The organism is Aeromonas sp. 11P (genome assembly GCF_051920165.1).
Lineage (GTDB): Bacteria > Pseudomonadota > Gammaproteobacteria > Enterobacterales > Aeromonadaceae > Aeromonas > Aeromonas veronii.
The window spans coordinates 230687-286888 of the sequence record NZ_JBQBDJ010000004.1; the positions used below are offsets into that span (position 1 = coordinate 230687).

The 56202-nt window shown below is 55.0% G+C and carries 57 protein-coding genes and 1 other RNA gene (2 of these 58 only partly in view); 38 read left to right on the plus strand and 20 right to left on the minus strand.

Annotated elements, in window-relative coordinates; all coding sequences use genetic code 11:
- The 7 genes in view from ACTG1P_RS01315 to ACTG1P_RS01345 are tightly spaced (at most 36 nt apart) and all read right to left on the minus strand, a layout consistent with a single transcriptional unit that may run on beyond the window.
- A protein-coding gene (locus tag ACTG1P_RS01315) for a substrate-binding periplasmic protein (protein WP_440000245.1) crosses the window boundary here: on the minus strand, window positions 1-174 show its start. Its footprint begins 588 nt before the window's first position; 174 of the gene's 762 nt are visible here — the first part of the coding sequence; its start codon is at window positions 172-174; its stop codon lies beyond the left edge, outside the window.
- Between the two features lie 36 nt (window positions 175-210).
- Entirely contained in the window at window positions 211-621 is a 411-nt protein-coding gene (locus ACTG1P_RS01320; RefSeq protein ID WP_440000246.1) for a MerR family transcriptional regulator, read from the minus strand.
- A 2-nt stretch (window positions 622-623) separates the two neighbouring features.
- A complete protein-coding gene (locus tag ACTG1P_RS01325) occupies window positions 624-1592 on the minus strand; it encodes a hydroxymethylglutaryl-CoA lyase (protein WP_440000247.1) in 969 nt (322 codons plus the stop codon).
- Window positions 1589-3559 (minus strand): ATP-binding protein, encoded by a 1971-nt coding sequence (locus ACTG1P_RS01330; protein WP_440000248.1) that lies wholly within the window; start codon window positions 3557-3559, stop codon window positions 1589-1591. The genes ACTG1P_RS01325 and ACTG1P_RS01330 overlap by 4 nt, the downstream gene beginning before the upstream one ends.
- Window positions 3556-4410: an enoyl-CoA hydratase-related protein gene (locus tag ACTG1P_RS01335; RefSeq protein WP_440000249.1), complete on the minus strand. Its 855-nt coding sequence runs from the start codon at window positions 4408-4410 to the stop codon at window positions 3556-3558. Before ACTG1P_RS01335 ends, ACTG1P_RS01330 begins: the two co-directional genes overlap by 4 nt.
- Before the next feature lie 10 nt (window positions 4411-4420).
- Window positions 4421-6022 carry a carboxyl transferase domain-containing protein gene (locus tag ACTG1P_RS01340; RefSeq protein WP_440000250.1) on the minus strand — a complete coding sequence of 534 codons (1602 nt, stop codon included), beginning with the start codon at window positions 6020-6022 and terminating at the stop codon, window positions 4421-4423.
- Window positions 6019-7161 (minus strand): isovaleryl-CoA dehydrogenase, encoded by a 1143-nt coding sequence (locus ACTG1P_RS01345; protein WP_440000251.1) that lies wholly within the window; start codon window positions 7159-7161, stop codon window positions 6019-6021. The genes ACTG1P_RS01340 and ACTG1P_RS01345 overlap by 4 nt, the downstream gene beginning before the upstream one ends.
- Before the next feature lie 304 nt (window positions 7162-7465).
- Here ACTG1P_RS01345 and ACTG1P_RS01350 point away from each other — a divergent pair, with 304 nt between their 5' ends.
- The 25 genes from ACTG1P_RS01350 to ACTG1P_RS01470 all read left to right on the plus strand — a co-directional run bounded on the left by ACTG1P_RS01350 (window position 7466) and on the right by ACTG1P_RS01470 (window position 28735).
- On the plus strand, window positions 7466-8623 hold the full coding sequence (locus ACTG1P_RS01350; RefSeq protein WP_440000252.1) for an acyl-CoA dehydrogenase family protein: 1158 nt from the start codon (window positions 7466-7468) through the stop codon (window positions 8621-8623).
- Between the two features lie 140 nt (window positions 8624-8763).
- The gene (locus ACTG1P_RS01355) at window positions 8764-9546 is read left to right on the plus strand and encodes an enoyl-CoA hydratase (protein ID WP_440000253.1); all 783 of its coding nucleotides are present in this window, start codon (window positions 8764-8766) and stop codon (window positions 9544-9546) included.
- Between the two features lie 18 nt (window positions 9547-9564).
- Window positions 9565-10677, plus strand: a complete 1113-nt coding sequence (locus ACTG1P_RS01360; RefSeq protein WP_440000254.1) for an enoyl-CoA hydratase/isomerase family protein — start codon at window positions 9565-9567, stop codon at window positions 10675-10677.
- 50 nt (window positions 10678-10727) lie between these two features.
- Window positions 10728-11630: a 3-hydroxyisobutyrate dehydrogenase gene (mmsB, locus tag ACTG1P_RS01365; RefSeq protein ID WP_440000255.1), complete on the plus strand. Its 903-nt coding sequence runs from the start codon at window positions 10728-10730 to the stop codon at window positions 11628-11630.
- Window positions 11631-11682: 52 nt separating this feature from the next.
- On the plus strand, window positions 11683-12462 hold the full coding sequence (locus tag ACTG1P_RS01370; protein ID WP_440000256.1) for an SDR family oxidoreductase: 780 nt from the start codon (window positions 11683-11685) through the stop codon (window positions 12460-12462).
- A 358-nt stretch (window positions 12463-12820) separates the two neighbouring features.
- Complete coding sequence (gene arcD / locus ACTG1P_RS01375) at window positions 12821-14257, plus strand: arginine-ornithine antiporter (protein ID WP_440000257.1); 1437 nt, start codon at window positions 12821-12823, stop codon at window positions 14255-14257.
- Between the two features lie 106 nt (window positions 14258-14363).
- Window positions 14364-15152 (plus strand): sulfite exporter TauE/SafE family protein, encoded by a 789-nt coding sequence (locus ACTG1P_RS01380; protein WP_440000258.1) that lies wholly within the window; start codon window positions 14364-14366, stop codon window positions 15150-15152.
- A gap of 102 nt (window positions 15153-15254) precedes the next feature.
- Window positions 15255-15351, plus strand: an RNA gene (gene ffs, locus ACTG1P_RS01385) — signal recognition particle sRNA small type.
- A 113-nt stretch (window positions 15352-15464) separates the two neighbouring features.
- The gene (locus tag ACTG1P_RS01390) at window positions 15465-16682 is read left to right on the plus strand and encodes a tyrosine-type recombinase/integrase (protein ID WP_440000259.1); all 1218 of its coding nucleotides are present in this window, start codon (window positions 15465-15467) and stop codon (window positions 16680-16682) included.
- Window positions 16683-16996: 314 nt separating this feature from the next.
- Complete coding sequence (locus ACTG1P_RS01395; RefSeq protein WP_440000260.1) at window positions 16997-17299, plus strand: hypothetical protein; 303 nt, start codon at window positions 16997-16999, stop codon at window positions 17297-17299.
- Window positions 17286-18215, plus strand: coding sequence for a hypothetical protein (locus tag ACTG1P_RS01400; protein ID WP_124929606.1), 930 nt, complete (start codon window positions 17286-17288; stop codon window positions 18213-18215). Before ACTG1P_RS01395 ends, ACTG1P_RS01400 begins: the two co-directional genes overlap by 14 nt.
- Window positions 18216-18955: 740 nt before the next feature.
- Complete coding sequence (locus ACTG1P_RS01405; protein WP_440000261.1) at window positions 18956-19156, plus strand: hypothetical protein; 201 nt, start codon at window positions 18956-18958, stop codon at window positions 19154-19156.
- Window positions 19157-19301: 145 nt separating this feature from the next.
- Window positions 19302-19922: a helix-turn-helix domain-containing protein gene (locus ACTG1P_RS01410; protein ID WP_440000262.1), complete on the plus strand. Its 621-nt coding sequence runs from the start codon at window positions 19302-19304 to the stop codon at window positions 19920-19922.
- Between the two features lie 161 nt (window positions 19923-20083).
- Window positions 20084-20326, plus strand: a complete 243-nt coding sequence (locus ACTG1P_RS01415; RefSeq protein WP_440000263.1) for a hypothetical protein — start codon at window positions 20084-20086, stop codon at window positions 20324-20326.
- A 16-nt stretch (window positions 20327-20342) separates the two neighbouring features.
- On the plus strand, window positions 20343-20954 hold the full coding sequence (locus ACTG1P_RS01420) for a hypothetical protein (protein WP_440000264.1): 612 nt from the start codon (window positions 20343-20345) through the stop codon (window positions 20952-20954).
- Window positions 20955-20976: 22 nt separating this feature from the next.
- Window positions 20977-21453 carry a hypothetical protein gene (locus ACTG1P_RS01425; protein ID WP_440000265.1) on the plus strand — a complete coding sequence of 159 codons (477 nt, stop codon included), beginning with the start codon at window positions 20977-20979 and terminating at the stop codon, window positions 21451-21453.
- A gap of 160 nt (window positions 21454-21613) precedes the next feature.
- The gene (locus tag ACTG1P_RS01430) at window positions 21614-21991 is read left to right on the plus strand and encodes a hypothetical protein (RefSeq protein WP_440000266.1); all 378 of its coding nucleotides are present in this window, start codon (window positions 21614-21616) and stop codon (window positions 21989-21991) included.
- A gap of 34 nt (window positions 21992-22025) precedes the next feature.
- Window positions 22026-23807 (plus strand): hypothetical protein, encoded by a 1782-nt coding sequence (locus ACTG1P_RS01435; RefSeq protein ID WP_440000267.1) that lies wholly within the window; start codon window positions 22026-22028, stop codon window positions 23805-23807.
- Window positions 23808-24157: 350 nt separating this feature from the next.
- Complete coding sequence (locus ACTG1P_RS01440) at window positions 24158-24463, plus strand: hypothetical protein (RefSeq protein ID WP_440000268.1); 306 nt, start codon at window positions 24158-24160, stop codon at window positions 24461-24463.
- Window positions 24460-24792, plus strand: a complete 333-nt coding sequence (locus ACTG1P_RS01445) for a hypothetical protein (protein WP_440000269.1) — start codon at window positions 24460-24462, stop codon at window positions 24790-24792. Before ACTG1P_RS01440 ends, ACTG1P_RS01445 begins: the two co-directional genes overlap by 4 nt.
- A gap of 57 nt (window positions 24793-24849) precedes the next feature.
- Window positions 24850-25869, plus strand: coding sequence for a major capsid protein (locus ACTG1P_RS01450; protein ID WP_440000270.1), 1020 nt, complete (start codon window positions 24850-24852; stop codon window positions 25867-25869).
- 281 nt (window positions 25870-26150) lie between these two features.
- Window positions 26151-26315: a hypothetical protein gene (locus ACTG1P_RS01455; RefSeq protein WP_440000271.1), complete on the plus strand. Its 165-nt coding sequence runs from the start codon at window positions 26151-26153 to the stop codon at window positions 26313-26315.
- A gap of 1045 nt (window positions 26316-27360) precedes the next feature.
- Window positions 27361-27594: a hypothetical protein gene (locus tag ACTG1P_RS01460; protein ID WP_081100809.1), complete on the plus strand. Its 234-nt coding sequence runs from the start codon at window positions 27361-27363 to the stop codon at window positions 27592-27594.
- 46 nt (window positions 27595-27640) lie between these two features.
- Window positions 27641-28054, plus strand: coding sequence for a DUF2513 domain-containing protein (locus ACTG1P_RS01465; RefSeq protein WP_440000272.1), 414 nt, complete (start codon window positions 27641-27643; stop codon window positions 28052-28054).
- A 198-nt stretch (window positions 28055-28252) separates the two neighbouring features.
- Window positions 28253-28735 carry a hypothetical protein gene (locus ACTG1P_RS01470; RefSeq protein WP_440000273.1) on the plus strand — a complete coding sequence of 161 codons (483 nt, stop codon included), beginning with the start codon at window positions 28253-28255 and terminating at the stop codon, window positions 28733-28735.
- Here the strand turns inward: ACTG1P_RS01470 and ACTG1P_RS01475 are convergent.
- The 3 genes from ACTG1P_RS01475 to ACTG1P_RS01485 form a co-directional block, all read right to left on the minus strand.
- Window positions 28709-29833 (minus strand): MFS transporter, encoded by a 1125-nt coding sequence (locus tag ACTG1P_RS01475; RefSeq protein WP_440000274.1) that lies wholly within the window; start codon window positions 29831-29833, stop codon window positions 28709-28711. The genes ACTG1P_RS01470 and ACTG1P_RS01475 overlap by 27 nt on opposite strands.
- A gap of 95 nt (window positions 29834-29928) precedes the next feature.
- Window positions 29929-30378 carry a cyclophilin-like fold protein gene (locus ACTG1P_RS01480; RefSeq protein ID WP_440000275.1) on the minus strand — a complete coding sequence of 150 codons (450 nt, stop codon included), beginning with the start codon at window positions 30376-30378 and terminating at the stop codon, window positions 29929-29931.
- A gap of 82 nt (window positions 30379-30460) precedes the next feature.
- Window positions 30461-31597, minus strand: coding sequence for an alpha/beta hydrolase (locus ACTG1P_RS01485; RefSeq protein WP_440000276.1), 1137 nt, complete (start codon window positions 31595-31597; stop codon window positions 30461-30463).
- Window positions 31598-31807: 210 nt separating this feature from the next.
- Between ACTG1P_RS01485 and ACTG1P_RS01490 the strand changes: the two genes are divergently transcribed.
- Window positions 31808-32692 (plus strand): LysR family transcriptional regulator, encoded by an 885-nt coding sequence (locus ACTG1P_RS01490; RefSeq protein WP_440002267.1) that lies wholly within the window; start codon window positions 31808-31810, stop codon window positions 32690-32692.
- Window positions 32693-32905: 213 nt separating this feature from the next.
- Here ACTG1P_RS01490 and ACTG1P_RS01495 read toward each other — a convergent pair whose 3' ends face one another.
- Window positions 32906-34732 (minus strand): ATP-binding protein, encoded by a 1827-nt coding sequence (locus ACTG1P_RS01495; protein WP_440000277.1) that lies wholly within the window; start codon window positions 34730-34732, stop codon window positions 32906-32908.
- Window positions 34733-34740: 8 nt separating this feature from the next.
- Window positions 34741-35232, minus strand: coding sequence for a molybdopterin-dependent oxidoreductase (locus tag ACTG1P_RS01500; RefSeq protein ID WP_005351410.1), 492 nt, complete (start codon window positions 35230-35232; stop codon window positions 34741-34743).
- A gap of 338 nt (window positions 35233-35570) precedes the next feature.
- Between ACTG1P_RS01500 and ACTG1P_RS01505 the strand changes: the two genes are divergently transcribed.
- From ACTG1P_RS01505 to ACTG1P_RS01530, 6 genes are all read left to right on the plus strand, one after another.
- Window positions 35571-35921, plus strand: coding sequence for an STAS domain-containing protein (locus ACTG1P_RS01505; protein ID WP_005333409.1), 351 nt, complete (start codon window positions 35571-35573; stop codon window positions 35919-35921).
- Entirely contained in the window at window positions 35918-36334 is a 417-nt protein-coding gene (locus tag ACTG1P_RS01510; protein WP_323928295.1) for a hypothetical protein, read from the plus strand. The genes ACTG1P_RS01505 and ACTG1P_RS01510 overlap by 4 nt, the downstream gene beginning before the upstream one ends.
- Before the next feature lie 18 nt (window positions 36335-36352).
- Window positions 36353-38458, plus strand: a complete 2106-nt coding sequence (locus ACTG1P_RS01515; RefSeq protein ID WP_005351417.1) for an SLBB domain-containing protein — start codon at window positions 36353-36355, stop codon at window positions 38456-38458.
- 1 nt (window position 38459) lies between these two features.
- Window positions 38460-39128, plus strand: coding sequence for a tyrosine-protein kinase family protein (locus ACTG1P_RS01520; RefSeq protein WP_005360129.1), 669 nt, complete (start codon window positions 38460-38462; stop codon window positions 39126-39128).
- Window positions 39129-39151: 23 nt separating this feature from the next.
- Window positions 39152-40642, plus strand: coding sequence for a SpoIIE family protein phosphatase (locus tag ACTG1P_RS01525; protein WP_440000278.1), 1491 nt, complete (start codon window positions 39152-39154; stop codon window positions 40640-40642).
- A gap of 80 nt (window positions 40643-40722) precedes the next feature.
- Window positions 40723-41724: a glycosyltransferase family 4 protein gene (locus ACTG1P_RS01530; RefSeq protein ID WP_440000279.1), complete on the plus strand. Its 1002-nt coding sequence runs from the start codon at window positions 40723-40725 to the stop codon at window positions 41722-41724.
- Between the two features lie 285 nt (window positions 41725-42009).
- Here the strand turns inward: ACTG1P_RS01530 and ACTG1P_RS01535 are convergent, their stop codons facing one another.
- From ACTG1P_RS01535 to ACTG1P_RS01545, 3 genes are read right to left on the minus strand one after another with little or no spacing between them, the layout of a single operon-like run.
- On the minus strand, window positions 42010-42645 hold the full coding sequence (locus ACTG1P_RS01535; RefSeq protein ID WP_005333398.1) for a sugar transferase: 636 nt from the start codon (window positions 42643-42645) through the stop codon (window positions 42010-42012).
- A complete protein-coding gene (locus ACTG1P_RS01540) occupies window positions 42642-43832 on the minus strand; it encodes a glycosyltransferase family 2 protein (RefSeq protein WP_440000280.1) in 1191 nt (396 codons plus the stop codon). Before ACTG1P_RS01540 ends, ACTG1P_RS01535 begins: the two co-directional genes overlap by 4 nt.
- 31 nt (window positions 43833-43863) lie before the next feature.
- Window positions 43864-45027 carry a glycosyltransferase gene (locus tag ACTG1P_RS01545; protein ID WP_440000281.1) on the minus strand — a complete coding sequence of 388 codons (1164 nt, stop codon included), beginning with the start codon at window positions 45025-45027 and terminating at the stop codon, window positions 43864-43866.
- Window positions 45028-45184: 157 nt separating this feature from the next.
- On the opposite strand from ACTG1P_RS01545, the gene ACTG1P_RS01550 reads away from it, so the two are divergent.
- The 4 genes from ACTG1P_RS01550 to ACTG1P_RS01565 all read left to right on the plus strand — a co-directional run bounded on the left by ACTG1P_RS01550 (window position 45185) and on the right by ACTG1P_RS01565 (window position 48980).
- Window positions 45185-46600 carry a GumC family protein gene (locus ACTG1P_RS01550; RefSeq protein ID WP_440000282.1) on the plus strand — a complete coding sequence of 472 codons (1416 nt, stop codon included), beginning with the start codon at window positions 45185-45187 and terminating at the stop codon, window positions 46598-46600.
- Window positions 46601-46935: 335 nt separating this feature from the next.
- Window positions 46936-47574 (plus strand): hypothetical protein, encoded by a 639-nt coding sequence (locus ACTG1P_RS01555; protein ID WP_440000283.1) that lies wholly within the window; start codon window positions 46936-46938, stop codon window positions 47572-47574.
- A 155-nt stretch (window positions 47575-47729) separates the two neighbouring features.
- Window positions 47730-48068: a hypothetical protein gene (locus tag ACTG1P_RS01560; protein ID WP_440000284.1), complete on the plus strand. Its 339-nt coding sequence runs from the start codon at window positions 47730-47732 to the stop codon at window positions 48066-48068.
- A gap of 288 nt (window positions 48069-48356) precedes the next feature.
- Window positions 48357-48980: a DUF6988 family protein gene (locus ACTG1P_RS01565; RefSeq protein ID WP_162517596.1), complete on the plus strand. Its 624-nt coding sequence runs from the start codon at window positions 48357-48359 to the stop codon at window positions 48978-48980.
- Between the two features lie 169 nt (window positions 48981-49149).
- Here the strand turns inward: ACTG1P_RS01565 and ACTG1P_RS01570 are convergent, their stop codons facing one another.
- Window positions 49150-49995, minus strand: a complete 846-nt coding sequence (locus tag ACTG1P_RS01570; RefSeq protein ID WP_440000285.1) for a DUF1194 domain-containing protein — start codon at window positions 49993-49995, stop codon at window positions 49150-49152.
- Window positions 49996-50162: 167 nt separating this feature from the next.
- Between ACTG1P_RS01570 and ACTG1P_RS01575 the strand changes: the two genes are divergently transcribed.
- Window positions 50163-50930: an archaeosortase/exosortase family protein gene (locus ACTG1P_RS01575; protein ID WP_440000286.1), complete on the plus strand. Its 768-nt coding sequence runs from the start codon at window positions 50163-50165 to the stop codon at window positions 50928-50930.
- Window positions 50917-51363 carry a hypothetical protein gene (locus ACTG1P_RS01580; protein ID WP_440000287.1) on the plus strand — a complete coding sequence of 149 codons (447 nt, stop codon included), beginning with the start codon at window positions 50917-50919 and terminating at the stop codon, window positions 51361-51363. Before ACTG1P_RS01575 ends, ACTG1P_RS01580 begins: the two co-directional genes overlap by 14 nt.
- Here ACTG1P_RS01580 and ACTG1P_RS01585 read toward each other — a convergent pair.
- The 4 genes in view from ACTG1P_RS01585 to ACTG1P_RS01600 are tightly spaced (at most 11 nt apart) and all read right to left on the minus strand, a layout consistent with a single transcriptional unit that may run on beyond the window.
- Complete coding sequence (locus ACTG1P_RS01585; RefSeq protein WP_440000288.1) at window positions 51341-51817, minus strand: hypothetical protein; 477 nt, start codon at window positions 51815-51817, stop codon at window positions 51341-51343. The genes ACTG1P_RS01580 and ACTG1P_RS01585 overlap by 23 nt on opposite strands.
- Window positions 51818-51828: 11 nt before the next feature.
- Window positions 51829-54399, minus strand: a complete 2571-nt coding sequence (locus ACTG1P_RS01590) for a hypothetical protein (protein WP_440000289.1) — start codon at window positions 54397-54399, stop codon at window positions 51829-51831.
- Window positions 54396-55595, minus strand: a complete 1200-nt coding sequence (locus ACTG1P_RS01595; protein ID WP_440000290.1) for a glycosyltransferase — start codon at window positions 55593-55595, stop codon at window positions 54396-54398. Before ACTG1P_RS01595 ends, ACTG1P_RS01590 begins: the two co-directional genes overlap by 4 nt.
- Window positions 55592-56202, minus strand: partial view of an acyltransferase gene (locus tag ACTG1P_RS01600; protein WP_157160895.1) — the 3' portion only. It continues 145 nt past the right edge of the window; only the last 611 of its 756 coding nucleotides appear in the window; its start codon lies off the right edge, out of view — the gene reads right to left on this strand; its stop codon occupies window positions 55592-55594. Before ACTG1P_RS01600 ends, ACTG1P_RS01595 begins: the two co-directional genes overlap by 4 nt.

Here is a 56202-nt window from a genome sequence, read left to right on the forward strand (position 1 = left end):
CACCTCTTTCTGAACGGCATTGAGCTGGTCGATAAGATCCAGCGTCAGCCCTTCATAGCGGGAATCGGAGAGTTTGACCACAAAGGGGGCATAGGGGTATCCGCCAACCTTGATGAGGGGATGGCTCCAGCCAGAGAGGCTGAACAAGAGCAAAAACCAGCACCAATATCTCATGGGATCCCCAGGGCAATAGCTTGCTCCCAGATTCGGTTAATCTGCGCCGGTTTTCAAGCTGTTAAGGGAATTAACACAGCGCTGTTCGGCGGCTTCCAGCTCGGCCATCACCATCTGGATATCCTCCAGCTGCTGGCGCAGCACACCGCGTTTTGCCTCGATCAGCTTGATCATGGAGTGGAGCTGGGTTTTGCTCGATTTGTCGGTGTCGTACATATCGAACAGCTCGCGGATCTCGGCCAAGCTAAACCCCAGCCGTTTGCCGCGCAGGGTCAACTTGAGCCGGATCTTGTCCCGATGGCTGTAGATGCGGGTTTGCCCCTCCCGCAGCGGGGTGAGCAGCCCCTCATCCTCGTAGTAGCGGATGGTGCGCGGCGTGACATCGAATTCGTGGGCCAGCTCCGAAATGCTGTAGGTGATCTCCTTGCCGGGCAGGGAACGGGACATGGTCATGACTCCTGTTGCTGGGCGTGTGGCTGGCAGAGGCGGGCGCGCAGCCGCTCGGCATTGGCGTGCAGGGCCTGACCGACCCGCGAGCCGTTGGGACGGCCGAGCTGCTCGCTCACCCACTGGCCGGTGGCCGCCAGTTTGTCGAGATCCACCCCGGTCGTCATGCCAAGGCCGTGCAGCAGGTAGACCACCTCCTCTGACGCCACATTGCCGGAGGCGCCCGGCGCATAGGGGCAGCCGCCAAGCCCCGCCACCGAGCAGTCGATGGTGCGAATGCCGCGCTCCAGCGCGGGTAGCAGGTTGGCCAAGCCCTGACCGTAGGTGTCGTGGAAATGGACCGCGAGCCGACCCGCCGGGATCTCGTGCAGCACCGCATCCAGCATGGGCGCCACCGTGCCCGGGGTGCCGACGCCGATGGTGTCCCCCAGCGAAATTTCGTGGCAACCGAGATCCAGCAGTTGCTCGGCCATGGCGGCGACCCGTTTCGGGCGGGTCGGGCCATCGAACGGGCAGGCGATGATGGTGGAGAGGTAGCCGCGCACCTTGATGCCGAGGCGGCGGGCCTCCTGCACCAGCGGGGCGAAGCGCACCAGCGACTCCTCTACGCTGATACCGATATTGGCGCGGGTAAAACCGTCGGAGCAGGCGGTGAAGAGGCCAATCTCATCGGCGCGGGCGGCAATGGCAGCCTGCAAGCCTTGCAGATTGGGTACCAGAGCGCCGTAACGGGTTGAGCCCTTGCGCGGCAGTGCCTCGAACAGCGCTGCGGAGTCCGCCATCTGCGGCACTTTTTTGGCAGAGACAAAGGCACCCACCTCGATGCGTTGCAGGCCGCTGTCGGTAAGGCGCTGGATCAGCTCCAACCGCTGTACCAGGGAGAGGGGCGCAGCTTCATTTTGCAGGCCATCTCGCGGCCCCATCTCCACCAGACTGACCCTGTCGTCACGGACGTCCTGTGATCGGTTCATGGGTGATCCTCCTGTGTGGCAATCTCTTCGGCAAAGCGCACCAGCACGGTTCCCTGGCTTACCTGCTCGCCCTGTTTGCACTGCAGGGCTTCAATTACCCCGTCCCGCTCTGCACGCAACTGGTGTTCCATCTTCATCGCCTCCAGCACCAGCAGGGGTTGCCCCTTACTGACTGTTTGCCCCTGCTCGATCAGCACGGCTACCACTATGCCGTGCATGGGCGCGATGGCGCCCTGCGCCTTCTCGTTTGCCTGCTCATGGTGGTGGCTGTGCTGCTGATCATCGGCCGCGAAGCGGATGCGCTGGCCCCCCAGGGTCATGATGAAGGCTGCCTCCGAGCCTGCGACCGTCTGAATGGGGATCTGTTGCCAGCCGCCGCCCTGCTGCAGGCGGATATGATCATCACCTCTCTGGTACCAATGAGTCTCCCCTTGCCACTCAAACTGGCCGCCATGATCGTTAAGGGTCAATACCCGGTGCTCATCACCGATGCGCACCGCCGCTGTCCAGCAGCGATCCGGCCCCAGCCGAAATCCGCAGGCTTGCTGCCAGGGAGAGGTGCCCGCAGGGCGGCTCGCCAGCCAGAGGGTCGCCAGCGGCCAGGCGAGCTCAGGAATGGGTTGCGGTTCGGTGGGGATGGGCCACTGGGTATGGTGGCCCATGGCCAAGATGTCGGGCTCTTCACAAAGGCGCAGCAAGAGCGCGCCGTTGTGCTCCAGCGGGCCGAGATCCAGTGCCGCCAGCGCATCGGCCAGTTGGGCGAACGCCTCGGCGCGGCTCTGGCCGTGGGCGATCAGCTTGGCGATCATGGGATCGTAATAGGGGCTCACCTCATCACCAGCGGTAACGCCGGTGTCGATACGCACGCCAACGGGCCAGTGCAGCCAGTGGATGGGGCCGCTGGCGGGCAGAAAACCGGCCGCCACATCCTCGGCGTAGAGGCGCGCCTCCACCGCATGGCCGCGCAGCACCACCTCCTCCTGGGTGAGTGGTAGCGGCTTTCCTTCGGCCACGACCAGTTGCCAGGCCACCAGATCCTGCCCGGTTACCGCTTCGGTGACCGGATGCTCCACCTGCAGCCGGGTGTTCATCTCCATAAAGAAGAACTCATCCTTGCAGAGCAGAAATTCGATGGTGCCAGCCCCCTGATAGTAGATGGCCTTGGCAGCGGCCACGGCTGCATCCCCCATGGCGCGCCGCAGAGCCGGAGGGATGTCGGGGGCGGGCGCCTCTTCGATCACCTTCTGATGGCGTCGCTGCAAGGAGCAGTCCCTGTCCCCCAGATAGATGGCATTGCCGAGGCTATCGGCAAAAACCTGTACCTCCACGTGGCGAGCCTGAGGCAGATAGCGCTCCAGCAGTACCATATCGTTACCAAAGGCGGCCTTGGCTTCCCGTTTGACTGCCGCCAGCGACTCGTCAAAGTCGGCCAGCTGATCGACCCGGCGCATCCCCTTGCCACCGCCGCCACTGGCGGCCTTGATAAGCAGTGGAAAGCCCACTTGGCTCGCCTGATCGCGCAAGAAGTCCGGCCGTTGATCCGTGCCGTGATAGCCGGGTAGCACAGGTACACCGGCGGCCTGCATCAGCGCCTTGGCTCCCGATTTGTCGCCCATGGCGAGAATGGCGGCGCCGCTTGGGCCGACAAAGCGCAGGCCGCGCTGTTCGCAGGCGGTGGCAAAATCGCTGTTTTCCGACAGAAAGCCGTAACCGGGATGGATGGCGTCGGCGCGCGCCTCTTTGGCAATCTTCAGCACCTTGCCGGTGTCGAGATAACTCTCTCTGGCCGGTGCGGGCCCCAGATGCCAGGCCTCATCGGCCAGACGGGTGTGCATGGCGTGGGCGTCGGCATCGGAGTAGAGGGCGATGGTGTGGATGCCGAGGCGTTTCGCCGTCTTGATGATACGCACGGCGATTTCGCCGCGATTGGCAATCAGCAGGCGTTTAATCTGAGAGTGATGGGTCATGTCTCATCCTTGAAACGGGGACGCCAGGCGGGAGGGCTTTTGTCGAAGAAGGCCTGCATCCCCTCCTGGGCTTCGAGCCCCACCCGAACCCGGGCGATGGTCTCGACGGTTTTCTCTTCGTGCAGGCGGGAAGGATAGGCCTCTATCGCCGCCAGCAGTCGTTTGGTCTCTTTCATCGCTTCCGGCCCGTTGCGGCACAGACGAAGGGCCTGCGCCCGTCCCTCCGCCAGCAGTTGATCCGGCTTGCAGAGTTGATGTGCCACATTGAGCCGACAGGCGGTGATGGCATCGAACGGCTCGGCACTGAGCATGTAGCGGCGCGCCTGACGCATTCCCATGGCGCGTACCACGTAGGGGCTGATCACCGCAGGCACTAGCCCGAGGCTAACCTCTGAGAGGCAGAAGCGGGCATCGTCGCTGGCCAGCACCAGATCGCAGGCGCAGATGAGGCCCATCGCCCCGCCATAGGCGGCCCCTTGCACCAGCGCCACCGTAGGGAAGGGAAGCTCATCGAGGGTCTGCATCAGCCGCGCCAGTACCCGGGCGTCTTCGCGATTGTGCTCGAAATCGGCGTGGGCCAGATTGCGCATCCAGTTGAGATCGGCGCCCGCGCAAAAGTGTTTGCCTTCGGCACGTAGCAGCAGGGCGTGAGGGCGTTCGGCGAGATCATGACCATGGAGATGGGCCAGATCATCGAGGCAGTCGAGCAGCCCCAGCATCAGGTCGGCATCAAAGGCGTTGTGGCGGGCCGGGCGCGACAGCACCAGCTCGGCCAGCGGGCCGTGCCGCTCCAGCCGAAACGGGCCCTGTGTTGAAGAGCCAAGTGCTGAGGAAGTAAGTGGATCTGACATAGGTTGCTCCTTACATCCGGAAGATGCCGTACTGCTCGGGTTCAATGCGGGCACCCTGACAGGCGGCGAGCGCCAGTGCCAGTACGGTGCGGCTCTGAGCCGGGTCGATGACGCCGTCATCCCACAGGCGAGCGCTGGCGTAGTAGGGGTGACCCTGCCGCTCATACTGCTCGATCACCGGGGCGCGGATGGCGGCCGCCTCCTGCTCACTCAAATCCTTGCCCTCGGTAGCCAGCTTGTCCCGACGCACCTGCACCAGCACCCCGGCAGCTTGCTCGCCCCCCATGACAGAGATGCGGCTGTTGGGCCAGCTAAAGAGAAAATCGGGTTCATAGGCGCGGCCACACATGCCGTAGTTGCCGGCACCAAAGCTGCCGCCGACGATCAGGGTGATCTTGGGCACCCGGCTGCAGGCCACCGCTGTGACCAGCTTGGCGCCGTGCTTGGCGATCCCCTCTTTTTCTGCGCTACTCCCCACCATAAAACCGGTGATGTTCTGCAAAAAGAGCAGCGGGATGGCACGCCGGTTACAGAGTTGGATAAAGTGGGCCCCCTTCTGGGCGCTGTCGCTGTGCAGCACGCCGTTGTTGGCGAGGATCCCCACTTTCATGCCGCAAATACGAGCAAAGCCGGTCACCAGAGTGGTGCCGAACAGCGCCTTAAATTCGTCAAAGTCAGAGCTATCCACCAGTCGTGCAATCAGTTCGCGGGCGTCGTAAGGGCGTTTGAGACTGGTGCCCACCAGACCGTAGAGCTCCTCTATGGGGTAGCAGGGGGGCTTGTAGCCGGGGCTGCTCTCTATCGGCTCGTTACCCAGATGAGTAACCAGCGTGCGGGCGATGGCCAGCGCATGGGCATCGTCACGGGCCATATGATCAGCAACGCCGGAGTGGGCACAGTGCACTTCGGCGCCGCCCAGGGCCTCGGCGCTGATCTCCTCGCCGGTGGCGGCCTTGACCAGCGGCGGACCCGCCAGAAAGATGGTGGCCTGCTCCCTGACCATGATGGATTCATCAGCCATGGCGGGCACGTAGGCGCCGCCAGCGGTGCAGAGTCCCATCACCACTGCCAGCTGGGGAATGTTCTGGGCCGACATGCGGGCCTGGTTGTAGAAGATGCGGCCAAAGTGATCCCGGTCGGGGAACACCTCATCCTGCATCGGCAAGAAGGCGCCACCGGAATCCACCAGATAGAGGCAGGGGAGGCACAGCCGCTCGGCGATGGCCTGGGCGCGCAGGTGTTTTTTCACCGTGAGCGGGTAGTAGGTGCCGCCTTTCACGGTGGCGTCGTTCACCACCAGCATGCAGAGCCGGCCCGAAACCCGGCCGATGCCGGTGATGATGCCGGCGGCGGGCACCGGCTCGTCATAGACCTGCCAGCCAGCCAGCGCCGACAGTTCGAGAAACGGGGAGCCCGGGTCCAGCAGCTGATTGATGCGCTCGCGGGGCAGCAACTTGCCGCGGGCCTGATGGCGGGCGTTGTTGGCCGCGCCGCCTCCTTGGGCGATCTCGGCAATGCGGGCATGGAGATCGACGACCAGCCCCTGCATTGCAGCCCGATTGGCCGCATATTCCGGGCTCGCCGTGTCGAGGCGGGAGTGGATACGACTCATGCATTTTCTCCCATCAGCTCGCGGCCGATGAGCCAGCGGCGGATCTCCGAGGTGCCAGCGCCGATCTCGTAGAGTTTGGCGTCCCGCAGTAGGCGGCCAGTGGGGTATTCGTTGATGTAACCGTTGCCGCCGAGCAGCTGGATAGCGTCGAGGGCCATCTGGGTGGCGTTTTCGGCGGCAAACAGGATGGCTGCGGCGCAATCTTTACGGCTGGTGCGACCCTGATCGCAGGCGCTCGCCACCGAGTAGACCAGCGCCCGGCTGCTGGCGAGGCGGGTATACATGTCGGCGAGCTTGCCCTGCACCAGCTGGAACTCGCCGATGGCTTGACCAAACTGCTTGCGCTCGCGCACATAGGGCAACACCACGTCCATGCAGGCCTGCATGATGCCAAGGGGGCCCGCTGCCAGCACTACTCGCTCGTAATCCAAGCCGCTCATCAGCACCTTGACTCCGCCGTGCAGGGGGCCCAGCAGGTTTTCCTGCGGCACGTGGCAGTTGTCAAACACCAGCTCGCAGGTGCTGGAGCCGCGCATACCGAGCTTGTCGAGCTTCTGGGCAGTAGTGAAACCGGGAGTGCCCACCTCGACGATAAAGGCGGAAATTCCTTTGGGACCGGCGGCGGCATCGGTCTTGGCATAGATGACGAAGGTGTCGGCATCCGGGCCGTTGGTGATCCACATCTTGTTGCCGTTCAGCACGAAGTGATCGCCCTCACGCTCTGCGGTCAGGCGCATGCTGACCACATCGGAGCCTGCGCCCGGTTCGCTCATGGCCAGCGCCCCCACATGCTCGCCGCTCACCAGCGGGGGCAGGTAGCGTGCTTTCTGTTCCGCCGTACCGTGGCGGTGGATCTGATTGATGCAGAGATTGGAGTGGGCGCCGTATGAGAGGCCGACCGAGGCGCTGGCGCGGCTCACCTGCTCCATCACCAGCACGTGGGCCAGATAGCCGAGGTTCACCCCGTCATACTCCTCCGCCACCGTGATGCCGTGCAGCCCCAGTTCACCCATCCGGGGCCAGAGATCACGGGGGAAGGCATTGCTCTGATCGATCTCGCTGGCGCGCGGGGCGATCACTTTCTGGCAGAAGGCCGCAACCTGTTCGGTCAGGGCATTCAGGGTCTCATCCATCTGCATCCATGCTCTCCTTGCGGATATGACAGTCGGGTAGGAAGGTTGGCTCGACCGGCTGACTCGGCGTTACGACTGGCAGTGGTCGGTCCATTTTGTACTTCACTTCTGCCACAAGTTTACGTTAGCGTAAACGTAAATCAATTGTTAATCTGTTGTGTGTCGATAAAGCGGTGGTAGTGAAAGCGTCATCAGCTACCACGACAACAGCGCCATAGTGGCAGATCCGAATGACCAGTGTGTGGGCGCCGCGTTATAAAGCGCTAACTCAGGAAAATCAGCGCAGGGCAACAAGGGAGCGAACGACAAGATGGATTTTACCCTGACCGATGATCAACAGGCGTATGTGGAGGCGGCCGCCGCCTTTACCGATGAGGCGCTCAAACCCCATGCCGCGCGCTGGGACAAGGAGCATGAGTTTCCGCTCCCGACCATCAAGCAGGCGGCCGAGCTAGGTTTTTGTGGTCTCTATACCCCGGAGCAGTTTGGCGGATTGGGGTTGCCGCGCCTCGATGCAAGTCTCATCTTCGAGCGTCTCGCCATGGGTTGTACCTCGACTACTGCGTATCTGACCATCCACAACATGGTGAGCTGGATGCTGGGCAGCTGGCTGCCCACCGAGGTTGCCAAAGAGTGGGTTCCGAAACTGGCCAGCGGCGAATTGCTGGGCTCCTATTGCCTCACCGAGCCGGGAGCAGGCTCTGATGCGGCGGCACTCAAGACACGGGCGGTGCGCGAGGGTGACAGCTACCTCATTGAGGGGACCAAGGTCTTTATCTCGGGGGCAGGCAGCAGCGATGTGCTGGTGGTGATGGCCCGTACCGGTGGTGAAGGGGCGAAGGGGATCTCTGCCTTTATGGTACCGGCTAATGCCCCAGGCGTGAGCTATGGCAAGGCAGAAGAGAAGATGGGCTGGAACAGCCAGCCGACTCGGGAGGTTGTCTTTAATAGGGTTCGCATTCCTGCCTGCTATCGGTTGGGCGAAGAGGGGGAAGGGTTCAAGTTCGCCATGCAGGCCCTCGATGGTGGGCGCATCAATATTGCCACCTGCTCGGTAGGCACTGCCCAGCAGGCACTGGACGATGCGCTGGTCTATGTGCAGCAGCGCCAGCAATTTGGTCACCCGATCAGCGAATTCCAGAGCGTGCAGTTTCGCCTGGCCGATATGGCGACCGAGCTGGCTGCCGCCCGCCTGCTGGTGCGTCAGGCCGCCGACAAGCTGGATCGCGGGGCACCCGACAAGAGTGCCTGGTGTGCCATGGCCAAACGGTTTGCCACCGATGTGGGTTATCGAATCTGTGATGAGGCTCTGCAACTCTTTGGCGGCTATGGTTATATCCGCGAGTATCCGCTCGAGCGCTATCTGCGCGATACACGGGTACACCGCATTCTGGAGGGCACCAACGAGGTGATGCGACTTATCATCGCGCGCCGCATGCTGGCCGATCCCGGTTTGTCGCTGGGCTAACCGGTGGTCGCATCAAGGGTGTGTTGCCTGCCACCCGATTTGCACCATGCCATATCGGTTTTGGCTTTGTGAGCCAGCCACAGGTTGGCGTCATTCAAGCCTGTCGTCATGACGGCAGCTTCATCGACAAGGACAATGTTATGACAAGGATCAGACTCGAATATCATGGCCACGTGGCCTATATCACCCTCGACCATCCCCCTGCCAACACCTGGACCCTCGCCAGCCTGCAGGCCTTTTTGCAGATGATGGTGGAGCTCGACAGTCGTCCCGATGTGGTGGCTCTGGTGATCCGCGGCTCAGGCGACAAATTTTTCTGCGCCGGAGCCGACCTCAATATGTTTGTCGAGGGGAATGTCGAGCAGGCCCGCGAAGTGGCCGAGGCCTTTGGCAAGGCCTTCGAGGCGCTGGCCCGCTTTCACGGCGTCAGTATCGCCGCCATCAATGGTTATGCCATGGGCGGTGGCCTGGAAGTGGCGCTGGCCTGTGATATCCGCATCGCCGAGCAGCAGGCGTTGCTGGGACTGCCGGAAGCCTCGGTGGGCTTGCTTCCCTGTGCCGGTGGCACCCAGCGTCTGACCGAGCTGGTAGGGCCGGGCTGGGCCAAGCGGATGATCCTCTGCGGTGAGAAGGTGAGTGCCTCGCTGGCTTACGAGATGGGGCTGGTGGAGGAGGTGGTGAAAACCGGTCAGGCGTGGGAGGCCGCGCACCAGATGGCCCATCTGGTGGAGCGCCAGAGCCCGAGCGCCCTGCGCGCCTGCAAAACCCTGATCAATCAGGGCCGCAGTGGCCCGCGGGATGCCGCCTTGCCCCTTGAGCGGTCGCTGTTTCTCGAGCTCTTTAGCGATGCCAACCAGCGTGAAGGGGTGGCTGCCTTCCTGGAGAAACGCTTACCGCGCTGGCAATATGGCCCAACAGAATAAATCCATACGGAGCCGTTTATGAGTGAGCCGGTTAAGGTTAGTTGTTATCCCACCGAAGATGGCCATCAGGTCGGGGTGTTGACCCTCGACAGCCCTGCGTCTCTCAACGCATTGAGCCTGCCGATGATCCAGATCCTGCAACAGACGCTGACCCGTTGGGAGCAGGATCCCGCCATCGTCTGTGTGCTGTTGCAGGGGGCGGGTGAGAAGGCGTTCTGTGCCGGTGGCGATATCCGCTCCTTCTATTACCGCAAACAGGAGGCAAGCGGATCGGAACTGTTCGAATATGCCCGCGACTTTTTCGAGCAGGAGTACCGGCTCGACCACCACATCCACTCTTATCGCAAGCCCCTGATCTGCGTGGCGGACGGTATCTGCATGGGGGGCGGCATTGGCCTGTTTGCCGGAGCCGATTTTCGGGTGGTGACCGAAAAGAGCCTGTTTGCCATGCCGGAGGTAACCATAGGACTCTACCCCGACGTGGGGGCGAGCTGGTTTTTAAGCCGAATGCCGGGGCGGCTGGGGCTCTGGCTCGGTCTGACTGGCGCCCGCTTCAACGGGAGTGATGCCATTGGTCTTGGGCTGGCGGATCACGCCATCGCCAGTGGCGAGCGCAGTGCGCTGTTGTCACGCCTCGCCGTACTCGACTGGGCTGCTAGTGGTGATCCCCGTGAGCAGATCGATCAGTTGTTCAGGGGGTTGCACCGTGAGGTGGTGGCCCGCTTGCCAGCGCCAGTATTGCGGCCCCATCAACAGAGGATCGATGCCCTGTTGGCGGGACGCACGTTGCAAGGGGTATTGGCGCGGTTGTTCGAAGCTCAGTTTGATGAACAGGAGGTGGTACTCCGGCAGGCGCAGCAGCTCTGCCGATCCGGCAGCCCCATCAGCCGCGCCATTTTGTGGCGTCAATATTGGCAGGCTCGCCGCTACTCCCTGGCCGAGGTATTTGCCGAGGAGCTGACCCTCTCGGTCAACTGCGTGCTGAAGGGGGATTTTGTGGAAGGGGTACGGGCACTACTGATCGACAAGGATAAAGATCCCCGCTGGCAGCAGTTGCCACTGGAGGGGGAGTGGCTGGATGAGTTCTATCGCTGGCCGCAGGGGCGCAATCCGTTGGGCTGCAAGGAATAACAGGTTGGCAACCGGCGGACGCCGCCATCAGCAACGCAAGGAGCAAGCGGATGACAAGGATAGGGTTTATCGGGCTCGGCAACATGGGGGGGCCCATGGCGGCCAATCTGGCCAGTGCCGGGCACACGGTGCAGGTGTTTGATCTGGTTGCCCAAAACATTGAGCGCGCCATCGCCGCTGGCTGCATAGCCGCGGGGGATGCCCGTGAGGCGGTGACCGGCTGCGAGGTGGTGATCAGCATGCTACCCGCGGGGGAACATGTGCGCGATCTTTGGTTGTCTGAGGGGCAGGATCTGCTGGCTGCCCTGCCGGTTGGTGCACTGGTGATCGACTGCTCCACCATAGATGTCGACTCTGCCCGTCAGGTCGGGAAGGCGGCCCGCGCGCGTGGTTTGCGCTTTATCGATGCCCCTGTCTCGGGTGGTGTCGCCGGTGCGGCCGCCGGGACGCTCACCTTTATCGTTGGCGGCGACGCGGCAGATTTCGAGGCGGCAAAGCCCCTGCTCGCCTGCATGGGGCAGAACCTGTTTCACGCCGGGACGCTGGGCGCCGGGCAGATCGCCAAGATGTGCAATAACATGCTGCTTGCGATCCATATGGCGGGCACTGCCGAAGCGCTGGCCCTCGGGGTGAAGGAGGGACTGGATCCCGCCGTACTCTCCACCATCATGGGCAAGAGCTCCGGCAACAACTGGAGTCTGGAGCGCTACAACCCCTGGCCCGGGGTGATGGAGAATGTCCCAGCCGCCCGCAACTATCAGGGGGGCTTTATGACCCGTTTGATGGTGAAAGATTTGGGATTGGCCATGGCGCTGGCCGAGCATGGCCACAGCGCTGTGCCCATGGGGGCGCTGGCCCGCAACCTGTTCAACCTGCATGCCGCTCAGGGGCAGGGGAGCCGCGATTTCTCCAGCATCGTCGAACTCTATCTGGATAAACAGGATCCCGCCTGACGGGCCACCTCTCTTCAAGGCATCTCTCTTCGACCAGCTACAAGGAGCATGGATGGATATCAAAGATAAGGTCATCGTTATCACTGGTGCTGGACGTGGCTTGGGACGGGCCATTACGCTGGCCCTGGGCGCACAGGGGGCGACGCTGGCACTACTCGACATCAATCGCGCCGATCTGGAGGCGACCGCCGCCATGGTTCACAGTCAGAATGGTCAGTGCGATCAAGATAGCCAGTGCGAGCTGTTTGTCTGCAGTGTGGCGAGCGAAGCCGAGGTCGAGGCCGTGTTTGCTGCTATCAAGGAGCGTTTTGGCGTGCTGCACGGTCTTATCAACTGCGCCGGCATTCTGCGCGATGGCATGCTGATCAAGGTGAAAGAGGGGGAAGTTGTAGAGAAGATGAGCCTGGCCCAGTGGCAGAGCGTCATCGACGTCAACCTCACCGGCACCTTCCTGTGCGGGCGCGAGGGGGCCGCACTGATGGCCACCGGCGGGGAGGGGGGGGTCATCATCAATATCTCCTCCATTGCCCGAGCCGGCAATATCGGCCAGAGCAACTATGCCGCCAGCAAGGCAGGTGTGGCTTCGCTGGTAGTGACCTGGGGGCGGGAGCTTGCCCGCCACGGTATCCGGGTGATGGGGATCGCCCCCGGGGTGTTCGCCACCGATATGACGGCCGCGATGAAGCCGGAGGCGATGACCCGAATGCAGCAGGCTATCCCGGTCGGCAAACTGGGTGAAGCGCAGCAGCTGGCCGAGACGGTGAGCTTTATTTTTGCCAACGACTACCTGTCGGGGCGGATGATTGAACTGGATGGCGGTTTGCGTTTATAGGGATTTACATAATGGGCCCCGGTGTTTCCACCGGGGCTTTTTTATGCAGATTATTTATACAGAGAGCGCCTGAATGGCGATGCATAGGAACCATGCGAGTCAGGTTGTGTTGGCGGAAAAATGAGAAATATCAATGGGTCTTGGTTAATTTGAGCCAGCTCACAGGCCATATGGGCCAGTGCTGTAAAATTGCGCGCGGTCAAGGCGGTGCATGATTGACGGGACGAGGGATTGCGGTCGGAATAGTCATGCAATATAGTTGCCGCCTTTTTCACGGGGTCAGGATTCCCAGCCCCTCCCATATTGCGTGCAGTATGAATACGGACGCTCTGCCGCCGCCTAAATAAACAGGATTGAAATGGACAAGAAACTAGGGCTGGGCGCCCTCATTTCGCTGGTGATCGGCTCCATGGTCGGCGCCGGGGTCTTCAGTCTGCCACAAAACATTGCTGCGCATGCCAGTGCCGGGGCGGTCGCCCTGGGTTGGGCCATCACCGGTCTTGGCATGATCTGTCTCGCGCTGGTCTATCAGAACCTCTCCATGCGCCGCCCTGATCTCGATGGCGGTATCTTCAGCTATGCCAAAGCCGGCTTCGGCGATTTTATCGGTTTCAACGCCGCCTGGGGTTACTGGCTCTGCCAACTGCTTGCCAACGTCTCCTACGCCATCGTGGTGTTCAGCGCTCTGAGCTACTTCTTCGATACGCCGGACAACGTCATCTTCGGTGACGGCAATACGCCGGTCGCCATCACGCTGGCCTCCATCCTGATCTGGTCGGTGCATGCGCTGGTGCTGTGCGGGGTTCAGGTTGCGGCGCTGGTGAATATCGTCACTACGATTGCCAAGATGGTGCCGCTCATCGTCTTCTGTGTCGCGATCCTGCTGGCCTTCAACATGGATACCTTCACTCTGGATATCTGGGGCCAGAACAACATGGAGCTGGGCTCCGTGATGGATCAGGTCAAGTCCACCATGAAGGTGACCCTCTGGGTCTTTATCGGGATTGAAGGGGCCGTGGTGGTCTCTGCCCGTGCCCGTCATCGCAAGGATGTGGGCCGTGCTACCGTGCTGGCGCTGCTCGGTGCCCTGACGCTTTACGTGATGGTGACCCTCTTCTCGCTGGGTGTCATGAGCCAGCCCCAACTGGCGGCGCTCAAGAACCCTTCGACAGCAATGATCCTCGAAGCCGTGGTCGGCCCCTGGGGCGCCTGGCTTATCAACATCGGTCTGGTGGTGTCGGTGATGGGGGCTCTGCTCAGCTGGACCGTGCTGGCCGCTGAAGTGCCCTACATCGCAGGCAAGACCGGCGTGTTCCCGGGCTGGTTTGCCAAGGAGAACAAGAACGGCTCGCCGCAGGTGTCGCTCTGGTGCTCCACCTGTCTGGTGCAGATCTTCCTGATCATCATCTACTTCCAGAGCAGTACCTATCTGGCGCTGGTCAACATCGCTACCTCGGCGGCGCTGGTGCCTTACGTCTTTTCGGGCGCTTATGGCCTGAAGCTGGCATTGAAAGGGGAGACCTATCAGGGTCAACCTCACCAGCGCAAGCGTGACCTGCTGTTGGCTCTGGTGGCGACCGTTTACGGCTGCTGGCTGGTCTATGCTGCCGGTGTGGAGTACCTGTTGCTGGTGGCGCTGCTTTACAGCCCGGGCATCTTCATCTACTGGAAGGCGCGTCAGCATCACGGTCTGCGTGGCCTTAACCGGCTGGAGCAGGGGATGACGGCGGCCCTGCTTGGCTGTGCCGTGCTGGCCTTCTACAAGGTGATGGACGGTACCATTCCACTGCACTAACCGGCACAATGAAGAGATGGCCCTCGCGCCATCTCTTTTTTTTCATGCTGATATTGATCTGTTATCTGGCCGGTGTGGCCATTTTCCGTTTACGACAGGAATTTTTATGCTGTTTATGGGTTACCTCCTGCTGGGGGCATTCGCCGGGATGCTGGCGGGACTGTTCGGGATCGGCGGCGGTCTTATCATTGTCCCCGTGCTGGTCATGACCTTTCGCGCCCAGGGCATCGACTCTGAAATCATTACCCATCTTGCCCTCGGCACCTCGTTGCCCACCATGATCTTTACCGGATTCAGCTCGCTGCGGGCCCACCGGGAGGCGGGCGCCGTCGACTGGGTGATGGTCCGCCGACTCGGCGCCGGCATGCTGATCGGCGGTTGGCTTGGCGGCATGACCGCCAATCTGCTCAGTACCAGCACCCTCAATATCATCATCGGTTGTTTCGCCTGGACCATGGCGCTACAGATGGGGCTCAACCTTAAACCAAAAGCGGAACGCCATATGCCGGGGCCGCTCGGCACAGGCATCGCCGGTACCATCATTGGCTGGATGTCAGCGCTGTTTGGTATTGGCGGTGGCTCGCTCACCGTCCCTTATCTGAGCTGGAACTCGGTGCCGATGCGCAATGCGGTAGCGGCTTCTGCAGCATGCAGCATGCCCATCGCGCTGGCGGGGAGCCTCAGCTACCTCTATGCGGGTTGGGGTCATGCCGATCTGCCCGAGTGGAGTGTGGGCTACATCTATCTGCCCGCCCTGCTGGGCATTGTGCTGACCAGTACCCAGTTCGCCCGCCTTGGTGCCAAGCTGGCACACCGCCTGTCACCAAGACGCCTCAAGCAGGCCTTTGCCCTGCTGATGCTGCTGGTAGGGGCGAAATTTATGCTGTTTAGCTGATTCATTCGGCAGATTGTTGAAAAATAAGGCAAACGATCTGTTGGAGGGTAGAAAGCCGTTGCATTGAACGCCCAGTTTGCCTATTCTCCTCGCCGGTGGTCCTATTGGTCCTCTCGCATTGATAACCCGTCGACCTGGTCAGGACCGGAAGGTAGCAGCCAAGGCGGGGGACTCGAGTGCCGGGATGTGGCTGGTAGGGCCACCACTTGTTTCTGCAATTCCCGTTTAAGATCAGTAACTTAGCTTGTTGAAGACAAGCTGTTTGTGTATCACTGTCACACAAACTGGCACACAATCCTCATAGGGGGTGCCATGTACTTACTGAATAGAAACGGCATTTACTACTACCAACGAGTGACCATGTGTAATGGTCGTCGTCAGACCTTCCGTAAATCCCTCAAAACAAGAGACAAGGCACAAGCCCAGCTCTTGGCTCTTCAAATTCACTTCAATCATTCCAGCCCTGATGTGCAGCAAGCTGTATGCATCTCTGATGCTGCTTGCCGTGATGTCATGTCTAAACCCGTTGGGTTTGAAGCTGAAGCATCAACGACACAACATCCCCCGCTAAACGGGCACGTTCACATCCCTGCTTGCACCGGCAGTCCCTCTGGGATCGAGTCCCCCGTTGTACCTTCCGAACACACATCACCAGACCAAGAAGAAAAGCTTTCCGGTCACGTAAAGTCATACATTGCAGAAAAGCAATTGTCATGGGCTCCTAAAGAGACCAAGAACCAACAAAACTACATCAACACCTTTATTGAAAACGTTGGTGATAAGTGTCTGTCTGAGTACACAAAGGCGGATGCGGTGGCGTTCAAAACTTGGCTGTTGGGTTCTGGCAAGTCTCCGACCACAATCAATAAATACATTCAAAAACTGAGTTTGTTGTTTAGTTGGCTTGCTGATCATACCGAACAAACAACAGACATCTTTAAGGGGTTGAAGCTGAAGAGGGTCAAAGAGGTCAACGTTAGATCCGGTTACACAGATCCAGAGCTTAAACAGTTCGATGTATGGGCCAAGGAGCAAGAGCCGTGGCGCATGTTCATCGCCATGATAGGGCGATACCACGGATTGCGGTCTAATGAAGCCTGTCAGCTCTACAGCGACGATATAGAGCAAGTTAATGGTGTCTGGTGCTTCAACATCCGAGCCACACGGAAAGATCAGAGCCTCAAGACAGAAGCAAGCCAACGGCTTGTCCCAATCCATAGCAAATTGTTGGCTGTTGGGTTCCTGGACTTTGTAGCAAGTAGGAAAGGGGGTAGGGTGTTCAAAGAGCTACCCTATCGGAACAACTGCTATAGCCATCTGTTTGGGCAATGGTTCAGCCGTAACAGGCCAGTTGATAAAGACTTCCACAGTCTACGGCACACAGTAGCCAGCAAGCTAAAAGCTGCGGGCATCCCTTTGCAGTATGCGGCTGCTATTCTCGGGCACACAAACAAAGCGATCAGCTATGACCGATACGGCGGTGATGTTCCATTAGACAAGCTCAAAGACGCGTTGGAGATTGCACTATGAACACAAAAATACTTTTAATGTTATCTCTTACGATATCTTCATTTGTCTATGGTGCAGCCTATGACACATATCGCCTTGAGTCACAGGAGATAAAGGGCAAGAATCGTATTTGCTATTATGAAAATGTAAGAGGCGAGGGGCATACCATCACACAACCCAAAGCTAAACAGTGTAAACAACATATAAAATTGAATTGAATATCAACTTGTGATGTAAGTCATTGACACACAACATATTAATATATAGCCTTTTGGAGTCCTTCGGGGCTCCATTGTTTAATGTTGATCAATGGAATACAACATAAGAGGTAATTAATGTACGAAAATACAGAAACAGTTCTATCTGATATAAAAAAGCATTTAGAGTTAAAGTTTAGTACTGGCGATTTAAATTTAAACAATGAATTTAGATTTTCTAATTTATACAATGATAATTTTCATTTCGTTATAGATGCATGCTTTATACAATGTCGAACCGAACATGACTTCTTAGTCCCTATTGAAAATAGGATTGATGACGCTATAGGTGAAGTTTGTATTAAAGCTGGTAAGAAATATAAGTTCACTATAGAAAACGGCAAAGAGACATTGCCAGATTATACAGTTGTTGAAGTCTAGTTTTATCATTAATATTTGGCGACCACAATGGTCGCCTTTTGCTTTTAAATTTATGGGGGATGAAATGGCGGGAAGTGATAAGAAAAGTATGAAAGCAATTTACTTCGTCGGAGGAGTGATATTGCTGTCAATGTATCTATCTCGTGGAAATGAACCTACTAGCAATGTTACCCAACATAACGAATCACCAATCTACCTATCTGAAGGGGATTACAATGGCATATGTATCGGTGTTGTAAGCGCAGAAAAAGGCATAGCTCCTAGCGATTTATTTTTTCAAAAATTTTATCTTCCTTCCACTCCAACAGTTCAAGTGTCAAATGGAAAGAAGATGTATGAATGCCAATTTCCTGATACCTTTGTTAATATTAGAGTCTCAGATGATCAAGGGAAAACATTCTCTGAGCTGAGTTCACAGAATAAATATAGGTATAAAGGAGATGGGATAGAACAATCAGGCTATTTCATAATACAAAACGCCAAAGGTGGTGAAGAAGTATCAAAATTTAACAAGATAACTAGTGCTAATATAGATGTCGGAGCAAAGCTGATAAGCAATGCAGAGCTAAATAAAGTCTGCCAACAAGCAATTGCCATTGAATTTGGCAAAAAACCTAACTTGATTAATGTTAAAGAGCCGCTTGTTGTTGGTGGTGATACCATTAAGGTTGGTTATGTAAGACCACAAGATAAGACAGTATGGAACTATGAATGCAAAGTTAATATGAATGAGAATGGAATCGTTTGGAGAATGCTGCCTGGGTCAAATATCGATTACATAGGCAGATGGCGTGATGGTTCAAAGGGCTTTGAAGGTGAAGACTCTACTATTAATTTCAATGTATTAAAGAGTGATATTAAAGTTGCAGTGAAATATAGTGATGGGAGCGGAAGCACTGGAAACATAAAGAGATAATCCAAAATAGTAACGCACCCGTGTGCGAGACTAGGTGACGCAGATATATGCGTAGGTAGTGACGCACACGGGTGCGTAGGGGTCACGCAGATATGTGCGTCGTAAAAGAAGAGATATAATAAAAGACTAAAAGAAAAGATATTAAAATAATATATGGGCTCGTCCTGTCTGTTGTCGCTTATGCTCCAACCTCCAATGTCGCCAACCGCTTCGCTTGTGGTCGCCCTAAACACAGTCATGGAATGATAATGTAATGATTGTGTTATCTATTATTCTTTATTTAATTAGATAAGACAAATAACCACTAACAATACATTCGTTAACACTCATTCCTTGTTGTGGTTCATAAGAATAGACAACACAAATATTATGTTCGTGTGCCACTCACTCCATACTTGTGTTTAAGGAACACATGGAATGATAATGTAATGGGTTTCTTGATTTCTTATAATATATAGAATAACAGTTAACAAACTCAATGCGCTAACGCTCCATGAGTCTGTTACTCACTAGTAAAAACATAAATTATATGTTGTGTGATCACAAATATATATACATGTCAAATTTATTTTTTAAAAGTATTGAATTTTTAGGAATAAATGATAAACTAGATATTATGAAGTGAGAAATTAAAGAAGTAATTACCTTTCCTTCATACCCACATCAATATTAATTGGCCTCCTGTTTCCTAATACAACAGGTTTGGCCTTTTTGCGTTTAAATTTTATAAGAGGATATCGATGGCATATTGGAATGTCGCAGAGGCTGTTGCAGAGTACATTGAGAAATATCAAGATTTAAAAATCGCAATTCAGCGAGCACAAACCCTAAAGCTAAGCTCACGAACAAGGAAACGTTCAGACTTTTGGTTGGCTGTTGAGCTTGCATTGAAAGAACTGAAGCCTACCAAGCAACTTAAAACACGATACAAAGAGGAATAAATAATGCAGCTTAATATCCCGCGTGACCTGTTGCGATATGTTATGGCAGAAAGCCAGAAACAGCGAGTAAGCGCACAGACAGTAATAATCCGAATGATCGACCAACATAAAAAATCCAATGATACTAATGATAATGAGGAACTAAATGAATCAGAAGAAAAACGAATCTAGCTTTTTCCGTGCATTCGATGAAATTTATAAAATCAAAAAAATCAAAGGCTATACCTTCAATCTAAACCACAAATCTGTTTATTGCTTCCTTCTTAATTATCAGATGATGAGTGGTAAGGTTTTTCCGTCCTATAAGCATATCCAAGATAATTTGGGGATCGGCAGCGATAACACTGTCAAAAAGTATCTTGATGAGCTTGAGGAGATGGGGCTGGTAAAGACTACCTCCCGTAAAGGAACCTCGAAGATCTATGAGCTTGTAACACTGGAAGGATTCAATGCATTAGATACAGAAGAACAGCAGACAAGAAAGCAGCCGAACAAGAATCTACATATTAAATCTGTTGTAAAGCCAGTAGGGCAACCCGAACCTAAAGAGCCTGAACCAGTAAGTAAACAAGACGACTTGCCTGACCCATTCCTTGATGATTGTGTTATATCCCATGATGATATGTTCGAGGAATTTATCCAATCTAACCCCACAAAACATTCACACCATCATGAACCAGGAAGATTGTGTGATAAGTGTTTCAGGGATAGAAATGGTGAATGGGATTGTAGTGATGACTCTTGTCAAAATTGCATTCCTTTCTGAGGCCTACATGAACAGTAACAATAAACAATTACAGATGTTTCGTGTATGGCTAAAGTTGCAACTTCTAATTTTAAAAATGGATGCATTATGAGACGTAGAAATAAATTATGGTACTTCTTGAACAACAGAAATAAACAACAATAACTAAACTGGAGAATAATATGAAAATTGAAGAATATCTGAAACAACTGGGCCTGCAAGTTTGTAAAGCGCTTAATGAAAGTGATGAGGATGTGCGAGCAGAGCACAAATATAACCTCCTTGAACAAATTGAGTGTCTGGTAGAAATTAGCAAGTCTCGGGACCATATGATCCTAACCACCGCCGCAATGATTGATAATGCTAATAAGGGCGACGCAGCAGAATACACAGATACAATGCGTCAGATGGTGTTTGATAACTAAAATAATAGAGGTCTTGGTGGCTGCAAATTTTATAGATTTACAATTAGATAAGAGCACAGGGGATTTACTCTTTAAAGATGGCGATCTTGTTCTGATAGATACAAACAGAGATTCTCTCTGGCAGAGACTTAGCTTAAATTTTAGCATCTGGCTTGGTGAGTGGCAGTTCAATTTAGATTACGGTTTCCCATATCAACAATATCTTGGAAAGAAAACACCTAAACAGGTTGTAGATGCTGCAATCAGGGCATCAGTTTTCAAAGAATCAGATGTGTTAAGAATTGAAGGGTTTACTTCATCATTCAATAAAAACACAAGATCATACGAAGCATATTTTCAAGTCATAACAACAGAGTTAGAAAGCATCAATATTGCATTCGTCGGCACAGAGTACAACTATCCAGCCCCAGAAGATACTAAACAAAACTTGTGCCCAAGCTTAGGGCTTGTTGAGTATGGTTCTAAGCTGTACCAACTTATCAATTTCAGATTACCATTTACAAAAGATGCTACATGGATCAATGAGTGGCAAGGGTTATATAAAGATTTTATAAAAATTAGTTGGAACTCTGTTTTACAATGGGGACAACAAGGGATTACTTGGGGCGGAGAAATTGAACGCCTATAAATATTAAATAATAAGAGGAATAGTGAAACTAAACATAACGGTCGAAAAATTTAAGAGTTTGAATACTGATGATAAGTTAAAGATTTTTGAATCACGCGAGAAAAGAAAGTTGAGCAGAGCAAGAGGGTTAGTTTATGGTGTTGGTTATCTTGACGTTGACTTCTCTGTTGCTGTACGAATAGAAGGGAGGGCGTATTACCACCCAGCCTATTCAGCATGGCAAAACATGCTCAAGCGTTGTTATTACACTAAAAACACGGTGTCATACACCCCAGCTGTTGTCTGTGATGAATGGCTACGCTTCTCTAACTTTTTGGCTTGGTGGAAAGCACACTATATTGAAGGGTGTGAATTAGACAAAGACCAAGAATGTATGATGCGTGGTCTCAAAGTCTCTATCTATTCCCCCGAAACTTGCCGCTACATTCCTAAATGGCTAAACCTGATTTTTAGACGAAAGTCAGATGGTTCATTGAGGGAAATTAGGCAAGCTGCCTAAATCTATAAAATAAAAAGCAATAAAACCACCTGTAAACGCTCTAAATTTCAATAGTTATGGGTTAGCCTAAGCTCACCCCTTGCCTAAACGTCTGAATTGAAAATAGGGCTGTTTTAGAGCGTTTTTAATAATCGTATTAGTTTATATACCAAGAGGGAAGATGCTTGCGAATAATGAAAAGAAGCAGTCAGTAATACTAACAAAATTGAAGGGTGAATGTCCTTGGCAGGTCTTTCAGATAGGCGATTTAGTGTTTGCCTACCGCGACGGAAGTCGTAAATACCTTGAAGGTAATGGAACAGAGAGATACGAACTCCCATTCCCTGAGTGGAAATTCTATTGTTTCCGTATTTTACGGGGCACCCGCTCCGAAGGTCTATTCTCGATTCTATCGTTACTTCACAAAACTACTAGAAATTATTGTAAAAGTTTAGGTGTGTTTGCCAACCTGTTGGATATTCCTGCTGAATACTATTCTCCAACTAAACCAACAAAAATTAAAAATCAAGAAGCCTACACGCATTTCATTCAATTTTAATTAAATAAATTATTAAAATAATAATAGAGGGATAATGTCCACATCAATTGAAGTCAGCAAGATTATTAATGAAGTCTCTTTCAGAATAAATAACAACGAATACAAACGCGCCACAGACCGGATCAAAAAAATTGCAGGGCTATTTAATAAGTCTACTAACCAATATGCTCAAAGCATGCAAGCTGGAAAGCGTATGGCCAATGTCCAAGCAAAATCAACAAAAGACCAAACTCGGGCAGAGCTAAAGGCTTATCGACAAAAACACCAAACACTCAAAGCTGATAATATTCGATACCGCGATCAAATTAAAAATAGTGAACAATTCCGCAAGTCATTGCAGCGGGCAAACAGTGATTATCTACTTGGTAATAAGAGCTTCAAGGAACGTAGTGCAATTATTGGTCAGCTAAATCGCCAGTATCGCCAACTTAACACACAATCAAGCAAGCTTGGGGTAAGAGGCATTGTGGGCCGTGTTGGCAGTTCTGTAGCGGGTTCTATGGCAACAGCTGCGGCATTGGGGGCTGGCGTTGTTGGTGCTGGGGGCTTTGCTACTCAGCAAGGGTTCAACAGCGTCAAATCTAAAGGTCAACAGTTCGAACAACTTGATATTATATTGAATAATGTTTTCAAAGAGCGTGCTGTTGAAATATCGAATCGGATTGCGGAATTTGCTTATAATAACGGTCGAGATATTTTGGATGTAGGTAATTCTCTTGTAGAATTTGCGGCTTTAATGAAACCCTTGGGAAATACTGTTGATGATAGTTTAACTATTTTCCAGAATTATCAGGATATGATTGCCACCTATGGATTAAATAAGGAACAATCTAAAGGCTTTATGACTCAGTGGTCACAGGCCCTTTCACAAAATACATTAGACTCATATCTTGAAGCAATGAGACAATGGAACCCACAACTTAAAGCAAATTTTGAAACGTGGATCAAAGATAAAAAGGGTATTAATGATTTCCTGGATAATATTACAGGCGGCAAAAAATACAACCTGAAAAAATTTATGGATGAATATCTAACTGCCAACTCAGGGCACTATGCACAAGGAGCCGCAGGTTATAAAAAGTCCAGTATGGCAAACGACTCAAGATCATCAAATAGTGTCTCAGTAGCACTATATCGGATCTTCGAGTCATCCGGTTTCCAGCAAGCCATGAAATCAGCATCAAACATCATTAGATATTGGGGCAATCTACTAGAAATGAATGCCGGTAAGTTAGGTGAAATTTTCGGCAACCTCTACGGCATCACAGAAGATTTGAGCAAACAGGGATTCGAGGAACTGTCTAAGTGGCTACAAGAATTAACAAAAGAAGATGTAAAACAGTATTTTGGAGATCTGAAAAATGGTGTCTCTGATTTTGTTGATGTCATGAAGCGCCTTGTATCATTCCTTGACAGTATTCTACCTGATTCTTTTAAACAACAGATTCAGTCATCCAAAGTTAAAGACAAAGATCGCTCGAATTATGATAGCACCCAATATGGTAGGGCATATATTGAAGAAGAACGTAGACTATTGAATAGTGGTATGGAGCCATCCGTTGCAGCACAACGAGCTGAAATCTTTGCTCAACAGGTTAGCCGGATTATTCAGCCACCGAAATTGAGTTTTACACCACAGAATGCCCCGAGTAACTATGTGATGCGAAGCTCCCAGAATGCACCACAAGCAATATCTAATCTAGCTGGTAAATTAGTTCTTGATGTAGAGGCGAATGTCAAACAACAAGGCTTCTCTGATTTTGTTGATTTGAGAATTAATGATAATAATCTTAAAATTTTGAATGTGTGGGAATAAATGAAAAACATTGACATTTTTATCAAAATATGGCTATGAGCTATTGAATAATTTAGGAAAATATGATAATATATTGTTATAGTTTGATGAATAAGTTTTCTTAGACCGTTGGCTTAGGAATCATATTATAACCTCCTTAGGGCTACTGCCAATCATCAGTGGCCCGATTTATTTATATGTTTTGTTAGTGCATCAGAATCTATAAATAAGCATTCTCCAGATGTTTAGATCACCTCTTTATGGTTTCATAATTTTAAAGGCGAAGGCTTAAAAACCTCGCCTTTTTGTTTATTCTTAAGCAACCAAATTTTGATAAAAGACAAATAAATATAAATATAACTTGGAGTAATATGGATAATCTTTTAGAGCTTGCTGAACAAGCAGTCAAAAACAAATTTAATGTTTCTGCACCAGTTGAAAAGAAAGCAGAAGCAGAAAAGAAAAGCCCGCACCTTGCGGTAACTTCAATCGATCAAGGGGGTGCAGCCAATGGCCGCAACACACCTCTATTGTTGAAGGCTACCGTCAATAATGAAGAGTTTGATTTGTTCTGTAAATCAATGACAAACGAAGAGACTCTTCTTGCTCTCTTTAATTTCATCAAGAATTCAGATGAAAAACTATTAAACACAATAATTAAAAAAGGTAAAAAATGAAAATCTCTCAAGAAGCGCGCAGCCGTCACGATGTTCTACAGTATGCTGTTGATGATGTTTGGAGTGTCCGAACTATTCCTTTCTCTTCTGGTATTCCAGCAGACCTAACCAGCGGTGATGCTATCGACCCAGCCACCATGGCTAAAGTCACTGGTACTTCAACCGCTTGTGTTGTTGTCGCAGACCCTGTAAAGGCTGGTTCCAAATATGTTGTGGTGTTCGACAAGCTGGTTAGCCTAATTAGCTCTCAAATCTCTGGTGCTAGTGCAGCAGGCACAACCAAGGCGGTTGAACTACTCGGCAACAATCAATTTATTCGACTTGTATAAATTATCTAATAATAATTAGAACAAACAAAAACAATAAATAATAAGAAAGGAAATAAAATGTCTGATGTAAATAACTATATCGTAAGTGATTTCTCTAAGATTTTTGAAGATCGACCAGTTCGTAACCGACTCCTACAAAGTCTTGGTATGTTTGGTTTTGAGGCGGTGGATGAATCGCGTGTAAATTTTGATTATCTGCTGAATAACAATCAAAGCACTGCTGATGCTGTTGCCCGTTATGGCTCTGAATTCCAAAGCACACCAAAATCAAAAGCATCTCTGCACCAATTTGAAATCCCACATTTCGCACTGCTCGACACCATCACCCCCGAAGATTGGCAGGGCAAGCGGGCACGTGGTGAAAACCGTCCTAAAATCGCAGAGGATTGTATTGCTGAATATCTCGTATCTCACTATGAGACGTTTGAGGATACCATCGAGAAATATTACGCCGATGCAATTTTCCGAGGGGTACAGAATGCAGCATATACCCAAGAACCGGTTATCGACCTGCAAGCTGAGTTTGGCCTGAACCAACAAACCCAGAATATTAACTGGTCATCTACTGCAACCGATGTTGATGCCGCGACTGATGATATTCAGATTAAAATCAAGACTGCTCTTGGTGAGAAAGTGCGCATGATGGATAAAGTTGTTTGTGTGTGCGGTAGTGGCTATTTCAAAGCAGTCAAAGCGAATGAGAAAGTTCGGGAAGCGTTTACTTTCGTCAAGCCATACGAGCCCCAAAACATCATCCATAATTTCTATGAGATTCTGCCAGGTGTTCAGTATTTTGATTATAATGGCATTCTGTTTATTATGACTACTGACCCACTGCATGGCATTGATTCTAATGATGCTTATTTCTTCCCGAAAATGAAAAAAGAATCGGGTGTATTCAAGCACTTTGGCGGCCCTGCTTCCCGTCATGGCGATATTGCAATGAAGGGCGGTGCACGTTATCACCAGTACCAACTTAAAGAGGCCAAGTGGGCTAATTACGATGTAGTTGGTGAGATGGGGATTATTGCTTGTAACCACCTGCCAAACATTGTTGTTAAGTCTACTAATGCTTAACAGTTAATAGTGCAGAGCACCGAGGCCACAGGGCCTCAATAGTTAGAAGTCATAGGGGTGTCTTTATATGACACCCTTTTAATTTTAACATTTAAAATATAGGCAGGAATGGATAATTTAGACCCTATCGGTTTCCTGTTGATAGCATGTGCCATTACCATCTTATTTGCTGCGGTGTTCACGTTAATGTGGTATACGAAAGTGTGGCCTGTAGCTTTAATTTATATGATGATAAAATTACTTATTGATTTCTGTAGTTGGTTATTTAAATAGGAGCCTATATGTACAGAGTTACAATCGAAGAATATGTAGACGGTAAAGGTTGGGAAACACGAACCAAAACCACAGATAAAAAATTATGGACACAGTATATTAATCTATCTGGATTATCTGAACTGCTGGGGCTGACTCGTGCCCAACTCCGTTACCGTGTCAACAAGCTATGAATATATAAAGGCATCAGTTAATATACTGATGCCTTTTATTTTATATAAATTAAAACAAATAAAATTGATTAAACACTATTAAATTGAATTAATTTAAATGTTTCCATCTGAATTCATATTGTTTGTTCTATACAAAATTAAATATCTAATTTACACCAAAACCCCGCTACAACCCCCGCCACATCAGCCTTGAGCCAATTATGGCTACAGCTATAAATATCAAATAGTATCATCAAACAACACCAATATATTCTAGATATTAAGTCCCAATACCCTCAAAAAAATATTTTAATTCAATTAAATATTCTCTATTTTATTGTCTCGTTATTTTTATCGTTAAGTCCCAGTTACGCACCTGATAATAATTCTCATTATGAGTTTAAAATATCTGAGGTTATTTATTCACTGATGCAGCACATGAAGGGCATCTAATGGACTGTGGTGCATTGCCTCAAGTTATCCACAATTACCCATCATTCACGGCTTTCAGCCTGTTCCGTTCTGCTTCTTCTCCTGCATGATTCATCTATAAATCAATGTGTGCCACTAAAAGCACTGTAAACCATTGTTGTTATTGCTGTTTGTCTGTCTATGTGTGACACAGTGCAATCAGGGTGGCTCAATGAGCCACTACATATCCGGCAATGTTCTTGTTTCTTCTTGTTATCTCTAACAAGTGAACACCTCATAAAGTTGTATGCTGCAACCATATTGCTCATTCACTAACTATTCGATGTTGTAGCACGTCTGTAGCTCCATTGTGGCACGTCAATTCCCCTGTGAGAGGGTGTTTTTGTAACTTATGAAACCATTCAGGGGGTGAAAAGTTGATATTGTCTAACACTGTTTATTTATACAGGTATTATCAAAACTTTGCTCAAGCCTTACGTGATAAGGCTTGCAGGGCAGGGGAGAGGCATTGTGTGTTGGTGAAAAACTCATCTAGAAAACGTTTGCCAAACGCGTCCAGATACCATATCTTGTGTTTGTGTCAGATAAAGACACAATATGTAGTTATTAATTGGGTATTTTTGAGGGTTTAAATATGACTAAGAAAACTTCCTCTGATGTAGGTTCGTTGGCAGCAAGTGTCTTGCGTGATCCCAATGCGTCAAAGGTTCAGAAACAGCTTGCTGGGTCAGCTTTGTCTCAGACAGGGACTAGCAAAGATACTGGTTCTACTATGGAGACAAAGGCAGCGAAGGTACTTGAAAGTGATAAGTACAGTGATCTGACTAAGACCCTTGCTGGCTCGGTACTGTCTCAAAGCAAAAAGTGAAGAACTATGTCCCGCTTCGGCGGGGCACTTTTACAAGGGGAGTTGCATGAAGCGAGATTGGGACGTCATTAGGAATATTCTTCTCAAGATTGAGAATGAGGAGGATCTGTTTGCCTCGCTACCAGAGAAACCGAAGTGGAACAATGATCTCTCAGTCGAGGATAATCTCAAAGCTGAGGAGGTATATCGCCAAGCTGAAGGCCACTTATGCGGACATCTCGAAATTCTTATTGAGTCAGGCTACATAGACGGGCTTCAAGTTATCAGGGCTGGTCATCAATGGTCTTGGGGGCTTTTCGGCCCGCGACTAAAAATGCCAGGGCATGACCTACTGGATACTCTCAGACCTGTTGGAATGCCACAAAGATTAACCAAGTTTGCTAATGAACGTGGCGTAGAGCTAACGATTGATACTATAAAGGCTGTTTTTGGTGCCTTTGTTGGCTCAGTTTTAGCCTGAAAACTGGCACACAATATGGTATAGTGGCTCTGTAACGTGTTGATTTTATCCATGTTGAAGGCGCTAAGTTCGTCTTATAGTGGGATAAGCAAGCTGGTAGGGCCACCACTTGTTTCTGCAATTCAATAAGTTACAGCTAATAGCCCCTTCAGACCTCTTGGTAATCCACTTTGTGTGGATGAATCAGGAGTCTTCTCTGTGAATCTCTGGCTCTATCCGCAAGGTATCTGGTACTACCGCAAGGTGACTGTGCTTCCCTGTGGTCGCCGCAAAGACATCAAGAAATCTCTCCGAACTCGGGACAAGCTGGTCGCTCGTGAACAGGTGGCTAAGATGCTTGCCTGTGCGCGTTCTTGGTTAAAACCTGAGTCTGTCCAGCCAGAACCTCAGCCAAACTCCCTGCCGGAGCTTCAGCAGCTACCGCAACAGATACAACCAGCAGTCAATCCTGCCCCTCAGTCGGCCCCTATGGATCCTTCTGCCATTGCATCCCCTGTACTCTCAGAACTCAGTGAGCGTTACCTAAAAGAGAAGGCCCTCTCCTGGGCACCGAAAGAGCTCAGCAACCAGAAGAACTACATCGGCTGCTTCATCAAGGCGCTGGGTGAAATACACTGTGCGATGGCGAATGGATTTGCTAACGAATGGGTCAACTTACTGGTCAAGCGTGACGGGCCTTAGTCGGCTGCCATTGCCGACCACCATGGAGGCGGCGGTCAGTAACAGGGCACTGCCCATAAAGGTGGCCCTGATAGAGAGGGAATCCAGTAACCACCCCCCCACGGCAGCCCCCAACGTGATCGCCAGCTGAATAGCTGCCACCATCAGGCCTCCACCGCTCTCGGGTGAATCTGAGATGCCCTGGGTGATCCAGGCTGACCAGGCGACCGGAATGGCGGAGTTAAGGGCACCCCAGAGGATCAGCATCAGGGCCACACTCCAGAAGTGATGCTCCACCGCCAGCAGCGCCAGGGTGATAACGCCTAGCACCAGTGGCAACCAGCGCAGCATCCGGTAAAGATGACGGCGCAGCAGCATGCTTACCGCTGTGGTGCCGACAAAACCGGCCAGCCCCAAAGCCAGCAGCAGCGCCGAGAGTTGTGGCAGGTCGACCTGGGTGCGTGTCTCCAGAAAGGGGCGAAAATAGGTAAAGGCACTGAAGGCGCCGGCAAAGGTCAGCGTCACGCCCATGATGGCAATGGCGACGTTGGGTCTGCGCATAAGGCGAAATGCGCTGTGCGGGCGTGCTTGGGAGTGCATGGAAGGCAGGCAAAGTACCATCCACAGCACGTTGATCACTACCAACGGTACCAGCAGCCAGAACACGCCTCGCCAGCCGATCAGTCCACCCAGGTAACTGCCAATGGGGGCCGCAAAGGCGGTCGCGACCGCATTGCCGGTATACAGGATGCCCAACGCTTTGGGGACGGATTGGCTGGAGACCAACCGCATGATGGTGGCGGTTGCCAGCGCCCAAAAACCGCCGATAACGATCCCGAGCAGAGCGCGTGCCACCATCAGCACGGTAAAGTTGGGGCTTAGGGCGATCACGATTAAAGAGGTCAGCATCACGACGGCTAGCCCCATGAGCACATGACGTCGGTCCAGCCGGTGAGAAAGAGGAGCGATCAGCAAACTGGTCGGGACGGCAAACAGGCCGGAGATGGCAATAGCAAGACCGGCCATGCCATTGCTGGCACCCAGATCGGTGGCGATCGGCGTCAGCAGGCTGACCGGCATAAACTCGGCGGCAATGAGCAGTGCCACACACAGGGACATGGCGGCAACTGCAGACCAGTGTTCGTTGACGACAGCGGGTGTATGTGATGATAACGATGTTACGTTCATGGCATGACCTGAAAGTGAATATGGGCTTATTCGATTGCTTCGATCGTGATGCTGGCGGCCGAGGTTGTGGTCAGGTGGGAGAGACCCGATTCAATGCGCCCTAACTTAATCAGTCCGGTCGAATAGCCAAAGTCCCGATAGAAGATCGCCAGATTGCCCCACGGGGCGTAATAGGTGAGATCCCCCACGTTCGGGTCAATGCCTTTTGGGGCGCCCTGTGTGGTCAATTTGCGGGGCAGATAAGCAATCTTCTCGGTGTCGGCGTAATCCTCGAGGGGCAGTGTCAGGGGGAGCATGGCAAAAAAGTCCCGGGCGCTGTGACTATCTTCCAGGGTGGCCGTGATGATCTGGCTGGCTATCGTCATCTTGATGTTCATACTATCTGCCTTGTTCTGAGCCTTAGTACTTGTAGCGGTTGCTGTGCTGGTCATCCCCAGCAACAGGGCCATCACGCTGACAAACACTCCTCTGGTCATTGCTCTTCTCCCTATGTGACGTGAATGGTAGCGGCGAAACCAGTGAGAAAACGCGGCGAAGAGGCCGCCGCGTTTTCGACGCTTACTTCAGGTTGGTTTTGAAGAACTGCTCGAACTTGGCGAACGGGATCTTGCCAGCCTGGTTGTCATACAGGTCGACATGATTGGCGCCAGGCACAACGACCAGCTCTTTCTGCTTGCTGCCAACGGCCTTGAAGGCATCTTCGGCAAAGTAACGAGAGTGAGCCTGCTCACCGGTCACGATCAGAGTGGGAATGGATATTTCGCTTGCATAACTCAGCAGCGGCATATTCATGAATGACAGCGGCATGGTAGTGGTCCAGGCCCCGTTAGAGTTCACAGAACGGGCATGGAAACCACGCGGTACACGGTAGTAATCGAAGAACTCCTTGAGTACCGGGTGCGGATTTTCCGGCAGCACCTCTGGCAGGGTGCGGGCGGCAGCGGTGACATTTCCCGTGTCATCGACATAGAGGTCGTGATTGCTATGGGCATAGGTGCCACTTTCCGCATCTTTCCAGCGTTGTTCATTCAGGTATGCCAGCACGGCGCGGCGATCGGCGGTGGAATATCGATCCTTGCCATCGCCCACCCCATGCCCCATGGCCCGGCTCATGTCATACATCACGCTGGTTGCCACCGCCTTGATGCGGGTGTCGCCAGCGGCGGCATTGAGGGCCATGCCACCCCAGCCGCAAACCCCCAGCAGACCGATACGGTTGCGGTCGACCTCTTTTTGCAGGCCGAGAAAATCGACGGCGGCGCTGAAATCTTCGGTGTTGATGTCTGGCGAGGCCACATCACGCGGCTGGCCGCCACTCTCACCGGTGTAAGAGGGGTCAAACGCCAGCGTGACAAAACCACGCTCAGCCAGGGTCTGGGCATAGAGGCCGCTTGACTGCTCTTTTACGGCACCAAATGGGCCGCTCAGGGCAATGGCCGCCAGCTTGGCGTCTCCCCGGTTTTTCGGCAGATAGAGGTCAGCCACCAGAGTGATGCCGTAACGGTTCTTGAAGGTGACCTTGCGATGATCGACCTTGTCGCTTTGGGCAAAGGTCTTGTCCCATTGGGTGATCATGGAGACAGGTTCAGTGGGGTTGGTGGTTTGGGCATGACTCAATGTCGAGACTCCGGTTAATGCGGTGCCCAGCAGCAGGGCTGACGCGATAGCTGTCAGTTTCTTGGGGAGAACATTCATGGCAAAGTTCCTCGAAATCGGATTTCTGATGCGTGGTCCTGGTGGTGGGTATGCTGCTTTTGTGACCCACGGCTCATATTCTAGTTAGAACAATTAGTGATGATTAGAGGCAGTATCTTGATAAGATTCATACCATTATGTTCTTAATTAAAGTGTCTGATGCACATCTGACGCTGGTCGTGGCGGACAGGAATATAGGGGGTGAACAAAATGACAGGCCGCGAGAATTACAACGATCTCCACGTCTTTATGCTGGTCGCTCGGGAAGGGAGTTTTACCAAGGCCGCAGCCAGGTTGGGGCTTGCCCAGTCCGGGGTCAGCCGAACGATTCGGGATCTCGAGGCCCGGCTCGGGGTGCAGCTTCTGATGCGCACCACCCGCAGCCTCTCCTTAACCCAAGCGGGTGAGCAGTTGTACCGCACGGCGCAGAGCTGTTTTCAGTCCCTTGATGCGGGTCTGGCCACGCTCGCCCACTATCGTGATACCCCTTCAGGCACGGTACGGATCAACGCCAGCCAACATGCCATCGACAAGGTGCTGCTTCCCAAGCTGGCCATCTTCAGGCAGCGTTATCCCGATATTCGGCTGGAACTCATCAGTGAAAGCCGCTTCGTGAACATCATCGATGAGCGCTTTGATGCTGGCGTGCGGCTGGGTGACGAGGTGGATGAGGGGATGGTGGCCGTGCGCATTACGCCAGACCTGGAGATGGTGATGGTAGCCACACCAGATCATTTTCTTCAATACGGATTTCCCCAGACGCCGGCCGATCTGGCGGGACATCCCTGTATCGCTTACCAGTTTGCCGATGGCAGTCTCTATCAATGGGAACTGTGGCAGGAGGGTAAACCCATCAAACATCGACCACAGGGGCAGTGGGTTTTCTCTGACAGTTACATGGAGGCGGCTGCTGCCAAACTGGGGCTGGGACTGGCCTATGTGCCAGAGGAATTGGTGAGCGATGAACTTGAGCGCGGCATCTTAATCCAGGTATTGAAACCCTATAGTCACCGTTTGGCTGGTCTGTACCTCTATTATCCCCACCGCAATGTTTCACCCGCATTAAGAGTGGTTATTGATGCATTAAAAACATAAATATAGTCATCCACTCTGGTCTGGACGTTGTAGGGAGGGGATTACTAGATCTGTACAGATCAAAAAATCCCTGCATACCCGAGACAAGCTGACGGCCCGTGCAGCTGTTGCGAAGCGGCTTGCCTGCGCGGGTTCCAGACCCAAGCCCATTCAGTTGCCTGCAGAGGTCGATGTTGCCCCACATGAGCAATCAGTAGCCCGGAATCCGCGGTTTTATTGCTTGGTGACACGCATGGCTGTGTTGTATTTGAGCCGACCATGGGAAATATGTCTGTTTATCTCGCTTAGCAGCGTCTCTTTATTGATGGGCTTGGTGATATATCCATTCATGCCATGGGAGAGATAGTATTGCTTGGATTCCGGCATCGCATCCGCCGTCAGGGCGATGATGGGGATATCTGCCCAAGGCATCTGGGAGGTGCGGATCCGGGTGGTGGCCACCAGGCCATCCATCACTGGCATCTGGACATCCATCAACACCAGATCAAATTCGGTGTGACCCAGTTTCTCCAGCGCCTCTTCTCCCTGAACGGCCAGTGTGACCTGATGGCCCACGGAGTCGAGCATGGCGCCGATCACCTTGCGGTTGGTGGCATTGTCATCAACCAGCAAGATGCGATAGCTCTCCTGATCCAGCGGCTTGGACGGCAGGCAAACAATCGAGGGGGTCGTGGCTCTGGCGGGCCAGATGTAGGTAAAAGTACTGCCATGTCCCTCGCTGCTCTCTACCGAGATATCGCCGCCCATCAGGCGTGCGAGGTTACGGGATATTTCAAGTCCCAGGCCCGATCCGCCATATTGGCGGGTGATCGAGACATCCGCCTGGGCGAAACGTTGAAACAGGTTCTTTAACTGACTTTTGCTCATGCCGATCCCGGTGTCTTGGATCGAGATACGTATCGAGTAGCGATCCTGCTCCAACAGGGTGCTATCAACGTGGATCTTTACTTCCCCCTGATGGGTGAACTTGATGGCATTGCTCACCAGATTGAAGAGGATCTGGCGCACCCTCAGCGGGTCGATCATCAACCACTCCGGCGTATCGGGGACAACAGTCAGGGTCAGCTTGATCCCTTTTGCATCGCAGTTGCTCTGCATCAGGGCCCGGATATCCTCCAGCAGCTGGGGCAAGTGATGGGGGGCCAGTTGCAGCTCGATCTTGCCCTCTTCCAGCTTGGATACATCCAGAATGTCGTTAAGCAGACCCAGCAGATGGTTTGCCGATTCGCGCGCCGTTTCCAGATAGTCTCGCTCCCTCGGATCCATATCCCGATCGGCCAGCAGTGAGAGCATGCCGAGAATGCCATTCATGGGGGTGCGAATTTCATGGCTCATGTTGGCCAAAAAGCTGCTTTTGGCTCTTGTGCCTGCCTCTGCCGCCTGATTTGCCCGCAGCAGTTTGTCATTGAGCTGCTGCATCAGTTTGTGTTGCAGAAACGAGATATTCATTTGCCGCCAGATCAGCAGGGCGAGCACAAAGAGCAGCGCAAATTGCAGGGTTGCGATGAGTGTCGTCGTGATGATCTGCTCCCTCACGCTGTCGCGACGCGCCACATCAAACAGGGTCGCCTGCTGGTTCACCTCCAGAGTCAGCTGATGGAGCAGGGGGAGCAGGGAGGCAAGCTGTTGGCGCAGTTCTTGATGGGCAAGATTGTCGAGCGGCTTGTTGGCTTCCGGGCCGAGCCAGATATCTGCCAGAGAGATGTAGGATCGAATGGCTTTGCTTGCCTGCTGGTAGATCTCTGTTTGCTGAAGCAGGCTGCGATCCTTGCTCTCCAACACCAGATCCATGCGGCTGACCAGAATATCGTATCTGAGCTGGAAGGTCGGTTGCGACTCATGGAGCAGCGAGCTTTGAAAACGCAGCGCTTCGTTATAGAGCTGGAAATAGTTCCACATCACGTTGTCTTCGCCCTGGCTGGTACTGCGCTGCAGATCCTGAAATTGCCGGTACTGGATGGTACCAATACCGGCAAAGGCAAGGAGCAGCACACAAAGCACCACAAACAAGAAACGTTGACTGGCCGCCATGGAACGCATGATGGGATCTACTCCACTTTTATCGCGCTGATCTGCCAGATAGCCCGACCGTAATAGAGCTTGTTTTGCAGTTCGGGATATTGATCGAACGGATAGACAAGGAACAGCGGCCCTTTGTCACGCACCGACAGTGGCTTGCCATTGATCGTGCGGGCGAGGATGACCCGATACTGCTCGGCATCGCTGGTCGGCACCTGTACCGAGTAGTCATTGAGCGCGGTAATGGTGAGCTGTTTGCCGGTTGCCCCGACCTTGGCCAATACATCTTGCAGCAGCGGGCCGCGAAAGGTCTTGGCTTCGTCATACCAGGGGGTATGGGTTTTGATTTCGTGTACCGGCAGTTGATCCAGCATGGCGCTGTCCCACAGGGCCAGAGCCTGATGAGTGGGGCTGCTGATGGCGCCTTCAACCTTCAACACGGCGCTGTCAGGGGAGGGGGCTGCGTATGCGGTGCCGCAAAGGGCTGCCAGCAGTGGTGCGATGTAAAGGCCTGCTTTCATGATCTCTCCTTCCTGGAAAATGGCGGCATGGGGGCCGGGCCAACGGTGGCTTGTGAAGTGTGTACAAAGGCAAGCAATAATCGGGCCCAGTCTAATGGGCTTGAATTATCAGCCATTTAGCCTGTTATCGGGCGATCTCGGCCCAGGTGAATTGCAGTTTGCAACGTGCGGGGGAGGTTAATTGCAATTTGGCAATCAAAACGAGGAGTGGGTGTCGGCGAATAAGGCGCAAAGAGTATCATTTGGAGAACAAGTGCCGTGGGACTGCCCGGCATAACATTTGCAACGTGCTGAATGCCGTGACAGCAAATAGTCTGAGAATCGACAAGGAGCTAGCGATGGAAAGCATGACTTACACCCTTAATGATATCCAGGTAGTGGTACTGGAAAACGAGTTTGACGCGATGGCCGTCAGTGAGCTCCGCCCGTTGTTTGAAACCCTCTCGACCCACCCGGGAGATATCCTGGCCGATATCAGCGATGTTCACTTTATCGATTCGTCGGGGATCGGAGCCTTGGTATTTCTCTATAAAAGATTGATTATGAACGGGCATCAGATGGCCCTTGTCTGTGGACCCGGTCAACCTCATGACCTGCTGGAGATGCTGCATATCGACCGGGTGATCCCCTGCCATGAGAGCATCAAGGCCTATATGCGTTCCCGTGGCATGATGGCCGCAGCATCATGAAACGGGTTGGTATCCTGCTCTCGTCCATTCTGCTGTCGGGTTGTGTGCAGTGGCCGCCGGAGGGGTATGGCGGCATGGCAGAGGCAAGACCCACCCGTATTCCGGTCAATGAGGATGAACGGCGGGTCTGGTCTCGTTATGATGAGCGTCAGAAGGAACTCGACTTGCAGCTGACGGAATTAAAGCAAGCGAGTCTGCAGGGGTGTATGCCTGCCGAGTTGAAACGACTACAATCTCAACGTATTGATATCGAACGGGATATGCACGGACGGCTCTGGTCGGATGTAGCCTGGCGTCAGACCGTGTTGGCACAATCACTACAACAAGTACGTTTGCGGCTGCAACAGACAACAGCGGATGGCTGTCGTGCTGATTGGTCAGGGCTCCCCTTACGCCAATGGGGGCAGACGTAACAGACGAAAAGGATGTCTATGAAACGGGGCGCTCTCGAAGGATTGATCTGTGTTCTCTTGCTGTTGTTCACCTGCCCGTTACTGGCCTCCACCTTGTTGGCTCCCGGTGATCGGTTGGCCATAGTGCAACCCGGTGAGCCTGCTTTTGATCAGCCTTTCCAGATCAACAAGCAGGGGGAGATTGCACTGCCTGAAGTCGGCAACCTAGTGGTGGGGGGGAAGACCCTGCAACAGGCGGATGAGCTGATCCGCACCGCCCTCAAACCTGTTTACAACAACCTCTCTCAATTGACCGTCACCTTGCTGGAGAAGCGGCTGCTGATCAGCGTGATGGGCTATGTCAAAAAACCCGGCAGTTATGATCTGGCGCCCGATGGCAACGTGCAGATGGCCCTCGATGCCGCTGGCGGTCTGGTGCCCGGTGCCCAGCTCAACAACATGCAGGTGCGGCGCGGCAGCACGGTCTCTAGCTTCGACTACAAGCGTTATCTCGATACCGGCGATGCCAGCGTGTTGCCGCCATTGCAATCCCTCGATGTAGTGTTCGTACCCGCCTCTCCGCTGATCGGCAACGTGCAAATAGATTTTGATGCGGCAACCCTGGCGGCAGGCGGGGATGGCGATACCGGCAAGGCGATCAAGGTATTTGGCGAGGTCAACAGCCCCGGCGCCTTCAGTTTCAAGAGCGGCAACTCCATCGTGGATCTGCTGATGCGGGCCGGTGGGGTGACCCGCTTTGCCGGGGTGGAGCGGATCCGGGTGATCAATGGTGATGCCCCCGAGCTGTTCGATCTCAAAGCCTATCTCGACTCCGGCAACAACAAGCTGCTGCCCAATCTGGCGCCGGGCGCCACCATTTTCGTGCCCAAGGATGAAGAGCAGATAAAACGGGGAGCACGCACCATCTACATCATGGGCGAGGTGTTCAAACCCGGCGCCTATGAGGGGCGGGAAGGGGACTCCTTCCTCGATATTCTGGCCAATGCCGGCGGCCCGACCCGCTATGCCGAGAGTCGCCAGATCCGTTTGCTGCGTACCGATGGCACGATCGAACCCATCGACTTGCAGGCCTATACCGAAGGGATGCAAAAGGCGCTGCCTCAAGTCAAACCCGGTGACGCCATCTTTGTGCCGGAAAAGACCGATATCAACGAGAAGTCCTGGTTGAAAGTGGCACCCGGGCGGGCGGTGATGGTGATGGGGGCGGTGCGGATCCCGGGCCGCTATGAATGGTCTGACGAAATGTCGCTGCTGGATCTGATCGCCCACGCCGGAGGGCCCAACGAGCGGGCCGATATCGCCAAGGTGCAGATCCTGACCGCCGAAGGGGGGCAGGCCACGCCGACCCTGTTTGATCTCGACAAGTTTCTCCATCAGGGGGGGGCGCTTGCCAGCCTGCCGAAGATCCGGGCCGGATTCACCATCATGATCCCCGAGCTGCCCACCGATCCCAGTGACAACAAGTCCCAGTGGGTGCGCCAGTCACCGGACAGTTCCATCTATATCTTCGGTCAGGTCGGGGCCCCCGGTCGCTATGCCTTCAATGAGCAGATGGGCTTTATCGACATCCTGTCGGCCGCCGATGGTCCGACTGCGGCGGCGGATCTGCGCAATGTGCGCATCGCCCATCGCAGTGGCAGCACTGCGCGGGTCAGCAAGCTCGACCTTGCCCTCTACTTTGAAACCGGCGATGAGACCTTGCTGCCCAAGGTGCTGCCCGGCGACTCCATCTATCTGCCGGAGAAGAATCGCCCCTGGCTCGACGAGCCCAAGGAGAACACCATTCGGGTGCTGGGAGCGATAGCCCGCCCTGGTCGCTACCGCTTTGACTCCTCCATGACCCTGCTGGATCTGCTGGCCGAGGCGGGGGGCCCGACTAGCAGCGCCTATATCAAGAAGATTGTGGTGATCAACATGGCCACCAGTGGTCAGGGGGATCAGGCCCGCAGCTTCGATCTCGACGGCTTTGCCAAAGAGCCCGACTTTAGCCAGTTACCGGTGCTGCGCGCAGGGGACACCGTATTTATCCCTGACAGCAAGAGCAGCAACTGGGCCATTTTCATGGATGGCATGCGCGACATTCTGACCACGATCTCGGTGGTGGCCCTGGTCGGGACGCTTTGATATGAGCATCCCCATTCAATATCTGGAGCTCGAATCCCTCTATGCGGCGACGGTCGCCCGGGGGATCCGCTCGCTGGCGGTCACCTCGTCAGAAGGGGGAGAGGGGGTGAGCTCCATCTGCGATGCGCTGGCAAGGCGCTCGGAGGCGGATGGGCTGCGCACCCTGCTGGTGGATCTCAATCTCTATCACCCCGGCCGCGCCACGGCGGTTGCCTGGGGGCCCAATGATGTGCCCGAGCCTGTGGCCACTGGTCGGTCGTTGTCGCTGCTCCCGGCGCCGGGCAAGGATCTGATGGCTTTTCGCAACAAGGATACCTTGCGCCAGCTGCTGGTTCGCTGGCTCGAACATTACGATGTGGTGATCTTCGATACCTCGCCGCTCACCGCTCTCAATCGGGGCAATATTCCGGCCGATCAGGTGTGTGGGGCCTGTGAAGGGGCGCTGCTGGTGGTACTGGCGGGGGTGACCCCGACGACCGTGGTACAAAGTGCGGTGGATAAACTGACTCGTGCCGAGGCCAATCTGATTGGCGCTGTCTATAACGACAAACTCAACCCGGGGCTGGCCAGCGAGATCCTGCGCGAGCTCAACCGGCTGCCCAGCAATCGGGTGACCGAATGGCTCAAGCGCTGGTGTCGGCGCAGTGCCTTGCTCAATTTCCGGATCTGATCGCCCGCTGATGGAGGCCCGATATGGATGACTGGTTGCGATCTGCTCCGGCAACCCTGCAGGCGGTGCGCGAACTGCGCAACCGGCTGGCGCAGGGACTCTCCCTGTTTCAGGTCTCCCCAAAGGATCAAGCCAACTGGCTGCTCTGTTTCAGTGAGCTGGCCACCAATAGCGTCAAACACACAGCGCCTCCCGCGACCCGGCTCTGGCTCACGCTGAAAGAGGATGAAACGGGCTTGAGTCTGATACTGGAGGATGATGGCGGCCCGCAACCCGGTCTTGCCAGTGCGCCGTTACCCGATGAGCTGCAGGAGGGGGGATACGGGCTGGCGCTGGTGCACCAGCTGTTTGCCGAGGTGCACTTCTCTCGCGACGGTGAGCGCAATCGCGTGACCCTTCGCCAGCAGGGCCCAGTCAACCAACTGCCGGTGATCGCGGTGATCGATGATGACAAGGTGATGCGTGCCCTGCTCACCGCCTATCTCCATGAGCACTACCGGGTTGAAAGTTATGCCGACTCCCATGCCGCCCTGCTGGCGCTCGGGAAGCAGCCCCCCGCGCTGGTGCTCTCCGATATCGAGATGGAGGGGATCGATGGCTTTGGGCTGCGCCAGCAGTTGATGAAGGATCCCAAGATGAAGGGGGTGCCCTTTATCTTCCTGACCGGTCATCAGGATCAGTGGACCCAGAGTCGGGCGGGGGCGCTGGGGATCGATGACTTTCTGGTCAAGCCCATCACCAAGCAGGACCTGTTGCTGGCGGTTTCGCGGGTGCTGCAACGCTCGCAGCAGCTCAAGTCGCAATGGGGCGAACAGCTGGATCAGCGCATGACCTCAGCGCTGCGCCCGTTATTGCCCGCCACCTCCATAGGGGGATACCAGCTGGCGCTGCAAACCCGCGCGGCTACTGTGGGGGGCGGGGATTTTCTGCTGGTCAAGGATCGGGTGCTGTGGCTCGGGGATGTGATGGGCCACGACGCGGAAGCCAAGTTCTTCGCCCATGCCTATGCCGGTTATCTGCGCGGTTTGCTGACCGCCCACGATCTGGAGCGTGCCCCCGCCCGTTTGCTGACCATCTTGTCCAATGCGGTTCACAGTGATCCGCTCCTTGGGGCTACCCTGCTCACCACCCTCTGCATTGAACTCGGCAACGAGGGGCGGGTGCAGTGGGCCAGCGCGGGCCACCCGGCGCCCTGGCTGGTTGGGCCCGGTACCATCCGTCAGGTCGGCGTGACCGGCCCCTTGCCCGGTTTGCGCCCGGATCCCCACTTCGTGACCAATGAGCGTCAGCTCAAGCCCGGCGAGATCCTGCTGTTCTGGACCGACGGCCTGCTCGATAGCCATGACGCAGAAGAGCGCCAGCGCTGGGAGGCGCAGCTCAAGGCGATCTGCCTGACTTCGGGGCCCGGTCTTGAGCAACTGGCTCATCGCATCGCCCGCTGGTTTGATGAACGCATCAATGATGCCGCCCTCGATGACATGACCCTCCTGCTGGTCGCCTGTCCCGGCGCCTGATCCTGCCCCTCTTTGCCTGACTGGCCCGCTCTATGCAGCGCCTCATTTCAGGTGGCATGGAGCCACGGGAGGAGGGCCTTATGTTACCCATGCAGCAGATATGGCTGGCCATCGATGCGCGTCAGGTCGGTGGAATAGAAGTTCACATTATCCATCTCGCCAACGATCTGCTGGCCAGAGGATTTCGCCCCACCATAGTGCTGGTGAGCAACCACGGCATGACCCCCTTTACGACCCTGCTCAAACAACAGGGCTTGCCCTACGAGGTGTGCCAAAACAGCCGCGATTTTATGCGCCGTCTGGCCCGCCAGCCTGCTTCTGTGCTGATCCATACCCACGGCTACAAGGCCGGGGTGCTGGGGCGGCTGACAGCCTGGTTCACCGGTAAATCGGTGGTCTCGACTTTTCACAGTGGGGATGACGGGGAGGGGTTGCTGAAGTTTTACAGCTGGCTGGATCGCACTACAGCGCGTTTTGCGAAGTGTATTGCAGTAAGCGAGCCCATCGCTCGCAAATTGCCTGTGCCAAGCACGGTGATCAGCAACTTTGTCCCCATGCCTGTGACGCCGGCATCGGTAACTGGCAACCGGATCGCCTTTGTCGGCCGCCTCTCGCCGGAAAAGGGGCCGGAGGCATTCTGCCAGCTGGCCGCCTTCTGCCCGGACGGAGCGCTTCATCTCTACGGGGATGGCCCCATGAAAAGCGCTTTGTTGCAGCAGTATGGTGATCGCGTCCAGCTTCATGGTTTCAAGAACATGGCCAATGAGTGGCACAACATCGACCTGCTCTGCATCACCTCCCGCTTTGAAGGGTTGCCGCTGGTGGCTCTGGAGGCGATGGCTCACGGCATACCGGTCTGTACCTTTGCGGTGGGGGGCCTGGTCAATCTGATCGACCACAAATCCAATGGCTGGCTGGTAGAGCCCGGCCATGTGCGGGATATGGCGGAGCTGGTCAACTACTGGCTGCGCAGCGATGGGGTGGTGCGCAGCAAAATGAGTCAGGCGGCGCGCAACACCATCGCCCGCGGGTACAGCGTCAACAACAGAGTGACCGATATTCTGGCCGTCTACAGCGCCTGAATCACGGAGAAACCTGTCAAAACGAGTGGCCGCTGGCCACTCGTTTTTTTATGTGCCGGTGTTATGGGGTGCAGGGGGCGGATTGCTTCTGTGATCACGCAACGCTCGGGTTTCTGCGGTTGGTCAAGCAGACCTCACTGCCTGCGGATGGATTGTCCAGATGATGGCGATCAGATCGCTGACTTCTCAATGATCACCGCGGACGTGCCACAAAGATGCGCCATAAAAAAGCCATTGCAATGGCAATGGCCTGATGGTCTCGAGGTGTGGCTGAGATTGGCGGGATTAGCGCCCCTTCTTGCCAACCATGATGGCAATCGTCTTGCCGATGATATGCACATCCTGCACCAGCCAGCGCCAGGGGTGGAGCAGGGCAACCGAGTAGGCCAGGTCGAACGCCAGCTTGCTGCGCACATCATCCAGCGACTCGTCGTAACCCTGATTGACCTGTGCCAGACCGGTAATGCCGGGGGCCACTTCATAGGTGCGTTCGATAAAGTACGGCACCGCATCTTCCAGCCGGTTGGCGATCCCGGGTCGCTCCGGGCGGGGGCCTATCAGCGACATTTCCCCCTTGAGCACATTGATAAACTGCGGCAGCTCATCAAGCCGGGTTTTGCGCAGAAAGTCGCCGCTGCGGGTGATCCGGCTGTCCCCCTTGCCACACCAGACCGGCCCGGTGGCCGCCTCGGCGTCGGCGCGCATGGTGCGAAACTTGATCATGAAAAAGAGCTCGGTATGGGTGGCGTGGCTGCGCCCGATCCGCAGCTGACGAAAGAACACAGGACCCGGGCTATCGAGCCGGATGGCCAGCATGATCAGCGGCCACAGTGGCAGCGTCAGCAGCAGGCCAAGAGTGGCACCGAGCAGATCCATGCTGCGTTTGACCACCAGGGTCAATCTTGGAATGGGGTGTGTCATACGGCTTTCTCCTGTGACATGAAGCGAATGGGGGCGCGCAGGCAGTAGCGCAGGGTGCCCATGCCGTTGTACCAGTGTCCGAGCACCAGATAGTGGATCTTGCGAAACAGATTGGGCCAGGGGTGCACAGGGGTCAGCTGGATCAGGATGACCAGCAGATACCCCAGCAGTTGCAGTCCCAGCAGCAGCTGAAACAGCAGAGATTGGGTGGCCAGCGGGATGGCGCAGAGCCACAGCAGGGTCAGGCAGAGCGGCATCAACACACGCAGCCCCTTGCCACTGGCAAAGTTGAAGGCAACCCAGCCGAATTTGGGGTGCAGCAGGGGCAGTAACCGCAGCAGCTGCTGGGTGTTGCCAGCGCCGATCCGCTTGCGCCGTGTCGCCTCCAGCGCGGCATCGGAAACTTCCAGCTCCAGTGCGGCGCAGCGATTGTCATAGACGGCGCGATACCCCTTGGCGATGGCCTGCATCGGCAGGATGAAATCGTCGTTGATGGTATCGGCGGCCAGCGGGGTGAGGCACTCCCGGCGCATCATGTAAAAGGCCCCGTGGGCCCCCAGCATGCCGCCAAGGGCCGATTCGCAGAGCTTGATCTGGCTTTGATAGTGCCAGTAACTCTCCTCGCCCTGTGAGCCCGGTTGCCAGAACCGATATGCTTCCCCGACCACCCCTACTTTGGGGTCGGCAAAATGGGCGACTGCCAGCAGCAGGCTGTCGATGGGCAGCAGGGCCGAGACATCGGTGAGGGCCACCAGATCGCTGTGCACCCGCGTCATGGCCTCGTTGAGCACGGCGACCTTGCCGCGATTGCGGGGGTGATCAAACAGCCTGATCTGCAACTGCTGCAGGGCGGGATCACCGAGCTGGCTTAGCGCAATGGGGTAGCTGTTGTCGCTGCAACCGTCGAAATGCACATGCACCCACAGCTTGTCGGCGGGGTAATCGAGGCTGGCGAGGTTTTGCAGCTTGGCCGCGATGGTCGCCGCCTCGTTATAAACCGGCATCAGCAGGGTGATGGTCGGCAGCGCCTCATCGGCGGCTGTTTTGAATCCCCGATCCAGTGGGCGGGGCGGATTGGCTATCTTGCGCGCCTGCCGACCACCGAATTTGAGCAGCAGGGGATAGCCGACATGGTGGTAGACCACCAGTACAGCGCACAGCCAGAACACGATCATGATCCATTCCATGGGATGCTCCTCTGGTCATCGGGTCGCTTGATCAGCGGCTGTAAAGCTGCTGATAGGCCTGAGCCATCCGGCTCAAGCTGCTTTGCTGGCACACAAACTCTCGGGTGACGGCACGCAGGCTATGGCACTGCAGCAACCCTTGTGCCAGAAGCTGGGCAAGGCGGCCAGGATCCCGCTCCGACAGGATATGGCCGCTGGCCTGACAGACGATCTCTCTGGCCGCCCCCACATCGCTCATCACCACCGGCACCCCGCAGGCCTGCGCTTCCAGCACGCAGAGCGGCATCCCTTCCGCCAGCGAGGGAAGGCAGAAGAGATCCAGCCCCTGATAGAAGCGCGGCATGTTTTCGACCAGCCCCAGAAAATGGACCCGATGGGCGATCCCCAGCTGCTGACACTGTTGTTGCAACGCATTTTGCAAACTGCCGACCCCAGCCAACGCAAGATGCACCTCGTCCGGCAGGGAGCGGATCGCCTCCAGCAGCAAGGTGTGCCCCTTGACCGACTCAAGGCGGGCGGCGCAGCCAATCAATTTGACCCCTTGCGGCAATCCCATCTGCTGACGGGCGAGGGCTACGGCGCCCGGGGCAAAACGCTGCTCATCGATGCCGTTGGGGATCACGGTTGGCGACAGCTGGCCCAGCTTGGCCAGCAGCTGGTTGGCCACCGGCGTGGCATCGGCCACCAGAATGGGTTTGAAGGCGCGCAGCCCCCACAGGGCCAGCGTGCGCTGATGGGGATCATCGAGATACCAGGCATCGTGCTCTGTGTGGATCAGGGTGGGCACCCGGGCCAGCCGACTGGCGAGGCCGCCATAGAGCATGGGCCCCAGATGGTGGGTATGTACCGCGATGGGCTTGAGTTGGCGCAGCAGTCGGGTGAGCCGCCAGAGGGTTGCCAGCGACCAGCCTGCGGGCTTTTCCAGACAGTGAATGTGGTCCGCGAAGGGATGCAGGGCGGGCCATGCCCTTAGCACATCCCCTTTGCGCCCTTCGAGGGAGATGATATGCACCGGCTGATCGGCCGGGCTCGCCTGCGTGAGGTTGAGCACCATGGTCTCCAGCCCGCCGGGCTGCAGGTGCTGCACGATTTGTACGACAGGTTGCAGAACAGGTTGAACAACAGGTTGCACGACGGGCTGGGCGCTGGCGCTCCCGCGGGGATGGGGTTTGTGCGACGGGGTTGATGACAACATGGTTCGCGCTCCGGCAAGGGAAGGGGTAACACCCCGGATAGCGGGAGAATGCGAATCTTGTACCACTCTTGCGATCTGCCCACAGAGGCGATCAGCTCCTCTGGTGGCACTGCCTTTGCATCGTGCGGGGGGAGGGCCTTTCTCAGGGAGTGATGCCATGCCTGTCCAGTTCTATTACAACCTCTACATCATTCTCTTTGCCGCCTGGCGTCGTCGCTATCTGCTGGTGATCCCGGTGCTGGTGATGCCGCTGGTGGGCGTGACGGTCGGCCTGCTCACCCCCAAGGAGTATGAGAGCCGCACCACCTTTATGGTGCCGCAAGATGCCAACCAGACCCCGACCCTCAAGGATCTGATCACCCAGGAGAGTCTCAAGGATCGCTTTGCGGTGCTCGAAGCCCTGCTGCGCAGCCGTTATGTGCTGGACGGGGTGGCGCGGGATCGCGGTCTGGTCAATGACGAGACCCCGCCAGCCCAGCGCGATGCCATCATGGACTGGCTCTCGAGTGCCGTCTCGCTGCGGCTAATCGGCGATGAGGTGATCGAGATAAAGGTCAAAGCGGATTCGGCGGCCAACAGCGCCGGGCTGCTCGAAGCCATTTCGCGGCGCTTTTTCTTCAATCTGCTCAGCAAGGGGCGCCAGTCGGCGGAATCGTCCGAACGTTTCCTGCAAAGCCAGCTCGACAGCCGCCGTAGCGAACTGCAAGGGGCCGAGCAGCTGCTCGCCGACTTTAAACGGGAGCATGCCAGCGCCTTGCCCCAGCAGCAGAGTACCAACGTCGCCCGTCTCTATGGTTTGCAGGAGCGTTATGCCGAGAGCCTGATCACCTTGCAGCAGGCCAAGGCCCGGGTAGATCAGCTATCACTGGGGCAAGAGAGCCAGCTGGCCCGCCAACTGGATGAGAAGCTGCAACTGATGCGCACCGAGCTGGTGTTGCTGCGAGCCCGCTACAGCGACGAGCACAGCAAGGTGCAGAGTCTGCGCTATCAGATTGACCAGTTGCAGCAGGAGTTTGAGCAGCTCAAATCCCAGCCGGATATGGCCCGCGGGCCCGAGTGGCAGCTGGCCCAGACGCAGTTGACGGAGGCGGAGCAAAACGCCGCCGGCCTGAAGAACCAGCTGGATGGGCTGGACAAGGTGGTCGATTCCCAGGGGGATACCGAACGCCAACTCGCCGAGCTGGAGCGGGATCTGGCGGTCAAACGCACCCTCTATCAGGATTTGCTGCTGCGCTATGAGAAGGCCAAGGTGACTGGCGATCTGGGCAACTTCGAGCAGGGGGAGCGGATCAAGGTGATCGACAAACCCTTCGCCCCCAGCAAGCCGAGCAACTACCCGCTCTGGCTGTTTTTGCTGGCGGGCATTGTTGGCGGGCTGGGGCTGGGCTGCGGTCTGGCACTGGTGGCCGAACTGGCGGATGCCAGCCTGCGCCGCTCCGATCAGCTGGCCGCCCTGGTCAAGGCGCCGGTGCTAAGCCGCATTCCCTACTGCGAGCCGGTGCCGGACTATCCATCCCATAGTGATCATGCGCTCGATGGGCAGGTGCTGCCCATGTCACCAGAGCCGGGGTGATTGCCGTAAAAGCGGGCTATCAGCCGGAATCTGAATATTTCTGAAAAGGCCTTGTGATAAGGCCTTTTTTATATTGTACGGATGGCGGAGTAAACATCGCGGCAGGCCGATAAAAGAGGAGATAGGCTTCATTTTCTGTTTACGTTTCTTGACGGTGGTTTTATCAAGTGATACACCTGGAGCAGGTGTGAAATGTTATTAATTAATTTTAAAGTAATTTGTTTTGGTGACGAGTGGCAGGGCGGAGTTAGGTGGAAGGCGCTATTAATGAGCCAGTAACGCTGAATATTTAATTGCTGTTATACCAATTTTTTATTTTTGGAATGGTATGGAAAATGAACAAGCATGTCGAGATTATGTTCGTGGTTGTAATATTTGTTCTGATTTTGCTTCCAGTGATATCCTATATTTATGTATTTGGACTTGGCTTCTGGAGCACATCAACAGAGTGGGCAGAGCTTGGTGGATTCTTTGGTGGGGTGCTAGGCCCAATATTAAGTTTTATTAGTATTCTTATACTCTGGTTATCTTTTAAACAAAGTGCTAATGATAGCTTGAGTCAGGTTAATGCCTTGGAAAATCAGGTGAAGTATATAGCATTAACTAGTTTTGACAGTACATTCTATTCAGCGTTAAAACTTATATCCGTGCAGTCACAAAAAAAATCTGACGTTAAAGCTACGGGTTTTGAAGCTTATGGTGAGGAGCTGACCCGCATACTTAGTGTTGTTAATAAAGACGATAGAAACAAGAATAGCGTCAATCTTTGGAGGGATGCTAATTGTTATTTTGAAACTATATTTCAAGTTGTTGAATTAGTTGAGCGAAGTGAACTAGCATTTAATCTTGGCTTCAAATATAGAAGGCTGCTTTTATCGCAACTAACTAAGGATGAACTTTTTTGGTCAATAGCTATTATTGAAGATTGTCTAGATGAACCAAGAAAAATGGTTTTACTGCGTTGGTTGAAATAGTTTTTTATAAAAAAGCATTCAAGAGGAGTTCATGCCGCGTGGTACTGTTGGTATAGGTGAGTTTTGTTGGTGAAAATGGTCGGCTGGGCGTAAGTTTAGGCAGCACTCATTCCTTTACGCAGCGTTAGACATTCACCACGAAAAAGGAAGGAAATATGAGTAAAATTAAATTCAGAGATGACATAGACGAAATTATCAATGATATTAACTTTTCTCTTAAAAAGACTGCAATTGCTAGAGCAAGCATAGAGAGTCAATGGGAAAGAGGTAACGGTTCTATAGTTCGTGTAGATGCTAAAGATATAGCCACACTCTCTATAAATCTTCATGATGGCTTCTATGGTGTTGGTTGTGATGGTACTAAATCTGGAATAAATGACTTTTTAGCTTTAAACCTCCAGCTGCATCGGCATAATTCACAAAACATACGCTATCGTTGTACTTTGACTCAGCTTAAATTGGTTATAAGGCATTATGCGTCCACAAGTGCCTGACAAACGCCTCAAGAGAGACTGTCAACGCGTGGCGTTTCCAGAGTTCGTAGATTCGATTAGCCGGTGGGCGTAATCGGATGCTCGCGATGAAACTCCACGTCAATGTGGCAATAATGTTACAGCCGGTGCCAGTTCGAGAGTGAGTTTGTTGGGGGCGGAGGAGAAGTGGCAAGATGGGATATTTTGGGCGAGTTAAAGATAAATATTTAAGAAAGGCCGCGAACGTCCGATTACGCTTCGCTAATCGAACCTACTGCCCTTAAAAAATCGTAATGAGGAGAGACTATATTGATAAATCATCTGTTGTCACGCTCTGCTGAACTTGAAAGAAACTTACTGGAGTTTTTAGTACTACCTCCCTTCGACGATTCACAAAGAATCATGGTGAGCAGAGTCATGTGTAGTATTGCTTTCGAGCATGCCGAAAGTGCCAAAATGCTTATATCAGCAGGTAATCTAACCTCGGCTACGGGGCTTGTTCGTCTTCAATATGAGGCACTGGTTCGGGCAATGTGGCTGCTCTACGCTGCAACCGATACAGATGTTTTAAAGTTAACCAGCGAGCTGACGCAGGAGACGGCAAATAAGGCAAATAAGCTTCCTATGCTCAGCGAAATGTTAGAAAAACTACAAGGAAAGTCCCCTCAAGAACCGTTGGATATGTTGAGAGAATTCAAAGAGTATTCTTGGAAACCTCTTAGTTCGTTCATCCACGGTGGACTTCATGCAATTCACCGCCACAGTAAGGGTTATCCACTTCCTTTACTTGAACAGATGGTCAGAATATCCAACGGGGTGTCGTTAATGGTGGGCATGCTGTTAGTTATATTGCATGGTGGTGGTGAGCAGGTAGGTAAAATCCCACGTATTCAAAGAGAGTTTGCTGATTGTCTACCTGATACCAAGTTGTAAATTTCAATAAGAAGTGTCGTAAAGAGCCGCCAGCCCCATGTTTTAGTCGAGTAGCCTGCCTCAGCCCAATCATGAGCATAACTGTTGTATATGCTCAGCCACTTATCCTTGTTTCCAGATAAAAATCAGGGAGCCATGGCTCCCTAATCGCGACACACGGGGTGATAAATCAGCCGATGGCGGGTGCCAGTTGCCTGTTGGCGGGCTGCAGGCGTCCCTGATTACGGCGCTGATAGCGCCAGGCCAGCAGTAGCGGCATACCGAGCAGCAGCTGGGCGGCCAGCGGGATCTCCTCGATGGGGGCGGCCAGTGCACCTTCCGGAATAATCCCCCCCTCAATTTCAGCCGCCAGTTTGAGCTCCAGCGCATTGCCAAAGTCGGCGAAGGTGGTGGCATTGATAACAAACGCATCCTGACCACCTGCCACGTTCCCCACATACCACTCTTGCAGCACCCCATCGGCATAGTCCTGTCCGATGGTGATGCCGTTGATGGTGTCGATGCCGGAGGCGAGCAGTTGATCCCGCACGGTGGAGGTATCCAGCCCGTTGTTCTGGATACCGTCACCTGACACATCCATCACCTGGCGGGCGGCGGTGTAGTTGTTGGTATCAAACTGCTGGGCACCAAAGGCCATGGCCGAACCGGGGGCCGTCATCCCCGCATAGGGGCGCACCAGGTTGTCCAGCGTGGCGGCGAAGTTGTTGATGGAGGTCATGTCGTAGAGGTGGAACCAGTCGGTCATCAGACTTTGCTGGTTGCTGCTGCTCCACATTACCATCTGTACGGCGATGGACCCGAGTTTGCCGCCGCTGGTATCGAGGATGGCACTTTGTACATCCTGGTTATAAAAGGCGTCTACATACCCCTGTAACTGCAAATTGAATTCCGATGAACTGACGCTGCCCGACACATCCATCAGCAGTTGCAGTTCGGTATCGACTTCGGTCAAGGCGTATGCGGGGGAGGTTACCAACAGCATCCCCAGCAGCCCTGCCAACGGTTTGAGTTTCATTGCTCACTCCTTCTCCTTGGCGCTAGTGCCAGCAGGGGGAATGAATAAAGCGTGCCAGCTTTGTTGAATCATCCGACTTGGCTTGGTCCGGGTGAGATCGGGCAGGCATGGAACTTGCGAGAACTTGTGACAGCGGTCAAAAGCGCTGATAACCGGCAGGAGTTGCGATGGAGATCCGTCCCTGGCAGTGGGCACCCAACTGGCTGCTACTTGGTTTGGCCAATCAGTGGGGCATGGTATGGCTCAATATGGGTCACTTCAACCTGCTGGTGGTGTTGCTGATTGCTATCTGGTGGCAAATTGCATCGCGGGTTGCACCGAGCTGGCGCCCGCATCCACTGGTGCTCGCCCTCTTTATCCTGCTGATCCTGATCCCCAGTGCCAGTTGCAAGGCGCTGGCCTGTCTGCTGCTGGTGGCCTCGCTGTGGCGCCGTTGCCAGAGTGGCGATGAGCGGGCTGTGTTGCAGATTGTGCTCGCCTTTACCGTGGCGGTGTTGTGGGGGCAGCAGGTGTTTGCGTTGCTCTCCGGCCCTGTGTTGGCCCTTGATGCCTGGGGGGTGGGCCAGTGGTTGCAGCTGCTGGGTTGGGAGATCCACCTTGATGGCAACCGCATCGAGCGGTTGGGGGGCCATGCGCTGATCGTGCTCAAGGGGTGCTCTTCGTTTTCTCAACTCTATCTGGTGGTGCTCTCCTGGCTGGTCTCCTGCTGCTGGCTGGCGCCGGATCGCCCCCTCTACCGGCAGTGGCCCATGTTGCTGCTGGTTTGCCAGCTCTATATCGGGGCCAATCAGCTGCGGTTGGTGCTGATGAGCCTGGATCTGCGTTGGTACGGCTGGCTGCATACCGGCTCGCTGGCCCAGCTCTACCAGTGGGCCATTATGTTGTTGGTGATGACCATCCTCTTTATCCGGGGGCGCCGTGATGCATCTATCTAGGGGATATCTGTTGCTGTTGCTGGTGGTGCTGCTCAGTGCTGCCGCCATGGGCTGGCGTTATCAGAACCGGGCAGTTAACGAGGGAGCCAAGCCCATGCTGCTGGAGCTGGTCCAGCTGGGCTGGCGCTTGCGGGTGGCCACACCGGTACTGGGCGGCACCTATGTCAGCTATCAGCTGGCCCATCCCCGCTGTGACGGCCTGTTGCAGGCCATGCTGGTGGCGCCGGATCGGGAGGCGATGTCAGTGACGCTGGCGGGTGAAGGGATGAGTCAGGGGGTGATGTTTTTAGGTGAGCTGCACCAGAGCCCGCCGCTGCTCTCGTACCGTCTTACCCAGGGTTGGCGCAAGTTGTGGGGGCTGGCCCCTTATCCCCTCTATCGGGTGGCTTTGCCAACCTCTTGCCTCGGCCTTATTGCGCCGCCGCTGGGGTGACTGACCCCGGTTCACCGTTTGGCAGAATGCGGATCAGCAAGGTATTGGGGGCCAGCATGGGGTCATAGCGGGGCTCCAGTTCAATGGCGCGAGAGCCCAGCAAGCGGGTGAGTGCGGTCAGCCGCACGCTCGCTATCCGCGCACTCTCCAGCATGTCTGTTTGCAGCCCGGGGCCGCTTACCAGCGCAATCCGGGCCGGATCCTTGCGGCCTAAAAACTGATGCAACTGCTGCTCCTGATCCGCTGGCAGTTGTGTCTCCGCTTGCTGGTACTGCAGTTGCAGCTGGGGCTGTTCGGCCATTTGTTGTTCCCGCAACTGGTTGAGGATCGGCAGGGTCTCATTGACCGGCTCCTGACGGGCGCAACCGGTGAGGATCAGCAGCGGCAGCATAAGGGGCAACAGGAGGGGCAGGGCGCTGTCTTTTGCGGTGGAGCGGGGAATCTGGTTGGCCATACGCAGTCACTTCAGGAGGATGAGTTGGCACCAGTTTGCAATGTTTTCAATCCCTTGGCCAGTTGTTCAATCTCGCGGCGCCACTGGATCCAGGCGGCAGAGGGCAGTTGCTCTGCCACCTGCCAGCGGCTCGGCAGCTGATCCCGCAGACGCTCCAGCAGCAGGGCGGCCTCTACTTGATAGCGGGCCTCCTGCTCCAGCCAGGCGAGCCAGCGCAGATCCTCGATGGCTTGCTGCAACAGCAACAGATCGTGGGAGAGGCGGTGCGCCTCGCAGGCTTGCGGGCCGAGCAGCATAAAGTCGCTCTCCCGCCCGTCGGTGGGGTCATAAGGCAGGGCGGTGGGCATGCGGCCATGCCACTGCAAATAGCCCTCGGCGCCGCTCTGCCACAGATAGAACCCGGCGGCTCTCGGGGTGCCCAGATTGTAAAACCAGGGGGTGACCTTGTGCTGGCGCACCCGCGCCACATCGGCCTTGTCGGCGCCAAAGCCTGCGTTGATCAGGGCAATCTCCACCTCTGCCAGCAGACCAACCTGACCCGGATGATTGAAGTGGCCTGCGCGGATCACCGCCGGAACCCGCCGTTTCATCTCTCGCGCCAGGCTTGTAATGGCGGGCAGGGTGGCAAGATCCGGCTCATCAAACAGGCTCCATGCCAGCGGGGGCAAGCCGCTGGCGGTCAGCCCCTGTTGCCGCGTCTGCCACTGTTCAAGCTGGCTGACAGGGTCGCCCCCCCAGCGTTTGAGCGGGGTATAGGCCAGCAGGGGCGGCACAAAGCCGAGCCCGGCCGCCTCTCCCATGATCTCCCGCATCCCCGCTTCATCCTGTGGCAGGGCGGGCGAGAGGCCGCTGATCCCCAGCTTGGCGAGCCGCGCCAGATCGCAGCGACTGGCCGCGGCGATCTGCTCTTTTAACGCCTCGGGATTGGGGCTCAGCCAATTCAGATAAGGGGGCGCTTCGACATAGATGCCGACCGGCTTGCTGGCCGCGGGCAGAGTCAGCGGCAGCACCTCGATAGTCAGTGGCAGCTGCACCAGTTGCTGCTGGCTCAGCAGCTGAATATTGCCGAGATAGTGACCGGCAGGCGCATCGCGAGGGACGGTGATCTGCAGCACCAGACGCCGAGGTACGCCTGCCAGCAGGGTGAGCCCGGCGATCCCCTCGACCAGCTCCTGATCCGAAGGCGCCAGCAGGGTGCCGCTCGCCTGCGGGCGAACCAGATGCCACTTGCCGTAATAGGGGGTCAGCGCCAGCGGCGATCCTGCTTGCTCAGGGGGCTGGATCACCAGCAAGGGGGCCGGATCGTCGGTGGCGGCGTGGATGGCAAACTCCAGCAACAGCTGGCTGCCACGGGCGGCCAGCACCGGTTGCGCAGCCTGCTTCAACGCATCGGCCGCAGATAGCGGGGCGATCTGCAGGGTTGGGGCGATATCCGTAATCGGCGTGAGGCTCAGTTGCTGCGAAGCTGGGGCTGGGGCTGGGATTGGGGAATCGGGGGCCAGAGTCCACTTTTCCAAAAACAGCTGGCGCTGCTTGGTCAGCACGCTTGCGGTAGCGTCGGCCAGCCTCTGTGTATTAGCCTCGGCATGCATAACATGGCCTTTATCACCATTCGATGGGGCGACCTCGTCGGTGCTGGCCGGATAGGGGGCAAGCAGCAGCCCCGCCAGGTATTTGGCATCCGGTGAGTGACCTACCAGTGTGATAGTGAGCGGGCCGCCGGGGTGGTTCAGGGTGACATGGACCGGGCCGCCCTGTCGTGCCCCAAACAGTTGCCAGGGATCCGGGTTTGGCAGTGCCTCGCGAGATTGCCCCGCCAGATAGCACTGCGTTAGCCACTCCTGCGGTTGCCACTGCTCGGCCCAGATGGGCTCACCATTGACCAGCACGCTGCGCTCGAAGGGGTGGGGCAGATACTCCCACTCGCCGGGGTCATCGAGCCAGAGGGTGAGCTGGTAGCGCCCCTTGGCCAGCTCCAGCCGCACCCCGTCCAGATTGCGCAGCCCATCGCGCACAAGGGCATCGCCGGAGGGGCGCAAGATGGGGGTGGGGTGGCCAATCAGCCGGGGATCCCCCGGGCTCAGGGGCTCAAAGCCGGTAAAGCGGGGCGCGGCGGCCGCCCCCAGATCCAGCGCAATGGTGCCCTCAGGCAGAGTCAGACCAGGCTCCCAGTACCAGCGGTGAATGGTCATTGAGGGGGCGTTATCGGCCATAAAGAGATAGAGCTTGGTGAGTTTGTCCAGCGCCAGCGCTCTGGGTTGGCTGGTGCGCCACTCACTCAAGGCAAAGCGCTGGGTGAAGGGGCCGGGTGCGACAATCCGCTCCAGATTGACCCGGCTGCGGTAGTTGACCGAGGCCTCATCGTCGATACGCAGGATCAGGGTTTGTGGCCGGGCGCTGGGGTTATGGCCCTCGATCACCAGTTCATCATCGCTGCCTATTGGCCAGTTGTGGGTGCTCAGATCGAGCCGCTGGGGTGTCTGGTTACCTGTCATGGGCAGCGGGGTCTGCCCCTCCAGCCGGGTGGTGGCCATTGCTGCATGGCAGCAGAGCAGGATAACCAGCCAGAGCCCTCTGCTCATCCGGGCAGCCCCTTTAGCCAGTTGTTCAGCTCGGCAGCCTTGTGATCCCAGCTTTGCAGGGCCACCTGCTGCTGGCGAGTGTGGCGCCCTTCGCTGCGGGTGAGCCCCTCCCAGCCACTCTCCTGCAACCAGCCCGGATTGGATTGATCAAAGGCGGCCCGGTTGATGGCTTCGGCCAGGCTCTCCCCACTGCGGGGGAGCTGGATCTGATCCCGATAGCCATCGAGCGCCGGAAAGTCAGTGCTGACGATGGGTCGCCCTGCGGCCAGATATTCACGCAATTTCAACGGATTGCAGGCACGGATCTGGGCGTTGTCGACAAAGGGCAGCAAACTCACCTGCCAGTGCTGGGCATAGGCCGCCAGCGTGTTATGGGGACGGGGCCCCAGCAGATGGATATTGGGGAACCCCTTGAGGGGGGAGATATCGGTCTGGACCGGGCCAATCAGCACCAGATCCCAGTGGGGCAGGGCGGCGGCCGTCTCTGCCAGCAGGGGAATATCAATCCAGTCGCTCAGGCTGCCGTAAAATCCGGCAATCGGACGGCCGGAGGGGAGATCCGCCGGGCGCGCTCTGGGGGGCATAAACAGCTCGAGATCCACACCGTGGCTGAGCAGCCGGGTTTTATGGGGGGGAAAGCGGCTGGCCAGCGCGGGGCTGGCGGCCAGAATGAGATCGGCTTTTTCAACCAGTCTGGCCTCGCAGTGGGCGATGGCTTGATGATCCACCCCTGCCAGCGCCGAGAAGTCATCGCCGCAGTAGTAGATCACTGCCCGCTCTTCGAGCTTGCCAATCAGATCAACGGCGCTGGGCAGGGAGATCCAGAGCAAGGGACGATCCAGCTCGGGCAGCTGGCGCCGGATCTGCGCCGCCAGCCAGTGACCATTGATCTTGCCCGCCAGCCGACTGCCCGGCAGCGGCAAGGCGAGCGGCGGCAGTACCCGGGGGCTGCTGGCTTCGGATGGCGCAACCGACAGGCCGCCAGCCTGGCGCGCGCCGCTCAGCACCGCCCCCAGTTTGCGGACGATGCGGGTGAGATCATGAAGGGTAAAGCGGGGGCAACGCATGCCGATGGAGTTGACCCAGAGCACTTGATAATCGGGCAACAGACGCTTGATCAGGTGTTGGGTGCTGGAGGGGTGCTGCCCCCAATCCTCTCCCAATACCACCAGTTGCGGCAGTGAGTGTGGTTTCATGCAAAGGTCTCCGAAGCGTGTGCGGGGTCGCTGTGATCCTGTGGTTGCAAAGGGCGCAGTACTGTGGCCGGTACACCCGCTGCCAGCACACCTGCGGGCAGATCCCGGGTGACGACGCTGCCTGCGGCGACAATGGTGCCCGCGCCTATGGTGACACCGGCCATCACCATCACCCCGGTGCCAAGCCAGACATCCTGCTCCAGCACAATGGCCCCCACCTGTTCATCGCGATCCGGCAGGCCCCGGGCGCGATCGCGGGCATTTACCGGGTGCCCCGGGTAGCCCGCCAGAAAGGCACGGCCTGCAATTCTGACGTTATCCCCCAGTACTATCTTGCTGCCCACCGCCAAGGTGGTTTGCCAGCCAATCCCGACATTGCGGCCAATCACCAGCCTTGGTGTCTGGCTCGATGCCCGGCCGCTGATGGTCATGGCGGCGCTGAGGCGGCAGTCGGCACCGATCTCGATGGTGACCGGACCGCTGATATAGGGGATGCCGCCATAGAGGTAGAGGCGCGGGGCGGGGGCCGTGAGGCGAGATTGAAACAAGGGGGTCCACCAGAGGGTGCGGGTCAGGGTCGCCAGCGCGTTGCTGCCCAGCAGATAGA

Coding starts and splice junctions, on each gene's coding strand:
- ACTG1P_RS01320 (WP_440000246.1), bottom strand. CDS start 621: ATGTCCCGTTCCCTGCCCGGCAAGGAGATCACCTACAGCATTTCGGAG.
- ACTG1P_RS01325 (WP_440000247.1), bottom strand. CDS start 1,592: ATGAACCGATCACAGGACGTCCGTGACGACAGGGTCAGTCTGGTGGAG.
- ACTG1P_RS01330 (WP_440000248.1), bottom strand. CDS start 3,559: ATGACCCATCACTCTCAGATTAAACGCCTGCTGATTGCCAATCGCGGC.
- ACTG1P_RS01335 (WP_440000249.1), bottom strand. CDS start 4,410: ATGTCAGATCCACTTACTTCCTCAGCACTTGGCTCTTCAACACAGGGC.
- ACTG1P_RS01340 (WP_440000250.1), bottom strand. CDS start 6,022: ATGAGTCGTATCCACTCCCGCCTCGACACGGCGAGCCCGGAATATGCG.
- ACTG1P_RS01345 (WP_440000251.1), bottom strand. CDS start 7,161: ATGCAGATGGATGAGACCCTGAATGCCCTGACCGAACAGGTTGCGGCC.
- ACTG1P_RS01350 (WP_440000252.1), top strand. CDS start 7,466: ATGGATTTTACCCTGACCGATGATCAACAGGCGTATGTGGAGGCGGCC.
- ACTG1P_RS01355 (WP_440000253.1), top strand. CDS start 8,764: ATGACAAGGATCAGACTCGAATATCATGGCCACGTGGCCTATATCACC.
- ACTG1P_RS01360 (WP_440000254.1), top strand. CDS start 9,565: ATGAGTGAGCCGGTTAAGGTTAGTTGTTATCCCACCGAAGATGGCCAT.
- mmsB (WP_440000255.1), top strand. CDS start 10,728: ATGACAAGGATAGGGTTTATCGGGCTCGGCAACATGGGGGGGCCCATG.
- ACTG1P_RS01370 (WP_440000256.1), top strand. CDS start 11,683: ATGGATATCAAAGATAAGGTCATCGTTATCACTGGTGCTGGACGTGGC.
- arcD (WP_440000257.1), top strand. CDS start 12,821: ATGGACAAGAAACTAGGGCTGGGCGCCCTCATTTCGCTGGTGATCGGC.
- ACTG1P_RS01380 (WP_440000258.1), top strand. CDS start 14,364: ATGCTGTTTATGGGTTACCTCCTGCTGGGGGCATTCGCCGGGATGCTG.
- ACTG1P_RS01390 (WP_440000259.1), top strand. CDS start 15,465: ATGTACTTACTGAATAGAAACGGCATTTACTACTACCAACGAGTGACC.
- ACTG1P_RS01395 (WP_440000260.1), top strand. CDS start 16,997: ATGTACGAAAATACAGAAACAGTTCTATCTGATATAAAAAAGCATTTA.
- ACTG1P_RS01405 (WP_440000261.1), top strand. CDS start 18,956: ATGGCATATTGGAATGTCGCAGAGGCTGTTGCAGAGTACATTGAGAAA.
- ACTG1P_RS01410 (WP_440000262.1), top strand. CDS start 19,302: ATGAATCAGAAGAAAAACGAATCTAGCTTTTTCCGTGCATTCGATGAA.
- ACTG1P_RS01415 (WP_440000263.1), top strand. CDS start 20,084: ATGAAAATTGAAGAATATCTGAAACAACTGGGCCTGCAAGTTTGTAAA.
- ACTG1P_RS01430 (WP_440000266.1), top strand. CDS start 21,614: ATGCTTGCGAATAATGAAAAGAAGCAGTCAGTAATACTAACAAAATTG.
- ACTG1P_RS01435 (WP_440000267.1), top strand. CDS start 22,026: ATGTCCACATCAATTGAAGTCAGCAAGATTATTAATGAAGTCTCTTTC.
- ACTG1P_RS01440 (WP_440000268.1), top strand. CDS start 24,158: ATGGATAATCTTTTAGAGCTTGCTGAACAAGCAGTCAAAAACAAATTT.
- ACTG1P_RS01445 (WP_440000269.1), top strand. CDS start 24,460: ATGAAAATCTCTCAAGAAGCGCGCAGCCGTCACGATGTTCTACAGTAT.
- ACTG1P_RS01450 (WP_440000270.1), top strand. CDS start 24,850: ATGTCTGATGTAAATAACTATATCGTAAGTGATTTCTCTAAGATTTTT.
- ACTG1P_RS01455 (WP_440000271.1), top strand. CDS start 26,151: ATGTACAGAGTTACAATCGAAGAATATGTAGACGGTAAAGGTTGGGAA.
- ACTG1P_RS01460 (WP_081100809.1), top strand. CDS start 27,361: ATGACTAAGAAAACTTCCTCTGATGTAGGTTCGTTGGCAGCAAGTGTC.
- ACTG1P_RS01465 (WP_440000272.1), top strand. CDS start 27,641: ATGAAGCGAGATTGGGACGTCATTAGGAATATTCTTCTCAAGATTGAG.
- ACTG1P_RS01475 (WP_440000274.1), bottom strand. CDS start 29,833: ATGTCCCTGTGTGTGGCACTGCTCATTGCCGCCGAGTTTATGCCGGTC.
- ACTG1P_RS01480 (WP_440000275.1), bottom strand. CDS start 30,378: ATGACCAGAGGAGTGTTTGTCAGCGTGATGGCCCTGTTGCTGGGGATG.
- ACTG1P_RS01485 (WP_440000276.1), bottom strand. CDS start 31,597: ATGAATGTTCTCCCCAAGAAACTGACAGCTATCGCGTCAGCCCTGCTG.
- ACTG1P_RS01490 (WP_440002267.1), top strand. CDS start 31,808: ATGACAGGCCGCGAGAATTACAACGATCTCCACGTCTTTATGCTGGTC.
- ACTG1P_RS01495 (WP_440000277.1), bottom strand. CDS start 34,732: ATGCGTTCCATGGCGGCCAGTCAACGTTTCTTGTTTGTGGTGCTTTGT.
- ACTG1P_RS01500 (WP_005351410.1), bottom strand. CDS start 35,232: ATGAAAGCAGGCCTTTACATCGCACCACTGCTGGCAGCCCTTTGCGGC.
- ACTG1P_RS01505 (WP_005333409.1), top strand. CDS start 35,571: ATGGAAAGCATGACTTACACCCTTAATGATATCCAGGTAGTGGTACTG.
- ACTG1P_RS01510 (WP_323928295.1), top strand. CDS start 35,918: ATGAAACGGGTTGGTATCCTGCTCTCGTCCATTCTGCTGTCGGGTTGT.
- ACTG1P_RS01515 (WP_005351417.1), top strand. CDS start 36,353: ATGAAACGGGGCGCTCTCGAAGGATTGATCTGTGTTCTCTTGCTGTTG.
- ACTG1P_RS01520 (WP_005360129.1), top strand. CDS start 38,460: ATGAGCATCCCCATTCAATATCTGGAGCTCGAATCCCTCTATGCGGCG.
- ACTG1P_RS01525 (WP_440000278.1), top strand. CDS start 39,152: ATGGATGACTGGTTGCGATCTGCTCCGGCAACCCTGCAGGCGGTGCGC.
- ACTG1P_RS01530 (WP_440000279.1), top strand. CDS start 40,723: ATGTTACCCATGCAGCAGATATGGCTGGCCATCGATGCGCGTCAGGTC.
- ACTG1P_RS01535 (WP_005333398.1), bottom strand. CDS start 42,645: ATGACACACCCCATTCCAAGATTGACCCTGGTGGTCAAACGCAGCATG.
- ACTG1P_RS01540 (WP_440000280.1), bottom strand. CDS start 43,832: ATGGAATGGATCATGATCGTGTTCTGGCTGTGCGCTGTACTGGTGGTC.
- ACTG1P_RS01545 (WP_440000281.1), bottom strand. CDS start 45,027: ATGTTGTCATCAACCCCGTCGCACAAACCCCATCCCCGCGGGAGCGCC.
- ACTG1P_RS01550 (WP_440000282.1), top strand. CDS start 45,185: ATGCCTGTCCAGTTCTATTACAACCTCTACATCATTCTCTTTGCCGCC.
- ACTG1P_RS01555 (WP_440000283.1), top strand. CDS start 46,936: ATGAACAAGCATGTCGAGATTATGTTCGTGGTTGTAATATTTGTTCTG.
- ACTG1P_RS01560 (WP_440000284.1), top strand. CDS start 47,730: ATGAGTAAAATTAAATTCAGAGATGACATAGACGAAATTATCAATGAT.
- ACTG1P_RS01570 (WP_440000285.1), bottom strand. CDS start 49,995: ATGAAACTCAAACCGTTGGCAGGGCTGCTGGGGATGCTGTTGGTAACC.
- ACTG1P_RS01575 (WP_440000286.1), top strand. CDS start 50,163: ATGGAGATCCGTCCCTGGCAGTGGGCACCCAACTGGCTGCTACTTGGT.
- ACTG1P_RS01580 (WP_440000287.1), top strand. CDS start 50,917: ATGCATCTATCTAGGGGATATCTGTTGCTGTTGCTGGTGGTGCTGCTC.
- ACTG1P_RS01585 (WP_440000288.1), bottom strand. CDS start 51,817: ATGGCCAACCAGATTCCCCGCTCCACCGCAAAAGACAGCGCCCTGCCC.
- ACTG1P_RS01590 (WP_440000289.1), bottom strand. CDS start 54,399: ATGAGCAGAGGGCTCTGGCTGGTTATCCTGCTCTGCTGCCATGCAGCA.
- ACTG1P_RS01595 (WP_440000290.1), bottom strand. CDS start 55,595: ATGAAACCACACTCACTGCCGCAACTGGTGGTATTGGGAGAGGATTGG.